Genomic DNA, 56,014 nt, shown 5'->3' with positions numbered 1-56,014 from the left:
ATCGCGCGGCCGGACTCGCGCACGACCAGGACATTGTCGTGCACCATCGCCCCTTCCGAGGCCGCGATCTGGATTTCGGCGCCCCAGTACCAGGGCGCGCCTTCCTGATTGTTCTGCACGAGCACGTTGTTGCGGATCACTGCCTTCGAGGAGAGCTCGAAGAAGATCCCGGCCGAGCTGTTGTATGAGACGCGGTTGCCCTCGAAGGTGGTGTTCTCGCAGCTTTCGTCGCACCACAGGCCGGGCCCGTCATTATGGTGCACGTCGTTGTTCCGGAAGACGACGTTCTGGCTGACGGTGACCTTGATGCCGCCGGCATCCCAGCTCGGATCGAAACCGGAGCGGTTGTTGCCGAAGATCTCGTTGCCTTCGAACAGGATGTCGGCGCCGTCCGCGGTCGCGCCGATCTGGCCGTTGTCGTGGATCCTGCTGCGCAGGACCTGTCCGTTCGGCCCGACCGAGACACCAGCGCCGCTGTTGAGCCTGAAATCGCAATCCTCGATCCGCCAGTTCGGACCGTCGCCCCGGACCGCGCCTTCCTGGGGCGGGTTGGCGTATTTCTCGAAGGTCAGCCCCTGCACGGTGACATCGGCAGCGGCGCCGAACAGGGCGTAGCGGGCGCGCGCGACCTCGACCAGCCGCCCCTCCGGCGCCTCAGCAAGTAGGAATTCGTTGCGCAGGCGGTCATGGAAGAAGCGGCCGGGCCGCAGCTGCGCGCGGTCGACGACCGCTTGCAGCGGCTTGCCGTCGAGGAAGACCGCTTCCGGCCACTGGCATGCTTCGTATCCGGCCTTGCAGACACCGCGCGCCGGCGCGGGCGTCGCGATCCCGGCGGCGACCCAGACGCCGTCGACGGCGCGAAAGCCCCCGAGGATTGCAGCACCGCTGAGAATGGCTCCCGGCTCGCCGAAGAAGCGCTGGCCGCGCTTCGGCTGCGCCGATTGCAGCCGGTGCAGGCCGGCCTCGATGCAGAAGGCGGTGCCGTTCGGCGCCGTCGCGACGGCCTGGGAGAGGGAGTGCTCGGTCGTGATGCGAAGCGCCTCGGCCGGGCAAACGGAGGCGGGCTTCGGTTCGAGGGCTGCCGGAACCGTCGCGGGGGCCGGTGCGGCGGCGAGCAGCAATGTGCCCGCAGCCGCCGCCCTCAGGAGATCGGGGGCCATGCCTGCCTCCGCCGGTGGGCGAAATCCTGCAGCATCGAGCTGCCGATGCCGAGGCCGATGAGCGACCAGAACCAGATGCCCAGCATCGGCCCTTCCAGCGCGACATCGAAGGAGGCGTTGATCAGCATCGACAGGCCATAGCAGCCGATCCAGATGAACAGTTTGGCCGCTCGCTCGTCGCCATGGCGCAGCGCGACGACGTAGCTGCGCGCGAGCATGCCGAACCAGCACAGCAGCAAGCCGATCCAGAGGGCGAGGCCAGGCACCCCGGCCCGCGCCAGGATGCCGAGATGGACATTGTGTGGTGCCCGGACCGGCGCGCCGCCGCCCTCCGCCCCGACGACATAGCCGTCATCCTCGGCGAGGTTCACGCCGAAGCCCTTGCCTGTCCAGAAATAGGGACCGCGGAGCGTGTAATCCTGGATCGCCTGCCACCAGCGCAGGCGCCAGGTCTTGGTGCCGTCGAGATTCGACGCCTCGCTGCGCCCGACAATGCTCTCGACATTGTTGATCAGTTGGGCCGGCCCGATCACGCGCCCGCCCTCGATCTCGACCTGGATGTCGAACATCAGCACGACCGCCAGCACGGCTGCGCCTCCGGCTGCGATCGGCATGAGCCGCCGCACCTGCCCGCCGACGACGGCGGCGAGCAGTACCGGGAGCAGGAACGCCAGCATCGCGCCGCGGCTGACCGCGATCATCAGGAAGCCGACGAGGACCGCGACGAGCCAGGGCCAGGGCACGCGGCGCAGCCCGAGCAGCACGAAGACGGTCGCGCCGCACAGATGCACCGCCGCCTCGCCCATGCGGACATAGACCACGGGCACGCCGGAGAACGGCCAGGCCAGCAGATGGGAGAGCGAACTGGTTGTATAGGCAAGGACGGCGCCGGAAAGCCCGTACAGCAGGGCGAACCGGCTATAGGTGCCGAGCAGCCGGCCAAGTCGCGCCGGCTTCTGCAGCAAGAGCGCGACGATGATGAAGGCGAAGGCGCCGTAGAGCGCGATGACGCTGTCGCGCAGCGCATCGAAGCCATGGACCGGAATCCCTGGTACGGTCCGCACGGCGACCCAGCCCATGAAGGCAAGGAGTGCAAGGCTCGGCACCGTCATCAGCATGGCGATCCAGCTGCGCGATGCCATCAAGGCGAGTATCCCGAGCACCAGCGTGATCTCGCCGATGAACAGCGGGGGCACGCCGACATAGGCGAAGCCTTTGCCGAATATGGCATAGCCCGCCAGCACGAAGCATAGCAGCCCGAGATAGCGGTCGCCCCAGTCCGCCCGCGCCCGCGGCGCAGCGGCGAAGCTCGCCGGCGTCTCGACCGAGAGGTGTAGCGGCATTCTCGGCGCCTCTCATCTGCTCATCGCAAGCTCATAGAAGACGCCTCTCCGGCCGTCGTCGAGCGGGCGAGGGGGGTACCCCGCCTGGCTTGGTCCAGGCGATCGGCCTAGGCCTCAGTTCAACCTGCGCAGCAGGCCGTTGGCATGTTGGCGCAGTCCCGAGGGAAGGCGGCGGTAGCATTCGCGCAGCATCGGCCTGATCCGCGCCAGATAGGAGGTGGCCAAGTAGCCGCGAGTCGAGACCGGCACGAGGTAGTCGGCGATCGGAACCTCGGTGTTCGACCATTCCAGCTTGTGCCGCGTGGCCGGAGCAAGGAAGTCGAAGATGTCGATCGACAATTCCGGACAGCGCTCCAGCAGGTGCCAGAACAGCAGCCGGCCGGGTGCATGTTTCGAGAAGCGCAGATCGTAGCTCTGGACCAGTGACCAGTAGCGCCCCTGGTCCAGGGCGCCGATCTCGACGGCGGCGATCTCGTCGCCAGTGCGCAGATAGGCAGCCAGCAGGTTGCCTTCGCGCGCAAGGTGCTGGAGGCAGCCGAGGCTCGCGCCGTGGGCGTAGCCGGCGCTGACCGCCGCTTTTTCCTGTTGCCAGGCTCGCTTCAGCGCGAAGGCGTGCTCGAGCAGCAGGCACTGCTCCTCCGGCCGCCGCACCAGCTCGAAGGTCACCGGCCCGTGCTCGCCGAGCTGGCGCTGGTGCCGTCGCAGGGCCTGGCGCGTCCGGCTCGTGCGCTGGCCGTCGGCGCTGGCGGCATCGAGCCTGCGAAAGTCGAGCATCGGCGCGCTCGCCTCCGAGCCTTCCACCCTGTGCCGGGCAAGCAGACTGGCGAGAACGGTACCGTCGCGGACGCGGCGAAGCTCGATCGCATCGATATCGTGCCAGGAGCGGATCATCTCCCAGGCCATGCCGAGCAGGGCGCGGCGGTCTTCACGCTTGTCGATCAGGACGTCGCCGTATTGCGTCGCGGGTTCGCCAAGATGGTGCAGGATCTTGAAGACCGAAAGCCGCCGGACGGTGAGCGGCCAGACCAGCACCAGTTTCCCGCCTCGCCAGATGGTCGCAATCCGCGGCGCCTCCGGCATTCCGCAGGCGCTCGAAGCTTCGATCCAGGCTTCGCACCAGGCAGCACTCTGAAAGAAGCTGGCGTTGGCGCTGCGCTTTTCGAGATCGCGCCAGGGGCCGAGCAACTCCTGGTCCCAGCCGGCTTCTTCGCAGCGAAGCGTGGTGTCCGGCCAGTCGGCCGCTGACAGGAAGTGAATTGAAGGCGCGGTCTCGTTCATATTGTTGGCTCCCCCGAGCAGAAACGCCTTCATCGCTCAGCCCGTGCCGGTCTGCGCCGCCAGGAAAGGCGGCTTGCCTGCTGCGACAGCGCAGCCAGGCGCCTGAGCCAGCGGCGCGCCGTGCCCTTGGCGAGGCGGCCGAGATAGCGCGAATAGCCGCCCGCATAGCCAAGCGGCCCGTCGGCGAGGGAGCGCGCCTTCAGAGCGAAGGCAGCTCGGCTCGAATACAGGTCGGTGGCACGCTTCTCCGGGTCGGCGTAGAAGGAAGCGAGCTTGCCCGCGCTCATGCCGGGCGTCTCCATCCAGCGCGGCACATGCACCGCACAAAGCCGCTCGACATCGCTCAGCACCTTGTTTGTGCCGGTGCCGGCGGCCGGGCAGGAGGTTGCGAAGGCGTCGCCGACGAGCACCAGGCCGGGCTGCTCGAAATTGGCCGCGACATAGAGATCGGCGGGCCGTACGCGCACCGGGCCCTGGATCGCGTAGGGGCCGATCAGCCTGCCCAGCCGCGGCATGAGGCTCGCGAGCGCGGCTTCCGGCTCCTCGCGGATCGCCTTCAGCCAGGGATCGTCCATATCGCGATAGGTCATCAGGTTGGCACGCATCACCGTGCCGAGCCTGAACAGGGTGAGATAGGCGGTGCGGTCCTGCGGACGCTCGCCATAATAGGTCAGGGAATCGAAGGGGAAGCGCGCGCTGGAGCGCGGTACGACGTCGAAGCCGATGGTGATCGAATGGTTCGCGCTGATCGTCCGGCACTCGATTCCGAGCGAGCTTCGCAAGGCACGGTTCAGCCCGTTGGCGAGTACGACCAGACGGGCGGTGACGACCTCGCCGTCGACGAGTGAAACCGTCTGTTCGTCCTCGCTCAGCGCGATCGCGGCCACTGTGCCGCGCAGGCAGCGCACGCGCGGCGGGATGCCCTGCCGGACGGCGCGGACGAGGGGCTGGTAGAGAATGCCGTACTGGTCGATGGCCATCTTGTCGGCCAGCCGTCCGAGGCGCGCGACCCAGAGCTCTCGGTTATGCGTCGCGGCCGGCAGGACCAACCCGGCGAGCCCCATGCGGCGCAGCAGGCGCACCTGCGACGGGTCGAGTTTCTCGCACCGGAAATCAGGACGGGGCGGATCGTAGGGATCGATCAGCATGACGTCGAGATCGGCCCGCCCGAGCATTACCGCGGCGCTGGCGCCGGCAAGCCCGCCCCCGACGATGACGATGTCCGCCGATTGTGCCATCGCCTGTCACCCTTGTGCTTGGGGGGGCCGTGCGCCGCGCAGACGTTCCCGGATGCGCTCGATCTCCGGGCGCAGGCGGTGATAGAGCTGCCGCGCAGCTTCCCTGGCGCTTCGGAATGCCTTCTCGCGAGCTGAGAGCAGCAGCAGGCGCAAGCGGCGCTCGGGGCCGGCATCGATCAGCAGGTCGCCCACTTCATGCCGCTCCGGCCAGCGCTCTGCCTGATGTCCGACGTCGCGGTGGTTGCAGGAATCCGTGAAGGCTACGGCGGGGTCGGCGAGCAATCGCGTCGTGGTGTGTTCGAGAAGGAGAGCGCCGGGCGAGAAGCGGCTATAGGCTTCGTCATAGGCGGTCCGCCAAGTGTAGGCGGCATCGCCCGAGAACAAGATCACCCACATCGCGACCGGAACACCGTTCAGTCGCAGCGCCTCGATCGACACCAGCCGGCGCTCGGCGAGCGCCGCGATCATCTCGCGCGTGAACCGTTCCGTCGCCGGGGCAGAGGCGAGCGCGCTGTGCCGCGCCGCCTTCCAGCCTGAGGCCTCGAGCCGGAGAAACTCGTCCAGCGCCGCGGCGACGGCCCCCGGCTCGTCGACGACCGTCATCGCCAGCTCGCCTTCCTTGCCGAGCTGGCGCCGCTTGCGGGCAAAGCCCTGCAGTCGCTTCGCCGACATCGAACTCGCCCAAAAGGCTTTCGGGTCGTCGCAGGATGTCAGCTTCGCGCGCTTGCGCGTTTCGAGCAGCTGCCAGTGTCCGGCGCCGCGAGCCTGTATCGCCTCGAGTGCCGCCATCACCGCCGAGCCGCCCGACATGTCGCCGGCCTGGATGAGCTTGGGCAGTTCCGGTGTCTTGCGAACCGCTTCCAGCATCGCCGCCAGCACCGCGGAAACATGGGCGCGGTCGATCACCGGCGTGCCGAGATAGGCGACCGGACCCGGTGGGCTGACCAGCGCCTTCCAGGGCCAGCTGAGCCGGGTTCTGCGCTCGACAAGAAGCCAGACGCCGACGAGACGGGATTGCGTATCGACCTCGGGCTCGTCGGCCCAGGCCAGCAGGACCCGGACCTTGTCCGGCCAGGCGGCAGCGAAAGCTTGCGCGACGGCGGGGTCCATGAAGACATTCGGAACCGCCGCACGGCTGCTGAGGTCGCTCCATTCAGCGCCCAAGGCTGCGAAGTCGCGAGCGCTCGCCAGCTGGATCCGCGGGGAGCCGGCCAGTCGCGGCGCGTTCGCGGCGTGATTGTCCAGAAGACTGCGTTTCGATCCGGGAGGCGCGGGCATGCGGCTGAATCGCGGCAGGGCTGCACTGTCGCTCACGGCTGTCCTCCGCCGGCCTTGCCGGTCTCCGGCACCGAATGGGCGCCATGGTGCCGCAAGGCCAGCAGCATGCTCCGGCCGCGACGCGCCGCCTCGCGCAGCCGCCGGTGCCCGAGCTCTAGCGTGCTGACCAGTCCGAACAGTGCCGTCCGACGCTGCCGGGCATCGACGATCAGGTCCGAAACCTCGCGCCGGCCGGCCCAGAACTCCGCCATATGGCCGGTGTCGTGATGATTGCAGGAATCGACCGCTCGCAGGGCAGGGTCGGCGAGAAAGCGACCGGTCACTTCCTGATGCAGCAGCAGCCCGGGTGCACAGGCGCGATGGGCCTCGTCATAGGCTGATTTCCAGGTGAAGGCGGTCTCGCCGGATTGGACGGTGACCTGCATGGCGATTGCCCGGCCGTCCAGACGCAGGGCGATGATCTGGGCCTGGTGGCGGTTCGCCAGCGCTGCGATCGCTCGTCTGAAGAAGCTCGTCAGCACCGGCGTGCGCAGGATCGCCTGCCCGCGGCTGCTCCGCCGTCCCTTCCAGCCCGAAGCCTCGAGCGTGAGGAACTCTTCGATCGCCGGACCGACCTCGCTGCCGCCGGCATGCCGCGTGCAGCTGACGACGCCTTGCCGCGAGAGCCGTTGCTGCTTCTTTCGCAGCGCCTTGGCGCGGCTGGGCGAGACGGGACTGGTCCCGCCGCCCGAGGCCGATTTCAGCAGCGAGGGACGCAGCCGGGTTTCCAGCCGGGTGCAGGGTGAGCCGCGCCGCGCCAGAACCTCCGCGAAGACCGCGGCGACGGGCCCGCTCGCATCGAGGCTTCCAATGCTCAGAAGGTCTGGCAGGGAACGCTCGGCAGCGATCGCGTCCAGCATGCCCGAAAGGGCCTGCGCAGCATCGTCACGGTCGAGCACGGGCGTGCCGAGAAAAGCATGGTCGATCACCGGCGTCTTGAGCATCGGCACCGGCAGCAAGGGAAAGGCAGGCCGACGTGCCAGCGCCCAGAGGCCGATGAGTCGGCTGGGCGTATCGGGTTGGGGCGCGCTCCAGGCGAGCAGGACCGCGATCTCGGCCGCTCCGACCTCGGCTGCCGCTGCGATCAGCGACGGCTCCAGGAAGGCGTTGTCTGCCAGGGCCCGGCCGCAGAGGTCGCGCCATTCCCGCTCGATCGTGGCGAGCCGCTGTGGCGTCGTGATCTCGACGCCGATGGTCGCCGCGGCGGCGCCTTCCGCCGCAAGGCGGCCGGAACGGTGACGCGGTTCATCCAAAAGCTCGACCGGATCGTGTTGCACCAGCTCTCTCCGAAGCTTGGGGCCATTATACGGTTCCGCCTTCGGAGGGCGCTTCTGGCAAACGGATTAACCCCATATTGACGCGGTACTCCCACCGGCAGGGTTTGTCCGCTTGAGCAGCGCTGCTGCTCGTCAGTCCTAAATAAAGCCGGCTAACTACATTGTTCTGAAATGGAACAGGGGTCGCGACGGGAGTGGTTCGATCAAGACTGGATCGGCGCCGAGGCATTCGACGACCGCGACTGCCGTGGCAAGTAGGTCGGAGATGAACAGCGCGCTGCCGTCGCCTTGCGGCTTGCGCGCGCTATCACGGCTGGCGGCGAAGGCGTGGTAGCGCCGGCGCGTTGCCGCGGACGGCCCAGCTCACGATCGTCGCGATCTCTCAGAGGCTGCGCAGGCCGAGAGCCGTGCTGGCCTCTTCGGCCATCCAGCCGAGTCGCTCATAGTCGCCGCGCCAGTACAGGAGCGCGGCGTCATCGCCGCCGAGCCTGATCTCGCGGACGCGGCCGATGACGATGGCGTGCGAATGGCGCTCGATCAACTCCTCGACCTCGCAGTCGAGCGCCGCGAGCGCGCCATCGAGCAGCGGTGCGCCGCTCGGCCCGGTCGACCAGCTGGCGCCGGCATAGCGCGCCGCGCCCTTCTCGCCTCCGCGACCGGCGAAGCGGTCGGCGATCTGCTTCTGCGCCGCATTGAGGAAGTTGACTGCGAAGCTGCGATGGCGGGTCAGAACCGGAAAGCTCGACGAGGCCAGGTTCAGGCCGAACATCAGCGTCGGCGGCTCCGCGGAGAGCGAGGCCACCGAGGTCGCGGTGAGGCCGGTCCGGTCCTCGCCGCGGCCGGTGGTGATGACGCTGACTCCGCCCGCGAGATGGCGCAGGGCGGCCCGAAACGCCGCGACATCCTCGCGGGCCGGGACCGGCCCGGAGGCGAGCCGGGCAATGCGGGGGCCGCCTCGGCTGCGCAGCGCTGGCTCGGTCGGGTACGCCTTGGTGACAAGCGGAACGATCGTCATCGGCAACCTCACAGGATCAGGCCGGAAGGCGGGCGGCGGGGCGACGACGCGTCGCGCGCTCCCCGATGGCGGCGCGGTAGGCGTCGGCAATCGAGCCGAAATGCCGGCCGTCGAGGGCGTCGAAGGCCGGCCGGGACGAGAAGAAGCGGAAATCGGTGCCGGAGCCGACGACGAGGCCGGCAGCGACACCGCGAACCTCGATCAGGATGGTCTGGGACATGGTGCCTCCTTCGCCGGAGAGCCGGCGTTGCAGCGTTCTTGAAATTCGCGTGAAGTATCCGATGATTCAGTTGCGCGAGGCGGTGCTCAGCGGCATCGGGTTGTGCCGATTGGCGGCGCTTCAAGAAGAATAAGAGCTCGTATCATAAACGTGACTCCGTCATTCGGAGCCCACGATTCTCTCGTGGTGCTTTTAGCGTTGATGACGCGGTGCAAGCTGCTCCAGCAAATCCCGCGATCCAGCGAAACGATGATTATCGCTCGATACTGTCATTCTTTCCGGCCGATGCCGTCCGGTCAATGAAAGGGGATTTCAAAGATCTGGCGCTCAGGAGGCGGAAGCGCCTCCCGAGCGCCGTGCCGGTGGCAGAATTCCGTTGCGCCCTTGCGGCGCCGGTCCGCACGGGGCGAAAGGCTCTGGCGAGCGAGCGGGATGGATTGTCGCCCGCGATGCCATGCCGGCCGGGCGAGGGGGCTTTTAAGCAGAATGCGGCAAACGAGCCCTTTTTTCTCGCTTCCTTGGGGCGGGCGAAAACGTTTTTCGGCCTCGTTGTGTTAATTAAAAAGAACATTCGTTTGACTTGAAGAACGTTCCTTTCCCAGAATTTAGCGAGATCGGCGGTTTGTCCCGGCCGATATCCAGAATTCGTGAAAGGCGCGAGCGATGACCCATACGAACGAGCTTTCAAATTGCTTCAGGCCTGGCCGGCGTGCGTCGTTGAAGGCTTTGCTTGTTCTGCCGCTGCTCGTTTCTTCTTTCGGTTTCGTCCGCGCTCAGGGCGCTCTGCCGACGCAGGTTCCGGGGGGTACGAAGCTCGTCGTCGCCGACCAGAACGAGGCGCTGCAGACGCTGATGCAGGCATCCGGCGCCCAGGCGAAACTGTCGAGCGCGGTCAGCTATGCCAACTTCCTCGGCGGGCCCGCCATTCTGGAAGCCTTCCGGGCCGGAGCGCTTGATCTCGCCACGGTCGGCAACACGCCGCCGATCCAGGCGCATGCCGCCGGCGAGCAGATCCCGATCGTCGCCGCACGCGTCTCCTCCGAGACCGATTACTTCCTCGCCTTGCGCCCGGGGCTCAAGCTGAGCAGCCTCGAGGAGCTGAAGGGCCGCAGCATCGCCTATGGCGAGGGCACCGGGCGCCAGCCCTTCGTGCTGAATGCGCTGAAACTCGCCGGGCTGACCCGCAAGGACGTCAAGCTCGTACCGCTCCGCGCCGCAGACTTTCCGGACGCGGTACGGACCGGCCAGGTCGACGTCGCAGCGCTGAACGAGCCGCATTTCTCCCGTTACCTCGCCGACTTCGCCGACCGCGGCGCGAGCGCGCTCCCGAAGGAGCAGAACGACAGGTTGCCGAAGAGCCTGACCTATCTCTACGCCAGCAAGAGGGCCCTAGACGACCCCGCGAAGGCGGCGGCGATCCGCGAGTTCGTCGCGGCCTGGATCGATGCCAACCGCTGGTCGCATCGCAATGTCGATGCCTGGGTCGATGCCTATTACGTCAAGCGCCAGAACCTGAAGCATGCCGATGGCCGCAAGATCGTCGAGTCCGAAGGCGCCTTCGAGTTTCCTCTCCTCGCCAGCCTGATCGGCAAGCAGCAGTCGCTGATCGACGTGATCCACGAGGCCGGCGACCTGCCGAAGCGCCTCGATGCCCCCCAGGAATTCGATCTGCGCTTCGACGACGTCATCGCCGGCAAGACCAACTGAATGCGCTCGGGAGATTTCGCATGACGCTCTTCGATCACGCGCTCGATGCGCAGGCCCTGATCGGCAGCCCGGCAAGGGAAGCCCCTGCCAGGGCTGCCGTGAGGCCCCCGCGCCTTGCTCCCGGAAAACTGCCGCCGGGTGCCATCCTCTTCGGCCCGTTCGCGCTGGTCGCGATATGGGAGCTGGCGTCAGCTACAGGCTGGCTCTCTCCGAGATTTCTCGCGGCTCCTTCGACCGCCATCGTCACCGGCTACGACCTGCTGGTGGGCGGCACGCTCGCCGATCACTTCCTCGCTTCGGCGTTCCGCGCCTATCTCGGGCTCGGCATCGGCGTCGCGCTGGGGCTGGCACTGGCGCTCGCCGCCGGGCTCTCCCGCATCGGGGAGGCCTCGATCGACGGCCTCGTGCAGATCAAGCGCGCCATCCCGACGCTGGCGCTGATCCCGCTCGCCATTCTCTGGCTCGGCATCGGCGAGGCCATGAAGATCGCGCTGATCGCGACCAGCGTGCTGGTGCCGGTCTACATCAACACCCATGCCGCGCTGCGCGGCATCGACATCAGGCATGTCGAGCTCGCCCGCAGCGTCGGCCTGAGCCGCGCCGACTTCCTGCGCGAGGTGGCGTTGCCCGGCGCGCTGCCGGGCTTCTTCACCGGCTTGCGCCTCGCCGTGACGACCTGCTGGACCGCGCTCGTCGTGCTCGAGCAGATCAACACCAGCGAGGGCATCGGCTATCTGATGAACCGCGCCCGCGACTATGGCCAGACCGACATTATCGTCGTCGGACTGGCGATCTACGCGATCCTCGGCCTTGCCTCCGACTTCGCGGTCAGGTCCTGGGAGCGGCGCGCCCTGTCCTATCGCCGGGCGCTGGCGTTATGAACGCCGCGATCCACCCCTTCCGGCAAAGCACGGGTGCGGATGCAGCGGTCAGGCTGCGCAGCGTCTCCCGGCGCTTCTCCGGCCGCACCGTGCTGGGCGAGGTCTCGCTCGATTTTGCGCCCGGCGAGTTCGTCGCGCTGATCGGCAAGAGCGGTTCGGGAAAGAGCACGCTGCTGCGGGCGCTCGCCGGCCTCGACGACGGCGTCGAAGGCGAGGGCACGATCGAGGTGCCGGCCGATCGCTCGGTGCTCTTCCAGGACTCCCGCCTGCTGCCCTGGAAGACCGTGCTGCAGAATGCCGTCTTCGGCCTGCGGCTGCCGGACGCGGATCGGCGCGGACGTGCCGCGCTCGCCGATGTCGGTCTGTCGGGGCGCGAGGATGCCTGGCCGAACGCGCTGTCCGGCGGCGAGCAGCAGCGCGTCGCCCTGGCGCGCTCGCTGGTCAGGCAACCCCGGCTCCTGCTCGCCGACGAACCCTTCGGCGCGCTCGATGCCCTGACCCGCATCCGCATGCACGAGCTGGTCTTTCGCCTGATCGGCCAGCACGGACCCACGGTCCTGCTCGTCACCCATGACGTCGACGAGGCGATCAAGCTGGCCGACCGGGTGCTCGTCATGGAGGACGGCCGCATCGTCCTCGACCGGCAGGTCGGGCTGCCGCATCCGCGCCCCAGGGACGGCCGCGTCGATGCGCTGCGTGCCGATCTTCTCGCTGCGCTCGGCGTCGTCGACGCCGTCTGATCCTCATCTCAGGAGACTTTGCCCATGACGCGCGAACTGCATCTGAACCTCTTCATCAATGGCCGTGGCCATCACGAAGCCGCCTGGCGGCACGATGCCTCGGCATACCGGGCGCTGACGGATGTCAGCTATTACCGCGACCTTGCGCTCGCGGCCGAAGCGGCCAAGCTCGACTCGATCTTCTTCGCCGATCATGTGACCCTCGGCGAGGACATCGAGCATGCGACGCGCGGCGAGCTCGAGCCGCTGACGCTGCTCGGCTCGCTCGCGGCGCTGACCGAGCGCATCGGCCTGATCGCCACCGCATCGACGACCTATAGCGAGCCCTACAATCTCGCCCGGCAATTCGCTTCGCTCGACCATCTCAGCGGTGGGCGGATCGGCTGGAACATCGTGACCTCCTGGGCGCCATCCGCCGCCGCCAATTTCGGCCTGGAGCAGCAGGCCGGCATCGACCAGCGCTATGCCCGCGCCAACGAGTTCGTCGAGGTCGTCTCCAAGCTCTGGGACAGCTGGGCCCGCGACGCGATCCTCGACGATCGGGCGAGCGGCTCCTATGCGCGCTCACAGGGCATCCGGCCGGCGGCGCATAACGGCGCCTTCTTCAAGGTGGCCGGTGCGCTCAACATTCCGCGCTCGCCGCAAGGCAGGCCGGTCTTCGTCCAGGCCGGTTCCTCCACCGATGGGCGTGCCTTCGCTGCCCGCTATGCCGAGGCGATCTTCACCGCCCATCTCAACAAGGGAAGCGCGATCGCCTTCTACAACGACATCAAGACGCAAGGACGGGCGCTCGGGCGCAGCCCTGACCAGATCGTCATCCTGCCCGGCATCAGTGCCGCGATCGGCTCGACCGAGGCCGAGGCGAAGCGCGTCTGGGCCGAGCTGAACGAGCTCTCGCATCCCAGCGTCGGGCTGGCGCGCCTGTCCAACCGCTTCGGCGGGTACGACTTCTCGCATCTGAAGCTCGATCAGGTGCTTTCGGTCGAGGATTTCCCGGACCCGGCCCTTGTCCAGGCCTCGCGCAGCCGGGCCCAGTCGATCACCGCCCTCGTCGCCCGCGAGCGGCCGACCCTGCGTGGCCTGCTGCACAGCCTCGCCGGCGCACGTGGCCACTTCACCGCGACCGGAACGCCCGAGCAGATCGCCGACATCATCGCCGACTGGTTCACCTCGGGCGCGTCCGACGGCTTCAACGTGATGCCGCCGATCCTGCCGCAGCAGTTCGAGATCTTCGCCGGCGAGGTCGTGCCCTTGCTGCGCAAGCGCGGGCTGTTCCGCAGCGAGTATCGCGACGGCACCTTGCGCGACCGTCTCGGTCTCGACCCGGTACCCAGCCAGTACGATCCGGCCGAGCCGGTTCGGCGCTCGGCCTAGAGCTGGCTCCGGCAATGCGCCCGGCTCATGCAGCCGGGCCTCAAGCTGCAGTCCCGTTTCCTGATCGAGCTGCTAGTCTGGGGTTCGAGAACGGTCGAAATCCCGGAGGATACGCATGCTGGAGAAGAAGCAGTTCTACATCGACGGCGCCTGGGTGGCGCCTTCGGCGCAGCGAGAGCTGGAGGTCGTCGACCCCTCGACCGGCCAGGCCTATGCGGCGATCTCGATCGGTGACGCGAGCGATGCCGACCGGGCGGTCGCGGCCGCCAAGCGCGCCTTCGAGAGCTGGTCGCGGACCGAGCCGTCCGAGCGCCTGAAGCTGGTCGAGCGCCTGCTCGAGATCTACAAGCGCCGCGCGCCGGAGATGGCGCAGACGATCAGCCAGGAGATGGGCGCGCCGATCGACATGGCGCTCGCGAGCCAGGTCGGCGCCGGCGCCTATCACATCACCAATTTCATCAATGCCTTCAAGGATTTCCAGTTTCTGCGCCCGCTCGGCCCGCACGCCCCCAATGACCGTATCCAGATGGATGCGATCGGCGTTGTCGGCCTGATCACGCCCTGGAATTGGCCGATGAACCAGGTCACGCTCAAGGTGGTTCCGGCCCTGCTCGCCGGCTGCACCATGGTCCTCAAGCCGTCCGAGATCGCGCCGCTCTCCTCGATGCTGTTCGCCGAGTATGTCGACGAGGCAGGCTTCCCGAAGGGCGTGTTCAACCTGGTCAATGGCGACGGCGCCGGCGTTGGCACGCATCTGTCGTCGCATCCGGACATCGAGATGATCAGCTTCACCGGCTCGACCCGGGCCGGTGTCGCAATCTCGAAGGTCGCGGCCGAAAGCCTCAAGCGCGTCGTGCTCGAGCTCGGCGGCAAGGGCGCCAACATCGTCTTCGCCGATGCCGAGCCGGGCACGGTGAAGCGCGGCGTGCTGCACTGCTTCAACAACACCGGGCAGAGCTGCAACGCCCCGACCCGCATGCTGGTCGAGCGCTCGATCTACGACCGTGCCGTCGAGGAGGCCAAGACGGTCGCCGAGCAGGTCGTGGTCGACACCGCGCACAAGCCCGGCAAGCATATCGGCCCGCTGGCCTCGGAAGCGCAGTTCCGCAAGGTCCAGGACCTGATCCAGAAGGGCATCGACGAGGGCGCGCGGCTGGTCACCGGCGGCGTCGGACGGCCCAACGGGCAGAACCAGGGCTATTTCGTTCGTCCGACCGTGTTCGCCGACGTCAACAACCAGATGACCATCGCGCGCGAAGAGATCTTCGGCCCCGTGCTGTCGATCATCCCCTTCGACAGCGAGGAGCAGGCGATCGCGATCGCGAACGACACGCCCTACGGCCTGACGAACTATGTCCAGTCGGCCGATGGCGAGAAGCGCAACCGCGTCGCCTCGCGCCTGAAGTCCGGCATGGTCGAGATGAACGGCAATTCGCGCGGGCCGGGCGCGCCCTTCGGCGGGGTCAAGGCCTCCGGCCGCGCCCGCGAGGGCGGCGTCTGGGGCATCGAGGAGTTCCTCGAGCCCAAGGCGATCTCCGGCTGGGCGCCGCAGGGCTAGAACGTCCATTGGCCAAATGGCATCCCCCGTCATGCGGGGGATGCCTGCAAAAATTGGCTGCCGGCCTCGCTCCAAGCGCGGCCATGACAGGCGGTCGTGAGTTGCGCAAAGTTCGGCGGCATTAGAGCGCGCCGCTGGTGGCAGGTCGCCGCGACCTCCGTCCCGCTTCAAGAGACGAAGCATGTCGTTGCACGAAGGCAACAGGCGCGGCTGAATCTCCGTGCGACGAGAGCTGCTTCATCAAGCGGCCGCAATTCGGCGGTCAGTCTCGCAATCGATCAAGCAGTTTGAAGGTTAGATCCCTGCCGCGGGGATAGTAATCGGATTTCTGGCCCGCCGTGCGGGATTTGCTTTCACCATATGCTGCTTTCCCGTCTGCGGGAGGTAGAATCTGTCAAGAATTCCGGTACTGAATTGTTTCGCTATCTAACTTATGTTCGCAATGCGGTTGCCGGTCTTCTGATTGCGATCGCCTCTTCGGCGCAAGCGACGCCATCCCTCCTCGTCGATACCGGCAGTCTGCAGGTCCTTCGGTCGAAGGATGCCGGACGTGCCTGGTATCCGGCCTCAACCACCAAGCTGATGACGGCCTTCGTCACCTTCGAGCAATTGCGCACCGGGCGCATTGCGCTCGGTCAGGACGTTGTCTTCTCACGAAAGGCTCTCGCCCGGGAGTCCGTGCAGTCGGGGCTGGTGCCCGGCAGCGTGATGTCGCTCGAGGATGCGCTTTACGCGATGCTGGCAGTGTCGGCGAACGAGGCGGCCGCCGCGATCGCGGAGACGGTTGCCGGCAACGAAACCGACTTTGTCGCCCTGATGAACGATGCCGCCCGGCGCCTGGGCATGACCGGCACGCACTTCGTCAATCCGGACGGTCTTTTCGACCGAGGGCAGGTCACCACCGCCAGAGACCTGGCCCTGCTCGGGGTCGCCATAGACCGGAACTTCCGGGAGTACTTGCGTTTCTTCGATCGCTCCGAAGTCAGCATCGATGGGCGTGTCCTGAAATCGAGCGACGAGGTCATCAGACGTTTTTCCGGTGCGATCGGGCTGAAGACCGGATTCGTCTGCGCATCCGGGCGAAATCTCGTCTCCCTTGCCGTCCGCGGCGAAAGGCGCCTGGTTGCGGTCGTGCTGGGCGCGACGACCGAGAAGGAGCGCAGCGAGCGCATCGCCCAGCTCTTGCAGTCCGGATTTGATAGATCGGATGGTGGCAGTCGGCCGGCGCTGCTCGCTTTGCAGAATCAGAAGGCCTCCAAGCCTGAAGATTTGCGCACCAGGCTCTGCGGCCCGCAGGCGACGGCATACGAGCGGCGGCAAAGAAAGCTCTATCCGATGGGGCATGCCGGGCACCCAAGCTTCCTGGGCGCGCCGGCTGCTCCCAGGACTTGGAAAATCCGCACGCGGAGCTCGTACGTGGCGGCCTCCCCATCATCTCCCACGCCGGCGCCACGTCCACACGCGCTCCGGCAGCACTGAAAGCAGGCCGGCTGGAGGGCTTGGATCGCGCCCTGGTCGGGGGCGCCTCATCGCAGCCGTGGGCGAGCGAACTGAGGAACGGAATGACGGAGCGGAGGCGGGGAATGCAGGTCCGCGCTCCAAGTCCGGAGCACGGCTGCGCGACCGACATCCGATGGGGCCGCGAGCGAAGCGAACCAGCTTGAGATAAAAGGAATGGCGGACAGGGCGGGATTCGAACCCGCGATACGGTTTCCCGTATACACACTTTCCAGGCGTGCGCCTTCAACCACTCGGCCACCTGTCCGGCGCGCTGCTTATGACCTCCGGGCCAGCTTCTTTCAAGTGCCGAAGCCGACGATTATGCAGGTTGCGGCAAATTCTCGTTTATCGTTGCAATGGCGGAGGCGCGGGCGCACATCGGAAAGGCCTGCAGGCCTCTGTCGGGGCGAGGGCATGGAGGGACCGTAAACCGGTCCGCGCCGCGGCCCGGGCGGAATTGGGGGATGGTTTGCGCTTTCTGATCAGGATTCTCGGCTATCTTCTGGTCGCGGGCGGCTTCGTCGTCCTTCTGACCGACGGTGCGCGCTCGATCGCCAACTCCGCGCTGCGCTTCACCCCTCTTGGCGAGACCCTGCTTGCCGTGTTCGGTGACCGTTTCCGACAGCTCCAGCCGGCCGTCGAGCGCAATCTGCATCCCTTGCTCTGGGACCCCGTCCTGCTCCATCTCATGCTGCTGCCGACCGCGCTCGCCGGCCTGCTGCTCGGCTTCCTCTTGCTATGGCTCGGTGCCGAGCCGAAGCCCCTGATCGGCATCGTCACACGGCGGTGAGGCGCCGAGGCGAATCTCCGCTGCGTCGGCTAGCGTCTGCCGCGGCCATGCCCACCTGAATCCGAAGGGGCGCCAGGCAAGCGGTTCACCAGAGACGGTGCCGCATTTTAGACACAATCTTGCGTGGACAAGCCTGCAAACGCACGGGCCTTGCCCGTCCGCCCCTTGATCCCGCTCGCAAAGCTTCCGACACTCTCCGGCTTCAACCGGAGGTTTTCCATGAATTCGAAGCTCAAGAAGCGCCTTGGCGGGTTCGGCCTTGGTCTCGGCGTTCTCGCGCTGGCGGGTGTTGCGCTTGCCCAGGCTCCCGCCTTCTTCCGCATCGGCACGGGCGGCACCGCCGGCACCTATTATCCGATCGGCGGCCTGATCGCGAACGCCATCTCGGCGCCGCCGCAGCTGGTCTCGACCGCGGTCGCGAGCAATGGCTCCGTCGCCAATGTCAACGCGATCGTCGGTGGTGCGGCCGAATCCGGCTTCGTCCAGGCTGACGTGGCCTATTGGGCCTTTTCCGGCACCGGCGTCTACGAGGGCAAGCCGAAGGTCGCCGAGCTGCGCTCCATCGCCAATCTCTACCCTGAGAGCGTCCACCTCGTCGTCCGCAAGGCCTCGAACGTGAAGAGCGTGGCCGATCTCAAGGGCAAGAAGGTTTCGCTCGACGAGCCGGGTTCCGGCACGTTGCTCAACGCCAAGGCGATCCTCGCCGCCTTCGGCGTCACCGAGAAGGACATCACAGCCGAGTATCTCAAGCCCAACCAGGCGGCCGAGAAGATGAAGGACGGCTCGGTCGATGCCTTCTTCTTCACCGGCGGCTATCCGGCCGCGGCGATCTCGGAGCTGGCCTCGACCGGCTCGGGCATCGACATCCTGCCGATCACCGGCGCTCCGGCCGAGAAGCTCGCCAAGGAATCGCCCTTCTTCGCCGCCGACGAGATCCCGGCCGGCACCTACAAGGATGTCGGCGCGGTCAAGACGGTCGCGGTCGGCGCCCATTGGGTGACCTCCTCGAAGGTCTCGGCTGACACGGTCTATGCCGCGACCAAGGGGCTGTGGAGCGACAAGGCCCGCGCCGCGCTCGATTCCGGCCACGCCAAGGGCAAGGCCATCCAGAAGGCGACCGCGCTGTCCGGCCTGCAGGGCGTGCCGCTGCATCCCGGCGCCGAGAAGTTCTACAAGGAAGCCGGCCTGCTGAAGTGACGCCCTAGCGTCGTGCTCGGGTCGGTCCCGAGCATCCCTGCGTGAGATTCTCGGGACGGCGCCGTGCGCCGCCCGAGAATGACAGCTTCGACCGCGTCTGACGCCGCGATCCGACGAAAGCCCGACATGACCAACCAGCCCTCCGCCGCCGAACTCGCCAAGCTCGAGGAAGAACTCGATCCCGAGATGCAGTTCCGCAAGGTGCCGCAGGCCACGGCGCTGCTGATCGGCGCCCTGCTGCTCGCGCTCTCGGCCTTCCATTACTACACCGCCGGCTTCGGGCTGCTGCGCGAGACGACGCATCGCGGCATCCATCTCGCCTTCGTGCTGGGGCTGATCTTCCTCGTCTTTTCCGGCCGCAAGAGCGACGCCGGAACCGTCTATGCCTCGACTGCGTTCCGCCCCGGCGGCGTGCCGCTCCATGACTGGGTCTTCGCCGTCGCGGTCGCGGTCTCCAGCCTCTACGTGCCCTATATCTTCGAGGACCTGGTCTTCCGCGTCGGCAATCCCTCGACGCTCGACGTGATCATGGGCTCGATCACCATCGTCCTGATGATCGAGGCGACGCGCCGCGCCATCGGCTGGGGCCTGCCGCTGATCGCGCTCTTCGCCATGGTCTATGCGATCTTCGGCCCCTGGTTCCCCGGCATTTTCCTGCATCCGGGCGCGACCTGGTCGGTGCTGGTCAACCATCTCTACCTGACCAGCCAGGGCGTCTACGGCGTCGCGCTCGGCGTGGTCGCGACCTATGTCTTCCATTTCGTCCTGTTCGGCGTGCTCGCCACGCGCATCGGCCTCGGCCGGCTCTTCCTCGGGGTCGCCGCCGCGGTCGCCGGGCGCTTTGCCGGCGGGCCGGCCAAGGTCTCGATCTTCGGCTCGGCCCTGTTCGGCATGATCTCGGGCTCGTCCGTCGCCAACACCGTCACCGTCGGCTCGCTCACCATCCCGATGATGATCCGGCTCGGCTATCAGCGCCATTTCGCGGCGGCGGTCGAGTCGACCGCTGCGACCGGCGGCCAGATCACGCCGCCGATCATGGGCGCGGCCGCCTTCCTGATGGTCGAGTTCCTCAACCTGCCTTACGCGACCATCGTCATTGCCGCGATCATCCCCGCCTTCATGCACTTCTTCGGCGTGCTGATGCAGGTGCATTTCGAGGCCAAGCGCAACGGCATGCGCGGCATGACCGACGCCGAGGCGCCGCAACTGCGCGAGGTCTTCGCGCGCGACTGGCCGACGATCGCGCCGCTCTTCGGCCTGATCGTCGTACTCTTCACCGGCTACACACCCTATCTCGCCGCCTTCTGGGGCATTACCGGCTGCATGCTGGTCGGCCTCGCGCATTACCGGGCGGCCTCGGCCCTCGTCTTCGCTCTGGCGATCGGCCTTGCCGCCCCGACAGAGCTCCTGCGCGTGCCCGGCGTCAATGCCGTGCTGGTCCTGGCCGCCTTCGCGGTCATGGCCCATGGCGCCCTTCTGCGCTGGGACGAGGGCCGCAAGCGCGTCAACGATCTCGTCGACGCCTTCATCCTCGGCGCGAAATACGCCATCGGCGTCGGCGCCGCGGCAGCGACGGTCGGCATCATCGTCGGCGTGGTCACGCTCACCGGCGTCGGCTTCAAGATCTCCTGGATCGTCACCTCGCTCGCCGATCAATGGGCCAATGCCGTGCTCGGCTTCGTGCCGTTCCTGCCCTTCGATCTCAAGAGCGCGACGCTGTTCTTCACCCTCGTCCTGACCGGCATCGTCTGCATCCTGCTCGGCTGCGGCGTGCCGACCACGGCGAACTACATCATCATGGTGACAGTGGCGGCGCCGGCGCTCGGCATGCTCGGCGTCAACCCGCTCGTCGCGCATTTCTTCGTGTTCTATTACGGGGTGCTCGCCGATGTGACGCCGCCAGTCGCGATCGCCGCCTATGCCGGGGCGAGCATGGCTGGGGCCGACCCGTTCAAGACCGGCAACACCGCCTTCCGGCTGGCGCTCGGCAAGGTGCTGGTGCCGTTCGTCTTCGTCTTCTCGCCCTCGATGCTGATCATGGCGCCGGGCTTCACCTGGACCGAGCTGATCGGCTCGACCGCCTCCTGCCTCGCCAGCATCACCTTCCTGTCGGCGGCCTTCGCCGGCTGGTTCCTGGCACCGCTGGCGATGTGGGAGCGCTTCGTGATTGCACTTGCCGCCTTGCCTATGATCCTGGCGACGCCGTTCAGCGTCGCGGCCGGGCTGGTAATCGCCGCGCCGGTGCTTGCAAGGCAGGTGCTGGCGCGGCGCGCAGCCGTTGCGCCAGCATAGTTCCCGATATGTTCTTGCAACCATAGCGCGCTTTCGCTAACGTCACGCCGCGGCAACGGAGCAATGCGGGCGGGGTGGCGCTGGGATGGTGACGCGGGTCGCAACGGTGGCGTTCGAGGGCATCGAGGCGCGCGCCGTCGACGTCCAGGTCCAGGTCACGCCCGGCGGCGTCGCGTTCATCCTCGTCGGCCTGCCCGACAAGGCGGTGGGCGAGAGCAAGGAGCGCGTTCGCGCCGCCCTGATCGCCTCGGGGCTGGCGCTGCCGGCCAAGCGGATCACCGTCAACCTCGCCCCGGCCGACCTTCCAAAGGAGGGCAGTCATTACGACCTGCCGATCGCGCTCGGCGTGATGGCCGCGATCGGCGCGATCCCGGCCGATGCACTCGCCGGTTACACGGTGCTCGGCGAGCTCGCACTCGACGGTTCGATCAGCCCGGTCGCCGGCGTGTTGCCGGCCGCAATCGCCGCCCATGCCCGCGGCCAGGGTCTGATCTGTCCGGCAGCCTCGGGCCCGGAAGCCGCCTGGGCGGCGCAGGATCTCGACATCCTCGCGCCCCGCTCGCTGATCCAGCTCGCCAATCACTTCAAGGGCACGCAGGTGATGGCGCGGCCGCAGCCTTCGGTCGCGCGCCAGGCCGGCGCGCTGCCCGATCTAGCCGACATCAAGGGCCAGGAGAGCGCCAAGCGTGTGCTCGAGATCGCCGCCGCCGGTGGCCACAACCTCCTGATGAACGGGCCGCCCGGCGCCGGGAAGTCGATGCTGGCGAGCCGGCTGCCTTCGATCCTGCCACCGCTCGCCCCGCGCGAACTGCTCGAGCTCTCGATGGTGCTCTCCATCGCCGGCCATCTCGCCGACGGGGCCTTGACCGACCGGCGGCCGTTCCGGGCACCGCATCATTCGGCATCAATGGCCGCGCTGGTCGGCGGCGGCATCAAGGCGACGCCGGGCGAGGTCTCGCTCGCCCATCATGGCGTGCTCTTCCTCGACGAGTTGCCGGAGTTCCAGCCGCAGGCGCTCGACGCGCTGCGCCAGCCCATGGAGACCGGCGAGGTCTTGATCTCGCGCGCCAACCACCGTGCCGTCTATCCGGCGCGGTTCCAATTGGTCGCGGCGATGAACCCCTGCCGCTGTGGCAAGGCGACCGAGCCCGGCTTCGCCTGCCGCCGCCAGCCCAATGAGCGCTGCATGGCCCAGTACCAGGCCGGCATCTCCGGCCCGATGCTCGACCGCATCGACATCACCATCGACGTGCCGGCCGTGACTGCCTCCGATCTGATCCTGCCTGCCGCGGCCGAAGGCTCGGCCGAGGTCGCGGTGCGGGTGGCGCAGGCCCGGGCACGTCAAGTCGCGCGCTTCGAACGGCTCGGGCTCGAAGGTGTAACCAGTAATGCCGGCTGCCCATCCTCGGCGCTCGACGAGGTCGCGCGGCCCGACGCCGCCGGGCTCGCCCTGCTGCGCAGCGCCGCCGAGGCGATGCGGCTGACGGCGCGCGGCTACCACCGCGTGCTCAAGGTCGCCCGCACGCTCGCGGATCTCGACGGCGAGGAAAAGGTCGGGCGCATCCATCTTGCCGAGGCGCTGTCCTATCGCTCGCGGATCGATCAGGCGGCGCAGGCGGCCTGATCGCCGTTCCATGCCAAAAGGTTAACGAAATCGTTCGAACCCGCCGCAATCCGGGGCTTTGGCGCGAACCTTTCTTCAACATGGCCCTGCTATATCGGCGTCCATGGAGTCCTGGCCTGCCTTGCCTGTCGTCGTCGCAGTCGCAACCTCGCTGCTCGCCGTGCTCAGCGGCGTCGCGGCTCTCTGGCTGCTGCGCGAGCGGGGACGCGTCGTGCGCCAGGCCGCGGCGATCGCCGGCGATGTCGAGCGCCTGAACGACCGGCTCTGGGAACTGGCCGATAGCGAGGAGCGCTATCGCAGCCTGATCGAGGCGCAGGGCGATCTGATCGTCCGGCGCAGCGAAGGCCGGATCGTCTATGCCAATGCCGCCTATGCGGCGCTGCTCGGCCTCGACGAGAGTGCGGCCATCGGCAGCTTGCATCGGCCACAGGTCCGCATCACCCGGCCGGCCCAGGCCTTGGCGGACGGTGTCCGCATCTTCGACGAGTGCATCGAAACCGAGGCTGGCGAACGCTGGATCTCCTGGGTCGAGACCGTCGTTCCGGTCGCGGCGGGGCAGGCCGTGCTGCAGCGCGTCGGTCGCGACATCAGCGCCCGCATCGCCGGCGAGCGCGCGCTTGAGGAGGCGCGCAGCCGGGCGGAGGAGGCGAGTGCCGCCAAGTCACGCTTCCTCGCTACGGTCAGCCACGAATTCCGAACCCCGCTCAACGGCATTCTCGGCATGGCCGACCTGCTCGGCGACACCAGGCTCGAGCCGGAGCAGGCGACCTATGTCCGGGCGCTGCGCACTTCGGGCGAGGCGCTGCTCGGCCTGGTCGACGGTATTCTCGACTTCGCCAAGGTCGAGGCCGGAAAGCTCGAACTGGCGGACGATCCTTTCGATCTTGCTCTGCTGATCGAGGACGTGACCGAACTGATGGCGCCGCGCGCCCAGGCCAAGGGCATCGAGGTCTCGGCCCTGCTCGCCGCCGACCTGCCGCAGTTCATCCGCGGCGACGCCGAGCGCCTGCGCCAGATCCTGCTCAATCTCGTCGGCAATGCCGTGAAGTTCACCGAACGCGGCGGAGTCGGCATCCGGGCGGAGCGCAATGGCGAGGCGATCCTCGTCGCGGTCGCCGATACCGGCCCCGGCATTCCCGCCGAGCGTCTCGAGAGCATTTTCGAGGAATTTGAACAGGTCGAATCCGCGGGCGTGCCGACGACGGGCGGGACAGGGCTCGGGCTCGCCATTGCGCGCCGGCTGGCAGCGGCGATGGGCGGCACGATTCAGGTTGAAAGCACGTTGGGGCAGGGCGCGACCTTCAGGCTGAGCCTGCCGCTTCGTGCGGTTGCAGGGGCAGCCCCTGCAGCCGAAGGGCCGGACTGGCGCGGCAAGCGTCTGCTGGTCGCCTCCGGAGCCCCCTTCAGCGCCGGCCATCTCGCCGAGCTGGCCCGGCGTCACGGCGCCACCGTCATCCTCGCTGCCGATCGGCAGGCCGCGCTCGCCCGACTGAAAGAGGACGCCGCGCTGACGGCGGTACTGGTCGACCGGGCATTGCCCGGCGGCGATGTCGAGGTACTGGCCGAGGTGGCAAGGCAAGCAGGCGTCGCCGAGATCGTCATCATGCTGTCGCCGGCCGAGCGCCGCGGCTACGGCTCGCCCTTCACGGCAGGGTTCACCGGCTTCCTGGTCAAGCCGGTCCGTGCCCGCTCGCTGCAGGAGCGCCTCGGGGCGACACGGCGCCCGCCGGAGACCGCGGCCACGGCCAACCGTGTGGCGACGCCGGAGGTCGCAAACGGGCTACAGGTGCTGGTTGCCGAGGACAATGAGATCAACGCGCTGCTGGTGACGCGGACGCTGGAGCATTTCGGCTGCGTGCCGACCTGGGCGCGTGATGGTAGTGAGGCGATTCGCCTGGCCGAGGCAGCCCTTGCCGGGCAGCGGCCGGCCTTCGATCTCGCCTTGCTCGACATCCGGATGCCGGTCCTCGACGGCATCGCCGTGGCCCGTCGCATCCGCGCGGCGGAACGTGCGCGGGGGGCTGCCCGCCTGCCGATCCTGGCGGTGACCGCGAATACCTCCGACGAGGATCGGCGCGCGGCACTCGCGGGCGGCATGGATGATTGTCTGGCTAAGCCGCTTTCGCGCGACGCTCTGCGCGCCTGGGTGGAAAAGCTTGCCGGGGCCGCAAAGACGTCCGCGCGTTCCGCCTGAGGCCATCGACCGCGCCGGGCGATGTCGCAAAGGGGGTCGCCATCGCGTTGCCGATCGGCTATCTCTTGGTCATATCTCTGTCGTAGTTCTGTCGCGATCCCGTTAGACGTTCGGCGCAGTGGTGTCATGCGCCTAGCCGAGGCCTCACAGGGATAAGACCGCAAATGGCGTTCGACGTTCTCCTAGGTCTCCGCCAGCCGGCAAAGCAGAAGCCGGGAGCCTTGCCGCAGCGTGGCAGATTCTCGCCTTTCGGGCTGATGGCAGGTGCCAGGCAGCGCAGTGTCTTTTCCTATCCAGGCCCCGATGCGCTGTCGGGGACTCTCGGCCGTTCGGGCTCGCTTGAGGTCCGTCTGGCGCGCGGCCCGCGCGAGATCTGGCGGGCGCAGCGCCTGCGCTACCGCGTCTTCTACCAGGAGATGTCGGCGAAGCCCGATGTCGTCTCGCGCATGTTCCGGCGCGATGCCGACCGGTTCGATGCCTCCTGCGACCATCTCTTGGTCATAGATCACGCCGCGCGGGGCCGCTTCGGCGGCATAAAGCCCAAGGTCGTCGGCACCTACCGGTTGATGCGCGAGCAGGCGGCCTGGCGGCTCGGCGGCTTCTACAGCCAGTCGGAATTCGACATCGAGCCGATGATCGCGCGCCATCCCGAGTTGCGCTTCCTCGAGCTCGGCCGTTCCTGCGTGCTCAAGCCCTACCGCACCAAGAAGACGGTGGAGTTGCTCTGGCACGGCATCTGGGCCTATGTCCGCCACCATCGCATCGACGCCATGTTCGGCTGCGCCAGCTTTGACGGCGTCGACCCCGATACGCTGGCGCTGCCGCTCTCCTTCCTGCACCATCACGCCACCGCTCAGGGCGAATGGCGCGTCGTCGCCAAGCCGGAGCGTTATGTGGCGATGGACCGCCTGCCTGCCGGCATGGTCGACGCCAAGGCTGCGCTGAAGAGCCTGCCGCCGCTGGTGAAGGGCTATCTGCGCCTCGGCGCCCGCTTCGGCGCCGGCGCCGTGATCGACCGCCAGTTCGGCACGACCGACGTGCTGGTGATCGTGCCGGTTGCCTCGATCGACCAGCGCTATCTCGATTATCTCGACGGCGAGGCCGGGCGCTACGCCGCCTGAGGCGATTCTATTCACCGTTCGCCGCGAGGTCGCGCAGCGCCTGGCGGTACTCCGGATAACGGAAGCTGTAGCCGAGTTCGCGTTTCACCAGCGCGTTCGAGACCCGCTTGTTCTCGCCATAGAAGCTTGCCGCCATTGGCGAGAGCTTGGCCGGATCGAAGGGCGTTTCCGGCGGTGGCGCCAGCCCGGCGAGTTCGGCAGCGAAGCTGATCACGTCCTGCGGCGGCGCCGGCTCGTCGTCGGTGACGTTGTAGATCGCGCCGGGCTGCGGCTTGCCGAGCGAGGCCAGCAGCACCCCGGCGATGTCGTCGACATGGATGCGGTTGAAGACCTGGCCGGGCTTGATCAGCCGGTTTGCGGTGCCGGCGCGCAATTTGGTGATGGCGTTGCGGCTCGGCCCATAGATGCCGGAGAGCCGGAAGATCTGCACCGGCTTGCCGCTGCGCTCGCCCAGAGAGAGCCAATCGCGCTCGATGTCGAGGCGCTGGCGCGAGCGCCGGCTGGTCGGCCGCGCTTCGGCAGTCTCGTCGATCCAGGCGCCACCATGGTCGCCATAGACGCCGATCGTCGAGAGATAGCCGATCCAGCGCAGATTGGGGGCCGCCGCGAGCCTGTCGGCCAACGTCCGCAGTACGGGGTCGCCCTCCTCGTCGGGCTGGACCGAGACGAGCACGGCATCGGCTTCCGCGAGCGCGGCGGCCAGCGGCGAGGACACCGCGAAGCCACCGAAGACGAGCGTGCGCAGGCCGTCGCGGCTGAGGCTCGCTGCCTTCTCGGCCGACCGCACCGTGCCGGTGACCTCCCAGCCTTGCGCCAGCGCGGCGCGCGCGAAGAAGCCGGCGGAATAGCCGAGGCCGAGGATGACGAGCTTCATGCAGGTTCCAGCTTTCTGAGATCGGGACTTGCCCATTCGGCCCGGACATCGGCATCGGGCTCGCAGGCGAGCCTGCCCGGCGCGAGTGCCGCTGCCCGCTCCGGGGCGAGGCGCAGCAGCGCCCAGGCCGCCATCGCCCGCACCAGCGGCGAGGGGTCGTCGATGAGCGCCTCGGCGCTCGCCGCCAGCGCCGGCTCGCCGCTGTTGCCGATCGCGATCAGCACGTTGCGGATGAAGCGGTCGCGGCCGGTCCGCTTCACCGGCGTGCCGGCAAAGCGCTTCCGGAAGGTGGCATCGTCCAGCATGGCGAGTTCGGCGAGCGGCAGAGCGTCGAGCTCATCCCTGAGCGCGAGGCGGGTTTCCTGTGCCGCCTGAGCGAACTTGTTCCATGGGCAGACTGCGAGGCAATCGTCGCAGCCGAAGATGCGGTTGCCGATGCCTTCGCGGAATTCGGTCGCGATATGCCCCTGATGCTCGATCGTCAGATAGGCGATGCAACGCCGCGCATCGAGCTGGTAGGGGGCGGGGAAGGCCGCGGTCGGGCAGATGTCGAGGCAGCGTGTGCAGGAGCCACAATGGTCGCGCTCGGGCGCGTCGGGCGGCAGTTCGGCGGTGGTGTAGATCGCTCCCAGGAAGAGCCAGGAGCCGTGTGTGCGCGAGACCAGCACGGTGTGTTTGCCCTGCCAGCCGAGCCCCGCGGCTTCCGCCAGCGGCTTCTCCATCACCGGCGCGGTGTCGACGAAGACCTTGACGTCGACCTCGCCGCGCGCCGCGAGCACGCCGGCAACGCTCTTCAGCTTGCCCTTGATGACGTCGTGATAGTCGCGCCGACGGGCATAGAGCGAGATCGCGCCGCGGTCGCGCTGTCCCAGCACTGCGAGCGGATCGCCTTCACCGGCATAGCTCATGCCGAGCATCACGACGGAGCGGGCCTCGGGCCAGAGCACGCCCGGCGCGGCCCGCTCGGCGGTGCGTTCGGTCATCCAGGCCATGTCGCCATGGTTGCCGGCGTCGAGCCAGCCGGCGAGGCGCGCCGGCGCCTGCGGGATCGAATCGACGGAGGCGACGCGCACCGCCGAAAAGCCCTCGCTTTCCGCCCGGGCCAGCACGATGGCCTTGAGCTTCTCGCCGCTCAGAAGTCCAGGTCGTCGTAATGGGCTGCCGGCGCCATGCCCGGAATCCGGTCGCTGAGCAGCGGCCGGAAGCTCGGTCTGGACTTGATCATGGCGTACCATGCGCGGGCGGCCTCATCCTCTTCCCAGGGCACGTCGCCGAGATAGTCGACGCAGGAGAGATGCGCCGCGGCGGCGAGATCGGCATAGCTCAGAACCGAGCCTGCGAGCCAGTTCCGCTTTGCCGTCAGCCAGGCGATATAGCGCAGATGATAGCGGACATTTCCGCGGGCGGCACGGATCGCGCTCATTTCCGGCGGGCCGCCGCCCTCGTCGCGGCTCATGAAGCGCTTCATCACCTTCTCCAGCACGAGCGGAGCGGTGATTTCCTCGTTGAACTTGATGTTGAACCAGTCGAGCAGCCGGCGCACCTCGATGCGCTCGCCGGGTCCCTCCGGCAGCAGGCGGCGCTCGCCGAGGGCTAGTCCGCGCGTTTCGTCGAGATATTCGGCGATCGGCCCGGCACCGGGGATGACGAGCCCGCTATCCTCGCGCAGTACCGGCGTCGTGCCGGCCGGATTGAGCTCGAGGAACTCGCGACGGCGCTCCCATATCCGCTCCTCGACCATTGCGGCATCAAGGCCGAACTCGCCCAGCACCAGCCGGACGAAGCGCGAATGGGGACAGAGCGGATAATGATGAAGCGTGGCCATCGGTTGCTTGAAACGGAGAATTGGGCTGGAAATGCGACCTGAAGCGCGGTCGCGGGCCTTGCGGAGGCAAAATCCGTATAGGCTCGGCTGCGGTGGCTAACAACCCGGCTATCGGCTATGCGGCGGAATCGGCGCTTTTCCTTCGCCAATTGGTAACCAATTCGCAAAGAGCCTGCGCCATAGCTTTAACGCCCGCGGCGCCGCATGGTTGCGCCGCGCCTGCCGGCTGAGAAGGACCTTCCGATGAGTGACCTGTTGGTGGCCGCCATCCTCGGCGTCGTCGAGGGGCTGACCGAATTTCTGCCGGTCTCCTCGACCGGGCACCTGCTCCTGCTCGGCCATTTCCTCGGCTTCGAATCCAAGGGCAAATCCTTCGAGATCCTGGTCCAGCTCGGCGCGATCCTGGCGATCCTCTTGGTCTATTTCCGCCGCCTGCTCGACATCGCCCTGCGCCTGCGCACCGACCCGGCGGCGCGCCGCTTCGTGCTCGGCGTGCTCGTCGCGTTCCTGCCGGCGGCGGTGATCGGCGCGCTCGCCCATGGCTTCATCAAGGGCGTGCTGTTCAACCCCTTCCTGGTCTGCACCACCTTGATCGCCGGCGGGCTGGTCCTGCTCGTCGTCGACGAGCTGGAGCTCGAGGTGAAGCATCATGACGCCACCGCCTTCCCGCTGGCGATGTATTTCAAGATCGGCCTGATCCAGTGCCTCGCCATGATCCCGGGCGTCTCGCGCTCGGGCTCGACCATTGTCGGGGCGATGCTGCTCGGGGCGGACAAGCGCGCCGCGGCGGAATTCTCCTTCTTCCTGGCCATGCCGACCATGGCCGGCGCCTTCACCTACGATCTGATGAAGAACTACAAGGAGCTCACCGCCAGCGACACGCTGCTGATCGGCATCGGCTTCGTCACTGCCTTCATCTCGGCGCTGATCGTTGTCCGCTCCTTCCTCGATTTCGTCTCGAAGCGCGGCTTCACGCCCTTCGCCTGGTGGCGGATCGTCGTCGGCTCGGCCGGGCTCGCCGGGCTCTGGGTCTTCGGCTGAGGCAGGTCACGCTGGGGCCGGCACGGGGCCGCGCCAGGTCCCGAGCAGCATTTCCAGGAAACGCTCGGCCGCCGGTGCCAGCCTGACGCCGCGCCGCCTGACCACACCGATTGTGCGCGAGATCTCGGGATCGCGGATCGCCCGCGTCGCGATGGTCGGGTGATCCTGGCCGGGTGTCGCCAGCCGCGGCAGCACCGAGATGCCGAGCCCGGCCTCGACCAGGCCAAGCGAGGTCGAGAGGTGCGTGACCTCGAACGACCAGTCGAGCCTGACCCCGACCTTCACCAGGGCTGAATCCAGGATGGCGCGATTGCCGCTCGCCCGGCTGACCGTGACCAGCGGATGGCCCTCGAGATCGGCCCAGGCCAGCGCAGGCCGGTCGGCGAGTGCATGGTCGCGTCGGCAGGCCAGCACGAACGGGTCCTCCAGCAACGGCTCGAAGGTGAGTTCGGCATCGGAGCCGCCGAGCAGATTGATACCGAATTCGACCTCGCCGCGCGCCACCGCCTCGAGCCCGTCATTCGCCGAGAGATCGAGGATCCGGAAGCGGATGTTGGGGTATTGCTCGCTGAAGCGCGCGATCACCGAGGGCAGGAAGTAGAAGGCCGCGGTGGGGATGCAGGCCAGCGCGATCTGCCCGGCGCGTCGGCTGCCGAGATCGCGCATCGCGAAGATCGAGCTGTCGAATTCGTCGAGCATGCGACGGACCAGCGGCAGCATCTCGCGCCCCACCATGGTCAGCGCCACGCGTCGCGTCGTCCGCTCGAGCAGGGCGGCGCCGACCGCCGCTTCGAGCCGCTGGATCCGCCGGCTCAGCGCCGGTTGCGACATGTTCAGGGCTTCGGCCGCCCGGTGGAAGCCGCCGAGCTCGACCACGGCGACGAAGGCGCGCAGGTCCAGTGCTTCGAAATTGATGCTCATAACGTATCAATAGCGCCGATCTCTGCATTTCACAGCGGTTATCGGATTTGGGATGACAGAGGCATCGCAATTGCCGGGGCTCGCCCTTGTCCGCTCCCTTCCAGCTTCAGCACGCCAAGCCCCTGCGCATCCCCTGCGTGCTGATGCGCGGCGGCACCTCGCGCGGCCCGTTCTTCCTCGCAGCGGATCTGCCGGCGGAGCCGGCGGCTCGCGCTGGCGTCCTGCTCGCGGTGATGGGCTCGCCGCATATGCTGCAGCTCGACGGGCTCGGCGGCGGCAATTCGCTGACCAGCAAGGTTGCGATCGTCAGTCGCTCGGCCCGGGCCGATGCCGATGTCGATTATCTCTTCGCTCAGGTCGCGGTCGACCGCGCACTGGTGGATCTCGGTCCGAACTGCGGCAACATGCTGGCCGCCGTCGGCCCCTTCGCGATCGAGGCCGGGCTCGTCCCTGCCCGGGAAGGCGAGACGCCGGTACGCGTCTACAACAGCAATACCGGAGCGCTGGTCGAGGCTCTGGTCAGCACCCCCGGTGGCATCGTCGAATATGACGGTACGACCGCCATCGACGGCGTCGCCGGCACGGCGGCCGCGGTGAAGCTCAACTTCCTGCGCGCCGTCGGTTCCAAGACCGGCGCGCTCCTGCCGAGCGGCAAGGTCCGTGAGACCATCGACGGCGTCCCGGTCACCCTGGTCGACTACGCTACGCCGATGCTGTTGCTGCGGGCCATCGACTTCGGTCTTGCGGGCGACGAGACGCCGGCCGAACTCGATGCCGATGACTATCTGCTGGCGCGTCTCGAAACGATCCGCCGCGAGGCCGGCCGGCGCATGGGCCTCGGCGATGTCGCCGGCCATGTCCTGCCCAAGATCGGGCTGCTTTCGCCCGCCCGCGACAGCGGCAGCCTGACATCGCGCTATTTCACGCCGGACCGCTGCCATCGCAGCCACGCTGTGACCGGAGCGCTCTGCATCGCCGCGGCGAGCAGGCTCGCCGGCAGCGTCGCCCAGGAGGTGCTTTCGCCGCATCCGGGTTCGCTCGTCACGATCGAGCATCCGAGCGGCACCATCCAGGTCGATCTCGCGCTGGACGAAGCCGGCGAGATCGTGCGTGCGAGCCTCATTCGGACCGCGCGCCGCATCTTCGAAGGAAACGTAATCGTCCCCGCCAACGCGATGTTCGCGCTTGCAGAGAGGGCGGAAACGGGAGGAAATCGCAGCCATGACCACGACGCGCCGTCAATTCTGTACCTTAATGGCGAGCCTCGCGGCCGGCACCTGCCTGTCTGAGGCCGCGGCCGCGCAGGCGGTCTTCCCCGAGCGGCCGATGCGGCTGCTCGTGCCCTATGCCGCCGGCGGAGGCACCGATGCGATCGCGCGGCTCGTCGCCCAGGGCGTCGGCGAGCGGCTCGGCCAGTCGCTGGTCGTCGAGAACAACGGCTCGGCGGGCGGCAATCTCGCGACGGCGCAGGCGGCCTCGTCCCCGGCCGATGGCTACACGGTGCTGATGGCCAATCAGGGGCCGATGGTGGTCAACCCGCATCTGTTCAAGAACGTCCGGGTCGATCCCTTGTCCGCCTTCGACCCGCTGACCCTGATCTCGGCCGCGCCGCTGGTGGTCGTGGTCGCGGCTGGCTCGCCGCACAAGTCGCTGGCCGAGCTCGTCGGCCAGGCGCAGAAGAACCCGGGCAAGCTGACCTATGGCTCTGCCGGCAACGGCTCGGCCAGTCATCTTGCCACCGTGCTCTTGGCCCAGACGGCGCAGTTCAACGCGGTGCATGTGCCTTATCGCGGCGCAGGTCCTGCCTTGACCGATCTGCTCGCCGGCAATTCCGATTTCATGGTCACCACCGTCCCTTCGGTGCTCGGCCTGATCGAGGGCGGCAAGGTCAGGGCGCTGGCGGTGACCGGCAGGGCCCGGGCCAAGCTCTTCCCCGAAGTGCCTTCGGTGGCCGAGAGCGGGTGGCCGAACTACGAGGCGACCGCCTGGTATGGCTTCGTCGTGCCGAAGGGGACGCCGAAGGAGGTCGCTGCCAGGCTGCGGAACGCGACCGTCGAGACGATCAACAGCGCGCTGATCCGCGAGCGCCTGCAGAACGAAGGCGCCGAGCCGATCGGCAATGCGCCCGAGGAGTTCGCGACGATGATGGAGGCGGAATCGCGTCGCTGGGCCGGGATCATCCGCGAGGCCCGTCTCGCGATCAATTGAGGCTTCAGGCGATCCGCTTGTCCGCGGAGTCGCAGAGATCGGAGACGATGCAGCTTTCGCAGGCCGGGCGCAGGGCCTTGCAGGTATAGCGCCCGTGCAGGATCAGCCAGTGATGGGCATGCCGGCCAAACTCGGGCGGAATCGCCTTCTCCAGGCCGAGCTCGACCTGCAGCACGTTCTTGCCCGGCGCGATGCGCAGGCGGTTGGCGACGCGGAAGACATGGGTGTCGACCGCGTGGGTGATCTCGCCGAAGGCGATGTTGAGCACGACGTTGGCGGTCTTGCGGCCGACGCCCGGCAGGCTCTCCAGCGCCTCGCGCGTGGTCGGCACGGCGCTGCCGAATTCGGCGATCAGCTTCTCGCAGAGCGCGATGACGTTCTTCGCCTTGGTGCGGTAGAGCCCGATCGTCTTGACCAGCTCGCGCACCTGGTCCTCGCCGAGCGCCAGCATTTTCTCGGGCGTGTCCGCGAGTTCGAACAGCCGCTTCGTCGCCTTGTTGACCCCGGCATCGGTCGCCTGCGCCGAGAGCAGGACCGCGACCAGCAACGTGAAGGCGTTGACATAATCGAGCTCGCCTTTCGGCTCCGGCCTTGCCGTGCGGAAGCGCGTGAAGATCTCGCGGATTTCGGCGGCGCTGCGGGGCTTCGGATTCGTGATCCGCTTGCGCGCCGGCGTGCGCTGCTGGCCCCTGTTCGCTTCGCTCATGGCGGCGTTATAATCGCAGGATGAGCTTGAGCAAGCCCGATCCCGAGAGCGCGGCTGCGGCCTTCGGCGCCGTGGCGGAGCGGCCTGTCTTCGACGCGACGATCACGCCGCATCGCTCGCTCGGCCAAAGCGGGTTCCGGCTCGTGATGACCCTGGTCTGCCTGACCAGCATCGTCGCGTCGGTGCCTTTCGTCCTGCTGGGCGCCTGGCCCGTCGCCGGCTTCTTCGGCCTCGATATCCTGGCACTGTTCATCGCCTTCAAGGTCAATTTCAACACCGCGCGCGCCTTCGAGCGCATCGTGGTGACGCCCCTCGAAATCGTGCTGCGCCAGGTCTCCCATCGCGGCAAGGAAGCAGTCTGGCGCTCCAATCCGGCCTGGACGAAGCTGGAGCGCGAACATGACGAGGATTACGGGCTGATGCGCCTGGCGCTCGTCTCGCGCGGCCGCAAGGTTGCGCTCGCCGCGGCCCTGTCGCCGCAGGAGCGCGAAGGCTTCGCTTCGGCACTCTCGGCCGCCCTGACGAAAGCCCGGCGCGGGCCCGATTACGAACCCGTCTGACGCGCATGGCGGCGACGATCATCCCGTTGATCGCGCTCGGGGTGATCGTCTTCGTGCTGGTGGCAGCCATTCGCGCCAATCGTGGTCCCCGCGGAAAGCTGCCGCCGCAGGACGGCGGGGAGGCCTCGCGCCGTGCCTATGCGCTCAAATTGCGCGATCGGCTCGATCATTCCCTGTTCGGGCCGGTGCTGGCCGGGGAGGTCTGGGACAGGGTGATGCAGCACCCGGTCGAACGCGGCCTGATCCATGAGTTCCATCGCGATTTCTGCGGCCATGGCCTGATTCGAACGCAGGCCGGGATCAAGCTTTGCGATATCCTCGACGGTCATCATGCCGGAAATGCGATCGCCGAGTGGACCGCTAAGGAGGATTTCGCCGCCTTCTTCGCCGAGCAGTCGGATTATAGCTGCAGCGGCTGGGACGAGACCTCGCCGGTTTTCGCCACCAATGACGAATGGCAGCGCAACAACCAGCGCCTGACCCGCGAGAAGCTGCGGCGTTTCGTTTCTGGCCCGATCCTCGCCTGAGGCGTCAGCGCCGCTGCGCCAGCCAGACCGTATGGCCGCCGCAGGCCGCATCCTCGACGACATGGTCGACGACGGCAAAGCCGTTCTCGTCGAGCAGGCGCCGGTATTCCTCCGGGGCGAGGCTGGCATGGTAGAGCGGCTCGCCCTCGAAAGTACCAACCGCCTCGCCATGGCCGGGCCCGCTGGTGAAGAGCAGGGCGGCGCCCTCGGCCGCATGCTCACGGAAGCGCGGGAACATCAGGCGCTGGTCGGCCTGGCGAAGATGGAAGAAGCTGTCCCAGGCGATCAGCCCGTCGAAGCGCCTGCCGAGCGCGAGACTGCGCATGTCGGCGACCTGCCAGGAGTGCTGCGGAAAGCGTTCGCGACAGAGCCCGATCAGCGGTTCGGAGGAATCGACGCCGGTCACCGCGCAGCCGCGCTCGATAAGGTGCCGCGCAATCGGCTCGCCCATGCCGCAGCCGATGTCGAGAACGGAAGGCGCCGCCGGCAGCAGCGACAGGAAACGGTCGAGCCAGCGTGCCTCCATCAGCTTGCGGCCGCGCTGCCGGTCATAGGCGGTGGCATGACGCTGATAGAGCGCGATGATGGCGTCGGCGGAATCGGTCATCCCTGGAATTCTAAGCGCGCCGCGCAGAGAAGACGAGCTTGTCAGCTTTCGGGTGGGAGACGCATGCTGACAGGACTAGCTTCGCGACCATGAGATCAGATCGCGAGGACAGAACGATGAACGCTCACCCCGGCTTCCGAACTGCGATGAAACCGATCAACCTTTCCAATGCCGTGCTCGCCCGCGCAGCCGAGGCGATCCCCTCGGAGGCTGATTTCCCGGCGGCCGCGCCCGGCTCCGACTACGACACGGTGCGCCGCATCCTCGCCTACATCACCAACAACTGGCGTCAGCAGCCGACGATCGAGGCGATCGCGGAAGCCGCCGGCGCGACCCCGACCGACGTCCATCACCTGTTCCGGCGCTGGTGCGGGCTGACGCCGAAGGCTTTCCTGCAGGCGATCACGCTCGACAACGCCAAGGGGCTGCTGGCCTCCTCCGCCAGCATCCTCGACACCAGCTACGAGGTCGGCCTCTCCGGCCCCGGCCGGCTGCACGACCTCTTCGTCAGTCATGAGGCGATGTCGCCGGGCGAATGGAAGACCGGCGGCGAGGGGCTTCGGCTCTCCTACGGCTTCCATGCCTCGCCCTTCGGCGAGGCGCTGATCGTGGTCACCGAGCGCGGCCTTGCCGGGCTTGGCTGGGTCTCGAACGGCCAGGATGGCGGCAAGGTCGTGGGCGGCCGGGCCGAGGCGCTGGCCGACATGATGCGGCGCTGGCCGCATGCCGATTACCGCTTCGATCCGCAGGCGACCAAGCCCTATGCCGGGCGCATCTTCGAGCCGGAGCGCTGGTCGCCGCAGACGCCGCTGCGCGTCGTCCTGATCGGCACCGACTTCGAGGTCCGTGTCTGGGAGACGCTGCTGAAGATCCCGGTCGGCTGCGCCACCACCTATGGCGATGTCGCAGGCCATATCGGCAAGCCCTCGGCGGCCCGAGCCGTCGGTGCAGCGGTCGGCAAGAACCCGATCTCCTTCGTCGTGCCCTGCCATCGCGTGATCGGCAAGTCCGGCGCACTTACCGGCTACCATTGGGGGCTGACGCGCAAGCGCGCCATCCTCGGCTGGGAAGCGGGGCAGCTCTCGGGCGGCCAAGCCGCCTGAGGGCGGAGGCGCTACTGCGAGACCGGGGCGGGCGGCGTGGCGGCCGGTGCGCGCCTCGCCGTCGCCGGGCGAGCAGGCTTGGCCGCTTCCGGCTTGGGCTCGGGCAGGCCGAGCCGCGCGCGGATCGAGGCGGCGCGCGCCTCGGTGATGCGGGCGCCACAGAAGCTGTGGCTGCCCTCGCTCTGGAAGTCGCGGCAGATCTGGGCGCGCTCGGAGGAGAAGGCGGCCTGCTCGCGGGCGATGCTGCGCTGCTCCGGCAGTTCGGCTTTGGCCGACAGCGCCCTGTAGCCTTCGCGCACGGCGTTCTCGGCCTTGCCGCGCTCGGCCTCGATCTCCTTGGCCCGCGCCACGAGCGTGCGCGCATCGGGACCCCAGACGCCGCGCGGGTCGATCCGGCACTGAGCCGCCTCGATCACGCAGGGCTCGGCCGGCTCGACCACGAGGAAGCCGCCTTCCAGCACATCGAACACGATCGGGCAGGCCGAGGCCTCGAGCTTGTAGCGCGGCAGGCCGGCGGGCTTGCCGAGCGACGTCAGCGGCACCGGGGTCTCGCCGAAGGAGATGGCGCAGGGCTCGACCAGGTTCTGGGCCTGGAAGCCTTCCGCACGCAGTTTCAGCCCGAAGCCGGTCGCGGTCTTCTCCAGCGTCGCCTCGCCGGCACCGCCATTGCGCCGCACCGTCTTGCCGAGCAGCGAATCCTCGCCGGGAATCCTGATCGCCGGCATGGTGCGCGGCCGGGGGGCTGAAGGAGCGGCCGAGGCCGGCGCCGATTGTTGCGTGCCGGGCGCATTGAAGGGTTGCGCGCCGGGCAGTTGCAGCGGCTGCGCCATTGCCGTGCAGCCGAGCCAGGCCAGCGCGGCGCCGGTGGCGACGAGGCGGCTTGCAGCGGGGCGGCAGGTCGGCGTCACGGCTGTTCCTTCTCCGGCGAAAGGTGGTCTTTCTGCATGGAATGGTGAGGCTCTGCGCGCAAGGGCGCGGGAGCAACACCATGCGTTAATCATGCGGAGCCCCGAATACTGTGCGGGCTACGCTGGGACTTGCTTCTTAATCCGGCTTCGCGCCTTGCAAGGGGGGCGGCACCCTCCCTATATACGCCGCGAAGCGGTGGTTTTCGCCACTGCCGGAACCGGAATGCCATGGCTCCCAAGCTCTTGGCGGATTCCCGGTTCGCTTTGTTGAACCGGCGGACGGTGGCCGGGCCGGGGCATCAGCCCTCGGATCCGGAAACGCCTGCCAGACGTGGATATCCCGCATTCGTTCGCCGCAGAAGGTGGGGACGGGGCGGGACCATGGGCCGGAGGGCCGCGTCACGGCGCGGCGTTCCGGCGATCTGCTAAATCGAAAGGGATCCCTTCCATGGGTAAAGTTATCGGTATCGACCTCGGCACGACCAATTCCTGCGTTGCAGTGATGGAAGGCTCGACGCCCAAGGTCATCGAGAATTCGGAGGGCGCGCGCACCACGCCTTCCATCGTCGCCATCACGGATGACGGCGAGCGTCTTGTCGGCCAGCCGGCCAAGCGCCAGGCCGTCACCAATCCGGAGCGCACCTTCTTCGCCATCAAGCGCCTGATCGGGCGCACCTTCGACGATCCGATGACCAAGAAGGACATCGATCTCGTCCCCTACAAGATCAAGAAGGCCCCCTCGGGCGACGCCTGGGTCGAGGCTGACGGCAAGGACTACTCGCCCTCGCAGATCTCCGCCTTCACGCTGACGAAGATGAAGGAGACCGCGGAGGCCTATCTCGGCCAGCCGGTCACGCAGGCGGTCATCACCGTTCCCGCCTACTTCAACGACGCCCAGCGTCAGGCCACCAAGGATGCCGGCCGCATCGCCGGCCTCGAGGTGCTGCGCATCATCAACGAGCCGACCGCGGCCGCGCTCGCCTACGGCCTCGACAAGAAGTCCTCGGGCACCATCGCGGTCTATGACCTCGGCGGCGGCACCTTCGACGTCTCGATCCTCGAGATCGGCGACGGCGTCTTCGAGGTGAAGTCGACCAATGGCGACACCTTCCTCGGCGGCGAGGACTTCGACATGCGCCTGGTCGAGTACCTGGCGGACGAGTTCAAGCGCGAGCAGGGCATCGACCTGAAGAAGGACAAGCTCGCCCTGCAGCGCCTGAAGGAGGCTGCGGAGAAGGCCAAGATCGAGCTCTCGACCACGGCCCAGACCGAGATCAACCTGCCCTACATCACGGCCGATGCCTCGGGTCCGAAGCACCTCGCCATCAAGCTCTCGCGCGCCAAGTTCGAGAGCCTGGTCGACGATCTCGTGCAGCGCACCATCGAGCCCTGCCGCAAGGCCCTCAAGGATGCCGGCCTCACCGCCGGTGACATCGACGAGGTCGTCCTGGTCGGCGGCATGACCCGCATGCCGAAGGTCCAGGAAGTCGTGAAGCAGTTCTTCGGCAAGGAGCCCCACAAGGGCGTCAACCCGGACGAGGTCGTCGCCATCGGCGCCGCGGTCCAGGCCGGCGTGCTGCAGGGCGACGTCAAGGACGTGCTGCTGCTCGACGTGACCCCGCTTTCGCTCGGCATCGAGACGCTGGGCGGCGTGTTCACGCGCCTGATTGACCGCAACACCACGATCCCGACCAAGAAGAGCCAGGTCTTCTCCACTGCCGAGGACAATCAGCAGGCGGTGACGATCCGGGTCTTCCAGGGCGAGCGCGAAATGGCGGCCGACAACAAGATGCTCGGCCAGTTCGACCTGATGGGCATTCCGCCGTCCCCGCGCGGCATGCCGCAGATCGAGGTGACCTTCGACATCGACGCCAACGGCATCGTCTCGGTCACCGCCAAGGACAAGGCGACAAGCAAGGAGCAGCAGATCCGCATCCAGGCTTCCGGCGGTCTGTCCGAGGCCGAGATCCAGAAGATGGTGAAGGATGCCGAGTCCAACGCCGCCGAGGACAAGAAGCGCCGCGAGCTGGTTGAGGCCAAGAACCAGGCCGAGAGCCTCGTGCACTCGACCGAGAAGTCGCTGAAGGATTATGGCGACAAGGTTTCGGCGGCCGACAAGACCGCGATCGAGACCGCGCTCGACGCGCTGAAGACGGCGCTGGCCGGTGAGGACGCCGAGGCGATCGCCTCGCGCACCACCGACCTGATGCAGGCTTCGATGAAGCTTGGCGAGGCGATGTACGCCGCCAGCCAGGCCGAGGCCGGTGCCGCCGAAGGCGCTGCCGACGACGCCGACGCCAAGAAGGACGACGTCATCGACGCCGACTTCAAGGACGTCAGCGACGACAAGGGCGACAAGAAGAAGAGCGCCTGAGCGCGTTCGCCATCCTGAGGAATGTGATGGCCGGGCTTGACCCGGCCATTGCATTCGCGGAATGGCCCCTGAAGGAAAAGCTCGCCCTCCTGTGCGGTGACGCGCAGGAGGGCGAAAGGGCGGCTGTTTGATGTCCAAGCGCGACTATTACGAAATTCTCGGCGTGCAGAAGACCGCGAGCGATGCGGAGCTGAAAAGCGCCTTTCGCAAGCTCGCCATGCAGTGCCACCCCGACCGGCACCCCGGCGACAAGGCGGCTGAGACCAAGTTCAAGGAATTGAACGAGGCCTATCAGGTTCTTTCCGACGGGCAGAAGCGCGGCGCCTATGACCGCTATGGCCATCAGGCCTTCGAGCAGGGCGGCGGTGGCGGCCCGGCCGACATGTCCGATTTCATGTCGGACATCTTCGAATCCTTCTTCGGCGAAGGGCGCGGCCGCGGCGGCCCGCGCGGCGCCAACGCCCGCGAACGCGGCGCCGACCTACGCTACAATCTCGAGATCGGCCTTGAAGAGGCCTATGCCGGCAAGAACGCGACCATTCGCGTGCCGACTTCCGTGGTCTGCGAGGTCTGCTCCGGTACCGGCGCCAAGACCGGCTCGAAGTCGCGGCAATGCCCGACCTGCGGTGGTCATGGCCGGGTCCGCGCCAATCAGGGCTTCTTCTCGGTCGAACGCACCTGCCCGACCTGCGGCGGTCGCGGCGAGGTCATCGACGATCCCTGCAATGGCTGCCATGGCTCCGGCCGTGTCACCCGCGAGCGCACGCTTTCGGTCAACATCCCGGCCGGTGTCGAGGACGGCACGCGCATCCGCCTCGCCGGCGAAGGGGAGGCCGGCCTGCGCGGCGGTCCTGCGGGCGACCTCTACATCTTCCTCTCGATCAAGCCGCACGCGATCTTCCAGCGCGACGGCGCCGATCTGTTCTGCCGCGTGCCGATCGGCCTGACCTCGGCGGCGCTTGGCGGCGAGATCGAGGTGCCGACGCTGAACGGCGAGAAAGCCAGGGTAAAGATTCCCGAGGGAACGCAGACCGGCAAACAGTTCCGCCTGAAGGGCAAGGGCATGAGCGTGCTGCGCTCGCGTGATTCCGGCGACCTCTACATCCAGGTCCTGGTCGAGACGCCGCAGAAGCTCACCGCCCGCCAGCGCGAGCTTCTGCTCGAATTCGAGCGCGAGAGCTCCGGCGCGACCCATCCGGAAAGCGCCGGCTTCTTCGGCCGGGTCAAGGACTTCCTCGGCGGGCTCGGCGGCGCCGCCTGATCTCCGGAGAATTTGGTTCCGGAACGGAAAAGGGCGGGCCACCTTTCGGTGCCCGCCCTGTCGATCGGGACCGGACCTACGGTCAGGCCTTGTCGATCACTTTCTTGACCGCATCCTTGGCCTTGCCGACGGCCTGCTGGGCTTCGCCCTTGCGCTCCTGCGCAATGCCTTCGGCCTGCAGCCCGGGCTTGTTCAGCGCCTTGCCGGCGGCCTGCTTGACGTTGCCGGCGGCCTCGTTGGCCATGCCCTTGATCTTGTCGGCGGTGCTGCCCATGGGTCGTTTCCTCACTTGAACACGTGCCGCCGCAGCGGCGATGCCCAATGAACGGCCGGACGCGAGGAAGGTTCCCGGGACGCAACGACGCTTGCGCGCGCCGATGCGTCGGTTAAGAACCGGCGATCGCCCTCAGCGCTTCCGCCGTCGCCTGATCCGCCGGGAAGAAGGTCTCCAGCGCCAGTTCCGACAAGGTGACGTCGACCGGCGTGCCGAACACGGTCGTCGCCGAGATTAGCGACAGGACGCTGTCGCCGAAGCGCATCTGCAGCGGCACGACCACCGGCGGCTCGTTCTCCTCGCTGGCCTTCCCCCTGCGCGCGGGTGCTTCCGGCGTCGGATAGCTCAGCAGTTCCGTCAGCAGTTCGGCGAGTGTCGGGTCGGCCGTAGCGCGGATCTGCTGGCGCAGCCGGGCGATCAAATGGCCGCGCCATTCGGCGAAGTTGACGATCGCCGGTGCGAGGCCGCCGGGATGCAGGCTGAGCCTGAGCACATTGACCGGCGGCCGTAGCAACTCCGCTTCGATCACGCCTGCGAGCAGCGGCGCCACGGCGGCATTGGCGGCGAGCAGCGTCCAGTGCCGGTCGACCGCCAGCGCCGGATAGGGCTCGTGCCCCTTCAGCAGGAGATCGATCGCGCTGCGGGCCGCCTGCAGGCTGGGATCTTCGAGCGAGCGTTCGAGATAGACCGGCGCATAGCCGGCGGCGAGCAGGAGGGCATTGCGCTCGCGCAGGGGCACGCCGAGATTCTCGGCGAGATGCAGGACCATGTCCCGGCTCGGCGCCGAGCGGCCGCTTTCGATGAAGCTGAGATGCTTCTGGGAGATCTCGGCCTCGAGGGCGAGATCGAGCTGGCTGAGCCGGCGAAGCTGACGCCAGTCGCGGATGAGATGCCCGACCGTGGGCTGCTGGTGCTTGTTCATGTGAGGCAAGCTAGCGCCGGCCGGGCCGGCTTCCAATTACCTCCGGCTTAATCGACCGCCGCCCGGCTCGTCGGCAGCATGGCCTCCATCAGCAACGGCCCCGTTCGATACGGGCCCCAAAACCGGAGAACAGCCATGGCCTTCATCCAGCCCTCCAGCTTCCTGCGCAACGTCCTTGCCCTCGATGCCGCCGCCTGTGCCGCCACCGGCCTGCTGCTCAGCTTCGGTGCCGGAGCGCTTGCCGGCCTGCTCGGCTTCCCGGCTGAGTTCCTGCGTGGCGCCGGCCTCGTACTGCTGCCCTGCGCCGCGGCGCTCGCCTTCCTCGCCAGCCGGGTGCGCCTGCCGCGCCTTGCCGTCTACGCAGTGATCGGCATCAACATCCTCTGGGTCGCCGACAGTATCCTCATCCTGGTCGCGGGCTGGTTCCAGCCGACGGCGCTCGGTATCGCGTTCGTCCTGGCTCAGGCAGCGGTCGTCGCCGTCGTCACGGAGCTCGAGGTGATCGGGCTGAAGAAGTCGCTGGCCGAAGAGGTCCAGCCCGGTGCCGCCCGGCTCTGATGCCTGTGCTGCAGGGGCCCCGCCGTCGGCTTGACGCCGCGGCGGGGCGCCGTCGTTTCCGCTGTCACGAAACTGTCGTCTGCGCTGACTAGCCGGAAGGTCCGTTGCCTTTCCAGCCTTCGCGGAACAGGATCCGTGCCTTCCTCCGGCGAGACCCAGTTCTTCGCCTTCGGCAAGCTCGGAAAGTAGGCCTGCAAGACAGGGCCGGCGGGCTCCATCTCCAGCTGCACCAAGCGGCCTCGTCATCCCGGCGCTACGCGGGTTCGCTGCGGCGGGAATGACGGCTCGCCTTGCTGGAAGGAGCATCAGCCGACAGGCATCTTGCTGTCGCGACCGGCGCATGCGCTACTCCCACAAAAGCGGGAGAGTGGCGCATGACCCAAGGGGTTCTGTCACAGAGCAGCTCGCCGTCTCATGGTGAGCAGCATGGCTCCGTCCCTGCCCTGACGCTCGGCGCCCTCGGCGTCGTCTACGGCGATATCGGCACCAGCCCGCTCTATGCGCTCAAGGAGGCCGCCCGTGCCGCGAGCGCCGGCGGGACCTTGCAGCCGGCCGCGGTCGTAGGTTGCGTCTCGATGATCCTGTGGGCGTTGATCCTCGTCATCTCGCTCAAATATTCGCTGCTGATCATGCGCGCCGACAATCGCGGCGAAGGCGGCATCATGGCGATGCTGGCCCTGCTCAAGGCACGCCACGCCAAGCCGGGCTCGGCACGGGCCTATGTGCTGGTGGTGGGTCTCGTCGGCGCCGCGCTGCTCTATGGCGACGGCGCCATCACGCCGGCGATTTCCGTGCTGAGCGCGATCGAAGGCCTCAAGGTCGATGCACCGTTCCTGGCGCCGGCCATCGTTCCGCTGACCGCGATGATCCTGATCGGCGTCTTCCTCGTGCAGAGCAAGGGCACCGGCTTCATCGGCAAGCTGTTCGGGCCGATCATGCTGCTCTGGTTCATCGCTCTCGCGCTGCTTGGCATCCGGGGCATCCTGATGGCGCCGGACATCCTGGCTGCGATCAACCCGTTCAACGCGCTCTACTTCATCACCCACACCGCCCCGATCATCGGCTTCGCCGTGCTGGGCGCCACCTTCCTGGCCGTGACCGGCGGCGAGGCGATGTATGCGGATATGGGCCATTTCGGCCCGATGCCGATCCGCATCGCCTGGTTTGTCGTCGTGCTACCGGCGCTGATGCTCAATTATTTCGGTCAGGGCGGCCTGCTGCTGAGCCATCCCGAGGCGATCGCCAACCCGTTCTATCAGCTCGCCCCGGACTGGGCGCACTATCCCATGGTGTTCTTCGCGACGGCGGCCGCCGTCATCGCCTCGCAAGCGGTGATCACCGGCGCCTTCTCGCTGACCCGGCAGGCCGTGCAGCTCGGCCTCTTCCCCGCCATCCACATCCAGCATACGGCGGATGACCAGAAGGGGCAGATCTACATCCCGATCGTCAACTGGATGATCTGCCTGGCGACCCTCACCTCGGTCTTCATGTTTCGCTCCTCCGACGCGCTGGCCGGCGCCTATGGCATCGCCGTCTCGCTGCTGATGGCCATCACCACTGGGCTGGCGGCGCTGATCGCGCTGAAATGGGGCTACAACCCGATCCTCGTCGTGGCGGTCAACGGCTTCTTCCTGCTGATCGACCTCGCCTTCTTCTCGGCGAACCTGCCGAAACTGCACGAGGGCGGCTGGTACCCGCTGCTGTTGGCCCTGGTGCTGACGATGATCATGCTGACCTGGCGGCGTGGCCTCGCTTTGGTGGAGGCGGCGCGCGCGCGCCAGCGCGAGCCGGAGAAGGGGTTCCTGGACATGCTGGCGACGAATCCGCCGCTGCGACTGCCGGGGACGGCCGCCTTCCTGGCCTCGGCCGCGCGTGGGCTGCCGATCTCGTTGACGCATTTCGTCCGCCACAACCACGCTTTGCACGAACGCATTCTGCTGGTGACCGGCAAGCTCGAGGAGATTCCGCGCGTCTCCGATGAGAACCGGATCGAGCTGGTCGAGCTCGCGCCCAGCGTCACGCGCGTGATCATCCATTTCGGCTTCATGGAGACGCCACGCATCCCGGACGGTTTGCGCTGCGGCGTCGAGCGCGGCCTGCTGCCTGGCGTCGATCTCGCTGGGATGTCGTATTATATCGGCCGCGAGACGGTCATTCCGCGCGAGGAGATCGCGGGCATGGCGATGTGGCGCGAGGCGCTCTTCGCCTTCATGCAGCGCAACGCCGAGCGTTCCGCCGCGCATTTCCATATTCCGGCCAAGCAGGTCGTCGAGGTCGGGGTCGAGATCGAGATCTGATCGCCCTGCCGCGGCCTCTCCGGCCATAAAAGCGCCGGTCATCCCGGGCGACCGAAGGGAGACCCGGGATGACCAGCGTTTTTTAGTTGGGTGATATCAGAGGCCGAGCTTCTTCTTGCGCTGGCCGAGCGTGCGCAGGCGCAGCGCATTGAGCTTGATGAAGCCCGCGGCGTCGCGGTGGTCGTAGGCGACGGCGCCTTCCTCGAAGGTGACGAGGTCCTGGTCGTAGAGCGAATACGGGCTCGAACGGCCGATGACGTGGACCCCCCCCTTGTAGAGCTTCAGGCGCACCTGGCCGGTGACGAACTCCTGGCTCTTGTCGATCAGCACCTGCAGCATCTCGCGCTCCGGCGAGAACCAGAAGCCGTTATAGATCAGCTCGGCATATTGCGGCATGAGCTGGTCCTTGAGATGGGCGGCGCCGCGGTCGAGCGTGATCGACTCGATGGCGCGGTGCGCCGAGAGCAGGATCGTGCCGCCGGGCGTCTCGTACATGCCGCGGCTCTTCATGCCGACGAAGCGGTTCTCGACCAGATCGAGCCGGCCGATGCCGTTGTCGCGGCCGAGCTCGTTGAGCTTGGCCAGCAGCGTCGCCGGCGAGAGCTTCTGGCCGTCGATCGCGACCGCATCGCCCTGCTCGAAGTCGATGGTGATCACGGTTGGCTTGTCCGGCGCGTCCTCCGGCGAGATCGTGCGCGAGTAGACATAGTCCGGCACTTCGACGGCCGGATCCTCCAGCACCTTACCCTCGGAGGAGGCGTGCAGCAGGTTGGCATCGACCGAGAACGGCGCCTCGCCGCGCTTGTCCTTGGCGATCGGGATCTGGTGCTGCTCGGCGAAGGCGATCAGCTGCTCGCGCGAGCGCAGGTCCCATTCGCGCCAGGGCGCGATCACATGCACGTCGGGCTTCAGCGCATAGGCGGTCAGCTCGAAACGGACCTGGTCGTTGCCCTTGCCGGTGGCGCCGTGCGAGACGGCGTCGGCGCCGACCTTTTCGGCGATCTCGATCAGCTTCTTGCCGATCAGCGGCCGCGCGATCGAGGTTCCCAGCAGATAGACGCCCTCATAGGCGGCATTGGCGCGGAACATCGGGAAGACGTAGTCGCGCACGAATTCCTCGCGCAGGTCCTCGATGAAGATGTTCTCGGGCTTGATGCCGAGCAGCAGCGCCTTGTCGCGCGCCGGGCCGAGCTCTTCGCCCTGGCCGAGATCGGCGGTGAAGGTGACGACCTCGCAGTTGTAGGTGGTCTGCAGCCATTTCAGGATGATCGAGGTGTCGAGGCCCCCGGAATAGGCGAGCACGACCTTGTTCACGCGCTTGTCGGCCATAGGCTGATCTTCCTGCTGCGGCTGCATGAGCCCCGCTCATGCCTGAGAGACGGATGCGGTTCTGACGGCCGCATTTCGGACGTAAGGGCGCACTATCGCAGGGCTAAGGGCGACGCAATCGGAACCTTCTGATCGATGCGGCGTCTTCCGGTGATGGATCGTCGCAAGGGCGCCTGAACCGGGCAGCGTACAGCCGGCCTGGGGGCCAGGCCGGCGGATCATGTTATGGATGTGGCGGGACCCGACTTCGTTCCGCCGGGGGGGCTGATGACGAAACGTCCTGTTCTGGATTTCTGGTATGAGTTCGCCTCGACCTATTCCTGCCTGACTGCCCTGCGAATCGAGGCTGCCGCCGAGGCGGCGGGGGTCGATCTGCGCTGGCGCCCCTTTCTTCTCGCTCCGATCTTCGCCGCGCAGGGCTGGACCAGCTCGCCCTTCAATCTCTACCCCAACAAGGGACGCTATATGTGGCGCGACGTGGCGCGCCGCGCCGGCCGCTCCGGGCTGGCCATCGTACGTCCCGAAATCTTCCCGCAGAACTCGCTGATCGCCGCGCGCCTCGCGCTCGCCGGCCGCGAGGCCGGCTGGATGCCTGGCTTCACCAAGGCACTGTTCCGGGCCCAGTTTTGCGAAGGCCGCAACATTGCGGAGGAGGCGGTGTTGACCACGGCCCTGCGCGAGGCCGGCGCCGATGCCTCGGCCGCTTTCCCGCTTTCGCGCAGCGAGGAGGTCAAGGGCCGGCTCAAGGCCGAGACCGAGCTCGCAAAATCGCTCGGCATCTTCGGCGCGCCGACCTTCGTCACCGGCGATGGCGAATTGTTCTGGGGCGACGACCGGCTCGAGGAAGCGCTCGACTGGGCCCGCGACGGGCGCTGAGCGCGCCCGTGCGCTATCCTTCGCTCAGGGATAGGTCTGCCAGGGCAACTGGAAATGCGGCCCGTCCTTGAAGCTGCGCCAATCGCCGCCCCATTCCAGCGGAACGCCGACGGCTTGAGCCGCCATCTTCATCGCCACGGCGAGGCGCTCGTATAGCGGCCAGTCCCATCGCACCTGTCCGCCGACGACAGCGGCAAGATCCACCGCGCAGCTCATTCGAGATTGATTATTCTCAGGTATGTGGCGGGATCTCAGGGTCTGGGCCGCGCCCTTGGCGACGAGCTGCCGCTGCCGTTCCAGGGTGCGTACGCCTTCGGTGACGATGAAGGAGACGGCGGTCAGCTCCGCCGCTTTCCGAACCACCTTCTCCAGGTCGGGATGAACGCCGACCAGATTTTTCTCGGACCTCTCATTGAGTTTCATGGGCGCCTCGTGGGTTAGCGAGCGCCCTTATCAATGCGTGTAATTTTTACTGTACGCAACTTAAGATTGTATAAAGCAATCCGAGCTACCCGCGGTCGAAGCTGCGCCGTCAGAGCGGGGTGGCGACTTGAGGATTGCAGTGTCAGCCCGGGGGCTTGCGGCCCCACGGCCCATGCGAGGCCGAGGTCTCGGCGATCTCGGGCAGAGGCTGGCGCTCGGCGACCTTGGGCGGGCCGAGCGGCGCTTCGAGCGGCATCCGCCCGCCGGCCGTCTGCACCAGCGCCTGCACCCGCTTGGTCACCGAGGGATGGGTCGAGAACAGATCGGCGAAATCGTCCGGGTCGTTCTCGAAGCACATGTCCATCACGCCCGAGGGCACGCCCTCGATATCGGCGCGGCCGGAGATCTTGAGCAGGGCCGAGATCATCGCGTCGGGGTTCTTGGTGAGCTCGACCGCGCCGGCATCGGCGAGATATTCGCGCGCCCGCGACAGCGACAGCCGGACCACGATGGCCAGGAACCAGGAGATCGCGATCACGGCGATGCCGATCAGGATCGCGATGCCGTTGCCCTTCTTGTCGTCTGAGGACGAGGAATAGCGGATGCTGCGCCGTGTGAGGCCACGGAACATCACCTCGCCGACGAAGGAGATCACGCCGGCGATGACGATCGCGATCACCATCAGCCGGACGTCGCCATTGCGGATATGGGTGAGCTCATGCGCGATCACCGCTTCGAGCTCGGCGTCGTTGAGCTGCTCGATCAGCCCGGTGGTCAGCGTCACCGTGAACTGCTTGTCGTTGACGCCGCTGGCGAAGGCGTTGAGGGCGTCGCTCTGGATGATCGCGAGCTTCGGCGTCACCATGCCGCGCGAGATGCAGAGATTCTCCAGCATCCGGTAGAGCTTGGGGTTCTCCTCGCGGCTGATCCCCTTGGCGCCGGAGACTGCGCCGATGAGCGCGACATTGATCCTGAAGCCGATGAAGATCCAGGCGACCGTGGCGAGCGTGATCACCGGCAGCCAGGACAGGAAGGTTCGTCCGGCCTCGCTGAAGGCGCTGCGGCCACGGGGCACGCCGCCATAGCCGTAGGCGACCAGCAACAGGCCCCAGACGGTCAGGTAGACCAGCAGGAACAGCCCGACGAGCAGGAAATTCGACCTGATCCGGTTGTTGCGCTGGTGGGTATAGAGCCCGAAAGCTTCCCCCGGCATCGCAGCGGCTCCGCGCTCGCGCGGCGTGTCAGAACTTTACGGTTGGCGCGACTTCGATCTGCGCCCGCGTCTCTTCGCCGACATCGAAGAACTCGCGCGGGGTGAAGCCCATCTGCGGCGCGAAGAACACCGCCGGGAAGGCCTGGATCGCGGCATTGAACTCGCCGACCGCATTGTTGAAGAAGCGCCGCGCCGCCGCCAGCTTGTCCTCGACATTGCCGAGGTCCTGCTGGAGCTGCTGGAAATTGGCGCTCGCCTTGAGGTCGGGATAGGCCTCGCCGAGCGCGAGCAGCCGGCCGACGGCGCCGGTCAGCTGCTGTTCGGCGACGGCCTGATCGTGCGGGCCGGTCGCGGCCTGGGCCTGGTTGCGCGCCTTGATCACCGCGTCGAAGGTTTCCTTCTCGTGGCTGGCATAGCCCTTCACCGTCTCGACCAGATTGGGGATCAGGTCGTGCCGCTGCTTCAGCTGCACGTCGATGTCGGCGAAGGCCTGGTTGACGCGCTGCCGCATCGCCACGAGGCCGTTATAGGTCATGATCAGATAGACCACGACGACGACGATCAGTCCCAGGACGGCCCAACCCATGGCGTTCTCCTCTGGCGCAGGCACAGTTGCCGCAACCTCGCATGAAGGCCGACGCAGGGGAAGCTGTCGCCCGGCTCTGCGGGCGACCTATTGATCGTATCTGAGGCCAATTCGCCGTGCCGGCGCCGTGTCCCGGCCTGCTAGGCCGGGACAGCCGCCAGCCCGAGCTGCGGCTGGATTTCGGCGAGCATCTCGTAGGAGCGCTTGCGGGCGGCATGGTCGAAGATCGCCGAGGCGACGATCAATTCGTCCGCCTTGGTCTTCTCGATGAAGGCCTGCAATTGCGACCGCACGCTGTCGCGCGAGCCGACGAAGGAGCAGGCCAGCATGCGCTGCGCCTGCGCCTTCTCCGGGCCTGACCAGTAGGTCTCGATGTCGTCGATCGGCCGCGGCAGCAGGCCGCGCCGGTTGCGCAGCATGTCGGTGAAGCGCTGCTGCACCGAGGTGAACAGGCGCTGCGCCTCGGCCTCGGTTTCGGCGACGACGACGTTGCAGCCGACCATGGCATGGGGCTTGTCGAGCTGGGCCGAGGGCTGGAAGCGTTCGCGATAGACGGCGAGCGCATCCATCAGCGCGTCCGGCGAGAAATGCGAGGCGAAGGCATAAGGCAGACCGAGTACCGCCGCGAGCTGCGAGCCGAACAGGCTGGAGCCCAGGATCCAGAGCGGGACGTTGCTGTTGGTGCCGGGTACCGCCTGGATCACCTGGTCCGGCTGGAGCGGGCCGAGCAGGGCCTGGAGTTCGAGCACATCCTGCGGGAAGCGCTCCGCCGAGTCGGCCTCGCGCCGCAGCGCCCGCCAGGTGCGCTGGTCGGTGCCGGGTGCGCGTCCGAGGCCAAGATCGATGCGGCCGGGATAGAGCGCCTCGAGCGTGCCGAACTGTTCGGCGATCACCAGCGGCGAGTGGTTCGGCAGCATGATGCCGCCGGCGCCGACGCGGATCGTCGAAGTGCCTTCGGCGACATAGCCGATCGCGACCGAGGTCGCGGCGCTGGCGATGCCGGTCATGTTGTGGTGCTCGGCCAGCCAGAACCGGGTGTAGCCGAGCCTTTCGGCGTGGCGCGCGAGATCGCGGCTATTGTGCAGCGCGTCGGCCGCCGTCGCGCCCTCGGTGATGAAGGCAAGATCGAGAATGGAGAGGGGAAGCATGCGGCTGATCCCTTGGAAAGGCGCCGGCGCAGCCGGCATTCGCCCTCCAGATTGGCCCCATGGCGGCGCGGTACAAGTCCGGCGCGGCGCATGCTCGCCCGGCGCCCCGCGAGGGGCTCGCGCTCAGGTCGGTGTTCCGTTCAGGGCGCCACGACCGTCAAAAAGGGGCCTTTCGGCGTTTCGGTCGGACCCGAGAGCACGGGCGGGGCATGGCGGACCGGTGGCAGGCTCTTGAAGTAGCTCGCCAGCGCCAGGGCGTCGGCATCGTTCAGCTTGCCATAGCTGCCATAGGGCATGGCCGGGGCCAGCATGCGCCCATCGGGCCTGACGCCCGTGCGTACCGCCTTGATGATGTCCTGCTCGCTCCAGGCGCCGAGCCCGGTCTCGCGATCGGGCGTCAGGTTCGGCGGAAAGAAGGTTCCGAGCCCGGGGATCTTGAAGCCGACCTCAGATCCCGCGAATTTGCGCGCCATGTCGGGCTTGCCAAGGAAGACGCCCGGCGTGTGGCAGCCTCCGCAATCCATGATCGCGGCGAGATATTCGCCGCGCTTGACGCGTTCGCGCGGCGCGGTCGTCTGGGCCTCGGCGAGCGAAGTCGAAAGCAGGGCGGCGCCGGCCAGGGCCAGGAGGGGCAGCGGGCTTTGCATCGCGGATGGTTCCTTTCCGGCATCGGACAGGTGCAGCCGATCTCGAAGCGCGACTGTCCCTGGACGGGCTACGCGGCAGCGGGAGGCAGGGCAGGGGCGCGGGGGCGGCTCGGCGCGGCCACGGCGTCGCGGCTTTTCTGGCACGGTGGTGACGTTGCGGCAATCTGGCCGGCCGGTCCGGAAGAGGTACCCCTTCTGCGGTAAGGCGGCTCCGGCGGCCGGATTCCAGCCATCCGGCGGGTAGAGCTGCCCTTTTGCCCTTGTCGCAGGGGCGGGGATCGATTACATCCGCCTCGTCCGAAGGGCCGTGATCGATCACAGCCGGGGGCGGCCACCGGCCGGCTCCCGTTTTGTGTTTGGCGCGCGTCTCTCGGATGCGGATCGGCCCCTGTGGCCTGGCGCCGCCGTCCTGCGGGACGGCAAGCTCCGGCAACGGAGCGCCATTTGGCCCGATCCGGCGTGCAGCACCAACCCAAACGGCGCCCAGCCGGACATCCGCGGGATACGCGGCCGGCGTTCAGGAGCATACATGTCAGCTGTCGAAAGCTATCACGCGGGCCGCGAGGATTTCGCCGCTCTGCTCGAGGAATCGTTCACCCGGAACGAGGCCCTCGAAGGTACCGTCATCAAGGGCAAGGTCGTTGCCATTGAGAAGGACATGGCGATCATCGACGTCGGTCTGAAGACCGAAGGTCGCGTCGCCCTGAAGGAATTCACCGGCCCTGGTCGCGACCAGGAGCTGAAGGTCGGCGACGAGGTCGAGGTCTATCTCGATCGGATCGAGAACGCGCTCGGCGAAGCCGTCATCTCGCGCGACAAGGCCCGCCGTGAAGAGAGCTGGGTCAAGCTCGAGAAGGCGTTCGAGGCCCGTGAGAAGGTCATGGGCAACATCTTCAACACGGTCAAGGGTGGCTACACCGTCGATCTCGACGGCGCCGTCGCCTTCCTGCCGCGTTCGCAGGTCGACATCCGCCCGATCCGCGACGTCGGCCCGCTGATGGGCCAGCCGCAGCCCTTCGAGATCCTCAAGATGGATCGTCGCCGCGGCAACATTGTCGTCTCGCGCCGCACCGTTCTCGAAGAGACCCGCGCCGAGGCTCGCTCCGAGCTCGTCGCCTCGCTCGAAGAAGGCCAGGTCATCGACGGCGTCGTCAAGAACATCACCGAATACGGTGCGTTCGTCGATCTCGGCGGCATTGACGGCCTGCTCCATGTCACCGACATGGCCTGGCGTCGCGTCAACCATCCGTCCGAGGTCGTGACCATCGGCCAGTCGGTCAAGGTCAAGATCATCAAGATCAACCAGGAGACGCACCGCATCTCGCTCGGCATCAAGCAGCTGCTTGCCGATCCGTGGGATGGCATCGCGGCGCGCTACCCGGTCGGTGCGCGCCTCAAGGGCCGCGTCACCAACATCACGGACTACGGCGCGTTCGTCGAAGTGGAGCCGGGCATCGAAGGCCTCATCCACGTCTCCGAGATGTCCTGGACCAAGAAGAACGTCCACCCCGGCAAGATCGTCTCGACCTCCCAGGAAGTCGACGTCGCGATCCTCGAGGTCGACCAGGTCAAGCGCCGCATTTCGCTCGGCCTCAAGCAGACCCTCCGCAATCCGTGGGAGGTCTTCGCCGAGCAGCATCCGTCCGGTTCGGTGGTCGAGGGCGAGGTCAAGAACAAGACCGAGTTCGGCCTGTTCCTGGGCCTGGAAGGCGACATCGACGGCATGATCCATCTGTCGGACCTGGACTGGAACCGTCCGGGCGAGCAGGTGATCGAGGAGTACAAGAAGGGCGACATGCTCCAGGCTGTCGTTCTCGATGTCGACGTCGAGAAGGAGCGCATCTCGCTCGGCCTGAAGCAGCTTGGCGGCGATCCCTTCGTGGATGCCGGCGAGTTCAAGAAGGGCCAGGTCGTGACCTGCGAGATCATCGACGTCAAGGAAGGCGGTCTCGACGTCAAGATCGCCGGCACGGACATGACCACCTTCATCAAGCGCGCCGAAATCGCGCGTGATCGTGCCGAGCAGCGCCCCGAGCGCTTCGCGGCCGGCGAGAAGGTCGACGCCCGCGTCATCCTCTTCGACAAGAAGGCCCGCAAGATCCAGGTCTCGATCAAGGCGCTGGAAATGGCCGAGGAGAAGGAGGCGATGGCCCAGTACGGCTCCGCCGATTCCGGCGCCTCGCTCGGCGACATCCTCGGCGCGGCCCTCAAGAAGGCCAGCACCGACAAGAAGTGATCTTCAGGCCGCGTCTCGCGGCCTGACCAGACCACCGGCCCGCGCGGAGAAATCCGCGCGGGCTTTTGTTTCGGCCGCGCTCGTCATTCTCGGGCGAAGCGTCGATCCGAGAATCTCGGGACCAGAGAACACAGGTTTCCGAGACGGCCGGGGCAAGCCCGACCATGACGAGATGAGCAGGAGACGGGCATGGACCACGCGGCGATCGGCATCGATTTCGGCACCACCAACAGCGTGGTCGCGCTCGCGCGCGCCGATGGCAGCGTCTCGACCCGCAGCTTCGCGACGAAGCAGGGCGCGGTCGATGCCTATCGCTCGGCCCTGATGTTCTGGCGGGAGGGTCGGCCGCCCAAGACCCATGTCGCCCATGTCAGCGGCCCGGACGCCCTCGACATGGCGCTCGGCATGACCACCGAGCATCGCTTCCTGCAGTCGCTGAAGACCCATCTCTCCAGCCGCGCCTTCCAGGAGACCAGGCTCTTCGGCAAGCTCTTCAAGCTCGAGGACCTGATCGCGGTCTTTCTGTCCGACCTCTCGGCCGGGCTCGACGGGCTCGCCGAACGCCCGCTGATCTCCGGCCGCCCGGTCGTCTTCGCCGGCGAGCGCCCGGACGAGGAGCTGGCGCTCGGCCGCCTCTCGGCCGCCTATGCCAAGGCCGGCATGCCGCGCGTCGACTTCGCCTACGAGCCGCTCGGCGCCGCCTACTGGTATGCCCGCGAGCTGAAGCAGGCGCAGACCATGCTGGTCGCCGATTTCGGCGGCGGCACCAGCGACTTCTCGGTGATGCGCTTCGAGCCGGGCGGAACCGGGCGCCTCGAGGCGATCCCGCTCTCCCATTCCGGCGTCGGCGTCGCCGGAGACACTTTCGACTACCGCATCATCGAGCACGCCGTCTCGCCGCGGCTCGGCAAGGGCACGGACTACCTGTCCTTCGGCAAGCGCCTGCCGATCCCCGCGCACTACCACGCCGCCTTCGCGCAATGGCACCGGCTCTCGCTGATGAAGAGCCGCGAGACCATGGCCGAGCTCAAGGCGCTGATCCGCGACGCGGTCGAGCCGGGCCGGCTCGAGGACCTGATGACCGTGATCGAATACGATCTCGGCTACGAGCTCTATCGCGCCGTCTCCGCCACCAAGATCGCTCTGTCGAGCCAGGACGAGACGAGGCTGAGCTTCAGCCAGATGGGCGTCGAGATCGATCGCACCGTCACCCGCGCCGCCTTCGAGGGCTGGATCGCCGACGATGTCGCGGCCATCGAACAGGCGCTCGACGAGGCCCTCGCCAAGGCGGGGATCGAGGCCGGCAGCATCGAGGCCGTATTCATGACCGGCGGCACCTCGCACGTGCCGGCGGTGAGGGCTCTGTTCGACCGTCGCTTCGGGGCGCAGCGCATCCATATCGGCGATGCCTTCCGTTCGGTCGCGAGCGGGCTCGCCCTTCTGGCGCTCGACCGAGAGCGTGCCGAGATCGCCGCCTGAACCGATCCCCGGCGGCTTGTGCGGCATTTGCTGCCTTGCCCGCTTGCCATGGCGCGGCTACACCACTGGCCTTGCCTACCGGAGCCGCCGACATGTCGACTGATGCCGATCTGCTCGCCGACCGCCGCAGCCTGAGGCGCAAGCTTTCGCTCTGGCGCCTGCTGGCGCTGGCGGGTGTCGTCGTCATGCTCGTCGGCGCCGCGCTCGCCTGGAGCGGACGCCTGCCCGGCAGCACTGCCCAGGCTCATATCGCCCGCGTCACCATTTCCGGCTTCATCTCCGGCGACAGGCGCACCCTCGACCTGATCAAGTCGCTCGAGGACAGCCGCGCCAGCGCGGTGATGCTCAGGATCGACAGCCCCGGCGGTACCACCACCGGCTCGGAAGCCGTGCATGAGGCGGTGCGCAAGCTCGCCGCCAAGAAGCCGGTTGTCGCCGTGGTCGATGGGCTCGCCGCCTCGGGCGGCTACATCGTCGCGCTCGGCAGCGACCGCATCGTCGCCCGCCAGACTTCGCTCGTCGGCTCGATCGGCGTGCTCTTCCAGTTTCCCAACCTCTCCAAGCTGATGGATACGATCGGCGTCAAGGTCGAGGAGGTGAAGTCGAGCCCGCTCAAGGCGGCGCCCAACGCTTTCGAGCCGGCTTCGCCGGAGGCGATCGCCGCGCTCCGCCGCGTGGTCGAAGACAATTACGACTGGTTCAAGCGGCTGGTGCGCGACCGCCGCCACCTGAACGATCCCGAGCTCGCCGCGGTCTCCGATGGCCGCGTCCATTCCGGCCGCCAGGCAGTCGGTCTGAAGCTGGTCGACGAGATCGGCGGTGAAAGCGAGGCCATTGCCTGGCTCGAGCGCGAGAAGGGCGTCGGCAAGTCCCTGCCGGTGCGCGACTGGCGCCGCCGCAGCGAAAGTTCCTCCTTCGGAATCTGGAGTGCGGGCGAAGCGCTGGCGCGCGCGGCGGGGCTGGAAAGCCTGGCCGTGCTGATCGCCCGCGCCGCCGAGCAACCTGTCGGCCTGCGGCTTGACGCGCCTTTGGCGCTCTGGCAGCCTGCCGGCGAAAAGTGACGATCTTACAAGCGGTTATATTGGCGCCATGATAAAATCTGAACTCGTCCAGCGCATTGCCGAGCGCAACACCCATTTGTATCAGCGCGACATCGAGAATATCGTCGGCTCGATCCTCGACGAGATCGTCAAGGCACTGGCACGCGGCGACCGGGTCGAGCTGCGCGGCTTCGGCGCCTTCTCGACCAAGCAGCGCGAGGCCAGGGTCGGCCGCAACCCGCGCA

At 67.4% G+C, this 56,014-nt stretch carries 50 protein-coding genes and 1 tRNA gene (2 of these 51 running past the window's edge); 27 read left to right on the top strand and 24 right to left on the bottom strand.

What is annotated here, in order from left to right; all coding sequences use genetic code 11:
• From AC1REK_RS24135 to AC1REK_RS24100, 8 genes are all read right to left on the bottom strand, one after another.
• On the bottom strand, positions 1 to 1,160 hold the 5' portion of the coding sequence (locus AC1REK_RS24135; protein WP_492269653.1) for a right-handed parallel beta-helix repeat-containing protein. 319 nt of this gene lie to the left of the window's left edge; the window shows 1,160 of its 1,479 coding nt (coding positions 1–1,160); it begins with the start codon at positions 1,158 to 1,160; its stop codon lies beyond the left edge, outside the window.
• On the bottom strand, positions 1,142 to 2,503 hold the full coding sequence (locus tag AC1REK_RS24130) for an O-antigen ligase family protein (RefSeq protein WP_492269654.1): 1,362 nt from the start codon (positions 2,501 to 2,503) through the stop codon (positions 1,142 to 1,144). Before AC1REK_RS24130 ends, AC1REK_RS24135 begins: the two co-directional genes overlap by 19 nt.
• Positions 2,504 to 2,617: 114 nt before the next feature.
• A complete protein-coding gene (locus tag AC1REK_RS24125) occupies positions 2,618 to 3,781 on the bottom strand; it encodes a GNAT family N-acetyltransferase (protein ID WP_327520457.1) in 1,164 nt (387 codons plus the stop codon).
• A gap of 29 nt (positions 3,782 to 3,810) precedes the next feature.
• Positions 3,811 to 5,019, bottom strand: coding sequence for an FAD-dependent oxidoreductase (locus tag AC1REK_RS24120; RefSeq protein WP_316016306.1), 1,209 nt, complete (start codon positions 5,017 to 5,019; stop codon positions 3,811 to 3,813).
• Positions 5,020 to 5,025: 6 nt separating this feature from the next.
• The gene (locus AC1REK_RS24115) at positions 5,026 to 6,129 is read right to left on the bottom strand and encodes a GNAT family N-acetyltransferase (protein ID WP_492269655.1); all 1,104 of its coding nucleotides are present in this window, start codon (positions 6,127 to 6,129) and stop codon (positions 5,026 to 5,028) included.
• A gap of 200 nt (positions 6,130 to 6,329) precedes the next feature.
• Positions 6,330 to 7,613: a GNAT family N-acetyltransferase gene (locus tag AC1REK_RS24110; RefSeq protein WP_492269656.1), complete on the bottom strand. Its 1,284-nt coding sequence runs from the start codon at positions 7,611 to 7,613 to the stop codon at positions 6,330 to 6,332.
• 382 nt (positions 7,614 to 7,995) lie between these two features.
• Positions 7,996 to 8,628, bottom strand: a complete 633-nt coding sequence (locus AC1REK_RS24105; protein ID WP_492269657.1) for a flavin reductase family protein — start codon at positions 8,626 to 8,628, stop codon at positions 7,996 to 7,998.
• A gap of 16 nt (positions 8,629 to 8,644) precedes the next feature.
• Positions 8,645 to 8,848 (bottom strand): hypothetical protein, encoded by a 204-nt coding sequence (locus tag AC1REK_RS24100; RefSeq protein WP_316016302.1) that lies wholly within the window; start codon positions 8,846 to 8,848, stop codon positions 8,645 to 8,647.
• Between the two features lie 717 nt (positions 8,849 to 9,565).
• Between AC1REK_RS24100 and AC1REK_RS24095 the strand changes: the two genes are divergently transcribed.
• The 6 genes from AC1REK_RS24095 (at position 9,566) to AC1REK_RS24070 (ending at position 16,587) form a co-directional block, all read left to right on the top strand.
• Positions 9,566 to 10,555, top strand: a complete 990-nt coding sequence (locus tag AC1REK_RS24095) for an ABC transporter substrate-binding protein (RefSeq protein ID WP_492269658.1) — start codon at positions 9,566 to 9,568, stop codon at positions 10,553 to 10,555.
• Positions 10,556 to 10,575: 20 nt separating this feature from the next.
• Positions 10,576 to 11,436, top strand: coding sequence for an ABC transporter permease (locus tag AC1REK_RS24090; RefSeq protein ID WP_492269659.1), 861 nt, complete (start codon positions 10,576 to 10,578; stop codon positions 11,434 to 11,436).
• Positions 11,433 to 12,176: an ABC transporter ATP-binding protein gene (locus tag AC1REK_RS24085; protein WP_492269660.1), complete on the top strand. Its 744-nt coding sequence runs from the start codon at positions 11,433 to 11,435 to the stop codon at positions 12,174 to 12,176. Before AC1REK_RS24090 ends, AC1REK_RS24085 begins: the two co-directional genes overlap by 4 nt.
• Positions 12,177 to 12,200: 24 nt before the next feature.
• Positions 12,201 to 13,550, top strand: coding sequence for an LLM class flavin-dependent oxidoreductase (locus tag AC1REK_RS24080; protein ID WP_492269661.1), 1,350 nt, complete (start codon positions 12,201 to 12,203; stop codon positions 13,548 to 13,550).
• A gap of 115 nt (positions 13,551 to 13,665) precedes the next feature.
• Positions 13,666 to 15,108, top strand: a complete 1,443-nt coding sequence (locus AC1REK_RS24075) for an aldehyde dehydrogenase family protein (RefSeq protein WP_492269662.1) — start codon at positions 13,666 to 13,668, stop codon at positions 15,106 to 15,108.
• A gap of 360 nt (positions 15,109 to 15,468) precedes the next feature.
• The gene (locus tag AC1REK_RS24070) at positions 15,469 to 16,587 is read left to right on the top strand and encodes a D-alanyl-D-alanine carboxypeptidase family protein (RefSeq protein WP_492269663.1); all 1,119 of its coding nucleotides are present in this window, start codon (positions 15,469 to 15,471) and stop codon (positions 16,585 to 16,587) included.
• A 196-nt stretch (positions 16,588 to 16,783) separates the two neighbouring features.
• On the opposite strand, the gene AC1REK_RS24065 is transcribed toward AC1REK_RS24070, so the two are convergent.
• Positions 16,784 to 16,873, bottom strand: a tRNA-Ser gene (locus AC1REK_RS24065).
• Positions 16,874 to 17,077: 204 nt separating this feature from the next.
• Here AC1REK_RS24065 and AC1REK_RS24060 point away from each other — a divergent pair.
• The 6 genes from AC1REK_RS24060 (at position 17,078) to olsB (ending at position 25,826) form a co-directional block, all read left to right on the top strand.
• Positions 17,078 to 17,398, top strand: a complete 321-nt coding sequence (locus tag AC1REK_RS24060; RefSeq protein ID WP_492269664.1) for a hypothetical protein — start codon at positions 17,078 to 17,080, stop codon at positions 17,396 to 17,398.
• Between the two features lie 219 nt (positions 17,399 to 17,617).
• The gene (locus AC1REK_RS24055; protein ID WP_492269665.1) at positions 17,618 to 18,595 is read left to right on the top strand and encodes a TAXI family TRAP transporter solute-binding subunit; all 978 of its coding nucleotides are present in this window, start codon (positions 17,618 to 17,620) and stop codon (positions 18,593 to 18,595) included.
• Between the two features lie 126 nt (positions 18,596 to 18,721).
• Positions 18,722 to 20,887 carry a TRAP transporter permease gene (locus tag AC1REK_RS24050; protein WP_492269666.1) on the top strand — a complete coding sequence of 722 codons (2,166 nt, stop codon included), beginning with the start codon at positions 18,722 to 18,724 and terminating at the stop codon, positions 20,885 to 20,887.
• An 85-nt stretch (positions 20,888 to 20,972) separates the two neighbouring features.
• Positions 20,973 to 22,511 (top strand): YifB family Mg chelatase-like AAA ATPase, encoded by a 1,539-nt coding sequence (locus AC1REK_RS24045; protein WP_492269667.1) that lies wholly within the window; start codon positions 20,973 to 20,975, stop codon positions 22,509 to 22,511.
• A 121-nt stretch (positions 22,512 to 22,632) separates the two neighbouring features.
• A complete protein-coding gene (locus AC1REK_RS24040; RefSeq protein WP_492269668.1) occupies positions 22,633 to 24,705 on the top strand; it encodes an ATP-binding protein in 2,073 nt (690 codons plus the stop codon).
• A 164-nt stretch (positions 24,706 to 24,869) separates the two neighbouring features.
• Positions 24,870 to 25,826, top strand: a complete 957-nt coding sequence (gene olsB, locus AC1REK_RS24035; protein ID WP_066467484.1) for a l-ornithine N(alpha)-acyltransferase — start codon at positions 24,870 to 24,872, stop codon at positions 25,824 to 25,826.
• A gap of 7 nt (positions 25,827 to 25,833) precedes the next feature.
• Here olsB and AC1REK_RS24030 read toward each other — a convergent pair whose 3' ends face one another.
• From AC1REK_RS24030 to AC1REK_RS24020, 3 genes are read right to left on the bottom strand one after another with little or no spacing between them, the layout of a single operon-like run.
• The gene (locus tag AC1REK_RS24030) at positions 25,834 to 26,700 is read right to left on the bottom strand and encodes an SDR family oxidoreductase (protein ID WP_492269669.1); all 867 of its coding nucleotides are present in this window, start codon (positions 26,698 to 26,700) and stop codon (positions 25,834 to 25,836) included.
• Entirely contained in the window at positions 26,697 to 27,935 is a 1,239-nt protein-coding gene (gene queG, locus AC1REK_RS24025; RefSeq protein ID WP_492269670.1) for a tRNA epoxyqueuosine(34) reductase QueG, read from the bottom strand. The genes AC1REK_RS24030 and queG overlap by 4 nt, the downstream gene beginning before the upstream one ends.
• Positions 27,833 to 28,525, bottom strand: a complete 693-nt coding sequence (locus AC1REK_RS24020) for a glutathione S-transferase family protein (RefSeq protein ID WP_316016288.1) — start codon at positions 28,523 to 28,525, stop codon at positions 27,833 to 27,835. Before AC1REK_RS24020 ends, queG begins: the two co-directional genes overlap by 103 nt.
• 243 nt (positions 28,526 to 28,768) lie before the next feature.
• On the opposite strand from AC1REK_RS24020, the gene AC1REK_RS24015 reads away from it, so the two are divergent.
• Positions 28,769 to 29,566 carry an undecaprenyl-diphosphate phosphatase gene (locus tag AC1REK_RS24015; protein ID WP_316016287.1) on the top strand — a complete coding sequence of 266 codons (798 nt, stop codon included), beginning with the start codon at positions 28,769 to 28,771 and terminating at the stop codon, positions 29,564 to 29,566.
• Between the two features lie 6 nt (positions 29,567 to 29,572).
• On the opposite strand, the gene AC1REK_RS24010 is transcribed toward AC1REK_RS24015, so the two are convergent.
• Entirely contained in the window at positions 29,573 to 30,487 is a 915-nt protein-coding gene (locus AC1REK_RS24010; protein ID WP_327520478.1) for a LysR family transcriptional regulator, read from the bottom strand.
• An 86-nt stretch (positions 30,488 to 30,573) separates the two neighbouring features.
• Here AC1REK_RS24010 and AC1REK_RS24005 point away from each other — a divergent pair, with 86 nt between their 5' ends.
• A complete protein-coding gene (locus AC1REK_RS24005) occupies positions 30,574 to 31,776 on the top strand; it encodes a 4-oxalomesaconate tautomerase (RefSeq protein WP_492269671.1) in 1,203 nt (400 codons plus the stop codon).
• On the top strand, positions 31,742 to 32,695 hold the full coding sequence (locus AC1REK_RS24000) for a Bug family tripartite tricarboxylate transporter substrate binding protein (protein ID WP_492269672.1): 954 nt from the start codon (positions 31,742 to 31,744) through the stop codon (positions 32,693 to 32,695). The genes AC1REK_RS24005 and AC1REK_RS24000 overlap by 35 nt, the downstream gene beginning before the upstream one ends.
• A gap of 4 nt (positions 32,696 to 32,699) precedes the next feature.
• Here AC1REK_RS24000 and nth read toward each other — a convergent pair whose 3' ends face one another.
• The gene (gene nth / locus AC1REK_RS23995) at positions 32,700 to 33,401 is read right to left on the bottom strand and encodes an endonuclease III (RefSeq protein ID WP_492269673.1); all 702 of its coding nucleotides are present in this window, start codon (positions 33,399 to 33,401) and stop codon (positions 32,700 to 32,702) included.
• A gap of 20 nt (positions 33,402 to 33,421) precedes the next feature.
• On the opposite strand from nth, the gene AC1REK_RS23990 reads away from it, so the two are divergent.
• Entirely contained in the window at positions 33,422 to 33,961 is a 540-nt protein-coding gene (locus tag AC1REK_RS23990; protein WP_492269674.1) for a DUF2244 domain-containing protein, read from the top strand.
• 5 nt (positions 33,962 to 33,966) lie between these two features.
• Positions 33,967 to 34,488, top strand: a complete 522-nt coding sequence (locus AC1REK_RS23985) for a hypothetical protein (RefSeq protein ID WP_492269675.1) — start codon at positions 33,967 to 33,969, stop codon at positions 34,486 to 34,488.
• 4 nt (positions 34,489 to 34,492) lie between these two features.
• Here AC1REK_RS23985 and AC1REK_RS23980 read toward each other — a convergent pair whose 3' ends face one another.
• Positions 34,493 to 35,095 carry a class I SAM-dependent DNA methyltransferase gene (locus tag AC1REK_RS23980; protein WP_492269676.1) on the bottom strand — a complete coding sequence of 201 codons (603 nt, stop codon included), beginning with the start codon at positions 35,093 to 35,095 and terminating at the stop codon, positions 34,493 to 34,495.
• Positions 35,096 to 35,211: 116 nt separating this feature from the next.
• On the opposite strand from AC1REK_RS23980, the gene AC1REK_RS23975 reads away from it, so the two are divergent.
• The gene (locus AC1REK_RS23975; protein ID WP_492269677.1) at positions 35,212 to 36,198 is read left to right on the top strand and encodes a methylated-DNA--[protein]-cysteine S-methyltransferase; all 987 of its coding nucleotides are present in this window, start codon (positions 35,212 to 35,214) and stop codon (positions 36,196 to 36,198) included.
• 11 nt (positions 36,199 to 36,209) lie between these two features.
• Here AC1REK_RS23975 and AC1REK_RS23970 read toward each other — a convergent pair whose 3' ends face one another.
• A complete protein-coding gene (locus tag AC1REK_RS23970) occupies positions 36,210 to 37,106 on the bottom strand; it encodes a hypothetical protein (RefSeq protein ID WP_327520486.1) in 897 nt (298 codons plus the stop codon).
• 448 nt (positions 37,107 to 37,554) lie between these two features.
• Here AC1REK_RS23970 and dnaK point away from each other — a divergent pair, with 448 nt between their 5' ends.
• Together dnaK and dnaJ are read left to right on the top strand one after the other, a co-directional pair.
• A complete protein-coding gene (dnaK, locus tag AC1REK_RS23965) occupies positions 37,555 to 39,480 on the top strand; it encodes a molecular chaperone DnaK (protein WP_327520487.1) in 1,926 nt (641 codons plus the stop codon).
• Positions 39,481 to 39,610: 130 nt separating this feature from the next.
• Positions 39,611 to 40,741, top strand: coding sequence for a molecular chaperone DnaJ (dnaJ, locus tag AC1REK_RS23960; protein WP_327520488.1), 1,131 nt, complete (start codon positions 39,611 to 39,613; stop codon positions 40,739 to 40,741).
• Between the two features lie 82 nt (positions 40,742 to 40,823).
• Here the strand turns inward: dnaJ and AC1REK_RS23955 are convergent, their stop codons facing one another.
• On the bottom strand, positions 40,824 to 41,015 hold the full coding sequence (locus AC1REK_RS23955; protein ID WP_038118553.1) for a CsbD family protein: 192 nt from the start codon (positions 41,013 to 41,015) through the stop codon (positions 40,824 to 40,826).
• 112 nt (positions 41,016 to 41,127) lie between these two features.
• Positions 41,128 to 41,937 (bottom strand): helix-turn-helix domain-containing protein, encoded by an 810-nt coding sequence (locus AC1REK_RS23950; RefSeq protein WP_492269678.1) that lies wholly within the window; start codon positions 41,935 to 41,937, stop codon positions 41,128 to 41,130.
• Between the two features lie 135 nt (positions 41,938 to 42,072).
• Here AC1REK_RS23950 and AC1REK_RS23945 point away from each other — a divergent pair, with 135 nt between their 5' ends.
• Positions 42,073 to 42,495, top strand: a complete 423-nt coding sequence (locus AC1REK_RS23945) for a hypothetical protein (protein WP_492269679.1) — start codon at positions 42,073 to 42,075, stop codon at positions 42,493 to 42,495.
• A gap of 443 nt (positions 42,496 to 42,938) precedes the next feature.
• The gene (locus AC1REK_RS23940) at positions 42,939 to 44,792 is read left to right on the top strand and encodes a potassium transporter Kup (protein ID WP_492269829.1); all 1,854 of its coding nucleotides are present in this window, start codon (positions 42,939 to 42,941) and stop codon (positions 44,790 to 44,792) included.
• 96 nt (positions 44,793 to 44,888) lie between these two features.
• On the opposite strand, the gene AC1REK_RS23935 is transcribed toward AC1REK_RS23940, so the two are convergent.
• A complete protein-coding gene (locus AC1REK_RS23935; RefSeq protein ID WP_492269680.1) occupies positions 44,889 to 46,121 on the bottom strand; it encodes an argininosuccinate synthase in 1,233 nt (410 codons plus the stop codon).
• Positions 46,122 to 46,388: 267 nt separating this feature from the next.
• On the opposite strand from AC1REK_RS23935, the gene AC1REK_RS23930 reads away from it, so the two are divergent.
• Positions 46,389 to 46,997, top strand: a complete 609-nt coding sequence (locus AC1REK_RS23930; protein ID WP_327520494.1) for a 2-hydroxychromene-2-carboxylate isomerase — start codon at positions 46,389 to 46,391, stop codon at positions 46,995 to 46,997.
• A 24-nt stretch (positions 46,998 to 47,021) separates the two neighbouring features.
• Here the strand turns inward: AC1REK_RS23930 and AC1REK_RS23925 are convergent, their stop codons facing one another.
• The 5 genes from AC1REK_RS23925 to AC1REK_RS23905 all read right to left on the bottom strand — a co-directional run bounded on the left by AC1REK_RS23925 (position 47,022) and on the right by AC1REK_RS23905 (position 51,014).
• Positions 47,022 to 47,420 (bottom strand): M15 family metallopeptidase, encoded by a 399-nt coding sequence (locus AC1REK_RS23925; RefSeq protein WP_492269681.1) that lies wholly within the window; start codon positions 47,418 to 47,420, stop codon positions 47,022 to 47,024.
• A gap of 142 nt (positions 47,421 to 47,562) precedes the next feature.
• Entirely contained in the window at positions 47,563 to 48,633 is a 1,071-nt protein-coding gene (locus AC1REK_RS23920; RefSeq protein ID WP_492269682.1) for a M48 family metallopeptidase, read from the bottom strand.
• 28 nt (positions 48,634 to 48,661) lie between these two features.
• Positions 48,662 to 49,219, bottom strand: coding sequence for a LemA family protein (locus AC1REK_RS23915; protein ID WP_316016269.1), 558 nt, complete (start codon positions 49,217 to 49,219; stop codon positions 48,662 to 48,664).
• 140 nt (positions 49,220 to 49,359) lie between these two features.
• Positions 49,360 to 50,367 (bottom strand): LLM class flavin-dependent oxidoreductase, encoded by a 1,008-nt coding sequence (locus AC1REK_RS23910; protein WP_492269683.1) that lies wholly within the window; start codon positions 50,365 to 50,367, stop codon positions 49,360 to 49,362.
• Between the two features lie 140 nt (positions 50,368 to 50,507).
• Entirely contained in the window at positions 50,508 to 51,014 is a 507-nt protein-coding gene (locus AC1REK_RS23905) for a c-type cytochrome (protein WP_492269684.1), read from the bottom strand.
• 529 nt (positions 51,015 to 51,543) lie between these two features.
• Between AC1REK_RS23905 and rpsA the strand changes: the two genes are divergently transcribed.
• From rpsA to ihfB, 4 genes are all read left to right on the top strand, one after another.
• The gene (rpsA, locus tag AC1REK_RS23900) at positions 51,544 to 53,250 is read left to right on the top strand and encodes a 30S ribosomal protein S1 (protein ID WP_066467438.1); all 1,707 of its coding nucleotides are present in this window, start codon (positions 51,544 to 51,546) and stop codon (positions 53,248 to 53,250) included.
• A gap of 189 nt (positions 53,251 to 53,439) precedes the next feature.
• Positions 53,440 to 54,729 carry an Hsp70 family protein gene (locus AC1REK_RS23895; RefSeq protein WP_492269685.1) on the top strand — a complete coding sequence of 430 codons (1,290 nt, stop codon included), beginning with the start codon at positions 53,440 to 53,442 and terminating at the stop codon, positions 54,727 to 54,729.
• A 92-nt stretch (positions 54,730 to 54,821) separates the two neighbouring features.
• Complete coding sequence (sppA, locus tag AC1REK_RS23890) at positions 54,822 to 55,790, top strand: signal peptide peptidase SppA (RefSeq protein ID WP_316016265.1); 969 nt, start codon at positions 54,822 to 54,824, stop codon at positions 55,788 to 55,790.
• 28 nt (positions 55,791 to 55,818) lie between these two features.
• Positions 55,819 to 56,014, top strand: partial view of an integration host factor subunit beta gene (gene ihfB / locus AC1REK_RS23885; RefSeq protein WP_066467435.1) — the 5' portion only. It continues 89 nt past the right edge of the window; 196 of the gene's 285 nt are visible here — the first part of the coding sequence; its start codon is at positions 55,819 to 55,821; its stop codon lies beyond the right edge, outside the window.

This window comes from Allobosea sp. GW823-FHT02B03 (assembly GCF_058797755.1).
The sequence above is the reverse complement of the archived record's forward strand: the minus strand, read 5'-3'. Positions and strand labels throughout refer to the sequence as shown.

What these genes read in the sequence shown, in the direction of transcription:
- AC1REK_RS24130 (WP_492269654.1), bottom strand. Translation starts at nt 2,503, where the DNA reads ATGCCGCTACACCTCTCGGTCGAGACGCCGGCGAGCTTCGCCGCTGCG.
- AC1REK_RS24125 (WP_327520457.1), bottom strand. Translation starts at nt 3,781, where the DNA reads ATGAACGAGACCGCGCCTTCAATTCACTTCCTGTCAGCGGCCGACTGG.
- AC1REK_RS24120 (WP_316016306.1), bottom strand. Translation starts at nt 5,019, where the DNA reads ATGGCACAATCGGCGGACATCGTCATCGTCGGGGGCGGGCTTGCCGGC.
- AC1REK_RS24115 (WP_492269655.1), bottom strand. Translation starts at nt 6,129, where the DNA reads ATGGACCCCGCCGTCGCGCAAGCTTTCGCTGCCGCCTGGCCGGACAAG.
- AC1REK_RS24105 (WP_492269657.1), bottom strand. Translation starts at nt 8,628, where the DNA reads ATGACGATCGTTCCGCTTGTCACCAAGGCGTACCCGACCGAGCCAGCG.
- AC1REK_RS24100 (WP_316016302.1), bottom strand. Translation starts at nt 8,848, where the DNA reads ATGTCCCAGACCATCCTGATCGAGGTTCGCGGTGTCGCTGCCGGCCTC.
- AC1REK_RS24090 (WP_492269659.1), top strand. Translation starts at nt 10,576, where the DNA reads ATGACGCTCTTCGATCACGCGCTCGATGCGCAGGCCCTGATCGGCAGC.
- AC1REK_RS24085 (WP_492269660.1), top strand. Translation starts at nt 11,433, where the DNA reads ATGAACGCCGCGATCCACCCCTTCCGGCAAAGCACGGGTGCGGATGCA.
- AC1REK_RS24080 (WP_492269661.1), top strand. Translation starts at nt 12,201, where the DNA reads ATGACGCGCGAACTGCATCTGAACCTCTTCATCAATGGCCGTGGCCAT.
- AC1REK_RS24075 (WP_492269662.1), top strand. Translation starts at nt 13,666, where the DNA reads ATGCTGGAGAAGAAGCAGTTCTACATCGACGGCGCCTGGGTGGCGCCT.
- AC1REK_RS24070 (WP_492269663.1), top strand. Translation starts at nt 15,469, where the DNA reads ATGCTGCTTTCCCGTCTGCGGGAGGTAGAATCTGTCAAGAATTCCGGT.
- AC1REK_RS24055 (WP_492269665.1), top strand. Translation starts at nt 17,618, where the DNA reads ATGAATTCGAAGCTCAAGAAGCGCCTTGGCGGGTTCGGCCTTGGTCTC.
- AC1REK_RS24050 (WP_492269666.1), top strand. Translation starts at nt 18,722, where the DNA reads ATGACCAACCAGCCCTCCGCCGCCGAACTCGCCAAGCTCGAGGAAGAA.
- AC1REK_RS24045 (WP_492269667.1), top strand. Translation starts at nt 20,973, where the DNA reads ATGGTGACGCGGGTCGCAACGGTGGCGTTCGAGGGCATCGAGGCGCGC.
- olsB (WP_066467484.1), top strand. Translation starts at nt 24,870, where the DNA reads ATGGCGTTCGACGTTCTCCTAGGTCTCCGCCAGCCGGCAAAGCAGAAG.
- AC1REK_RS24030 (WP_492269669.1), bottom strand. Translation starts at nt 26,700, where the DNA reads ATGAAGCTCGTCATCCTCGGCCTCGGCTATTCCGCCGGCTTCTTCGCG.
- queG (WP_492269670.1), bottom strand. Translation starts at nt 27,935, where the DNA reads ATGGTACGCCATGATCAAGTCCAGACCGAGCTTCCGGCCGCTGCTCAG.
- AC1REK_RS24020 (WP_316016288.1), bottom strand. Translation starts at nt 28,525, where the DNA reads ATGGCCACGCTTCATCATTATCCGCTCTGTCCCCATTCGCGCTTCGTC.
- AC1REK_RS24015 (WP_316016287.1), top strand. Translation starts at nt 28,769, where the DNA reads ATGAGTGACCTGTTGGTGGCCGCCATCCTCGGCGTCGTCGAGGGGCTG.
- AC1REK_RS24010 (WP_327520478.1), bottom strand. Translation starts at nt 30,487, where the DNA reads ATGAGCATCAATTTCGAAGCACTGGACCTGCGCGCCTTCGTCGCCGTG.
- AC1REK_RS24000 (WP_492269672.1), top strand. Translation starts at nt 31,742, where the DNA reads ATGGCGAGCCTCGCGGCCGGCACCTGCCTGTCTGAGGCCGCGGCCGCG.
- nth (WP_492269673.1), bottom strand. Translation starts at nt 33,401, where the DNA reads ATGAGCGAAGCGAACAGGGGCCAGCAGCGCACGCCGGCGCGCAAGCGG.
- AC1REK_RS23990 (WP_492269674.1), top strand. Translation starts at nt 33,422, where the DNA reads ATGAGCTTGAGCAAGCCCGATCCCGAGAGCGCGGCTGCGGCCTTCGGC.
- AC1REK_RS23985 (WP_492269675.1), top strand. Translation starts at nt 33,967, where the DNA reads ATGGCGGCGACGATCATCCCGTTGATCGCGCTCGGGGTGATCGTCTTC.
- AC1REK_RS23980 (WP_492269676.1), bottom strand. Translation starts at nt 35,095, where the DNA reads ATGACCGATTCCGCCGACGCCATCATCGCGCTCTATCAGCGTCATGCC.
- AC1REK_RS23975 (WP_492269677.1), top strand. Translation starts at nt 35,212, where the DNA reads ATGAACGCTCACCCCGGCTTCCGAACTGCGATGAAACCGATCAACCTT.
- dnaK (WP_327520487.1), top strand. Translation starts at nt 37,555, where the DNA reads ATGGGTAAAGTTATCGGTATCGACCTCGGCACGACCAATTCCTGCGTT.
- dnaJ (WP_327520488.1), top strand. Translation starts at nt 39,611, where the DNA reads ATGTCCAAGCGCGACTATTACGAAATTCTCGGCGTGCAGAAGACCGCG.
- AC1REK_RS23955 (WP_038118553.1), bottom strand. Translation starts at nt 41,015, where the DNA reads ATGGGCAGCACCGCCGACAAGATCAAGGGCATGGCCAACGAGGCCGCC.
- AC1REK_RS23950 (WP_492269678.1), bottom strand. Translation starts at nt 41,937, where the DNA reads ATGAACAAGCACCAGCAGCCCACGGTCGGGCATCTCATCCGCGACTGG.
- AC1REK_RS23945 (WP_492269679.1), top strand. Translation starts at nt 42,073, where the DNA reads ATGGCCTTCATCCAGCCCTCCAGCTTCCTGCGCAACGTCCTTGCCCTC.
- AC1REK_RS23935 (WP_492269680.1), bottom strand. Translation starts at nt 46,121, where the DNA reads ATGGCCGACAAGCGCGTGAACAAGGTCGTGCTCGCCTATTCCGGGGGC.
- AC1REK_RS23930 (WP_327520494.1), top strand. Translation starts at nt 46,389, where the DNA reads ATGACGAAACGTCCTGTTCTGGATTTCTGGTATGAGTTCGCCTCGACC.
- AC1REK_RS23925 (WP_492269681.1), bottom strand. Translation starts at nt 47,420, where the DNA reads ATGAAACTCAATGAGAGGTCCGAGAAAAATCTGGTCGGCGTTCATCCC.
- AC1REK_RS23920 (WP_492269682.1), bottom strand. Translation starts at nt 48,633, where the DNA reads ATGCCGGGGGAAGCTTTCGGGCTCTATACCCACCAGCGCAACAACCGG.
- AC1REK_RS23915 (WP_316016269.1), bottom strand. Translation starts at nt 49,219, where the DNA reads ATGGGTTGGGCCGTCCTGGGACTGATCGTCGTCGTCGTGGTCTATCTG.
- AC1REK_RS23910 (WP_492269683.1), bottom strand. Translation starts at nt 50,367, where the DNA reads ATGCTTCCCCTCTCCATTCTCGATCTTGCCTTCATCACCGAGGGCGCG.
- AC1REK_RS23905 (WP_492269684.1), bottom strand. Translation starts at nt 51,014, where the DNA reads ATGCAAAGCCCGCTGCCCCTCCTGGCCCTGGCCGGCGCCGCCCTGCTT.
- rpsA (WP_066467438.1), top strand. Translation starts at nt 51,544, where the DNA reads ATGTCAGCTGTCGAAAGCTATCACGCGGGCCGCGAGGATTTCGCCGCT.
- AC1REK_RS23895 (WP_492269685.1), top strand. Translation starts at nt 53,440, where the DNA reads ATGGACCACGCGGCGATCGGCATCGATTTCGGCACCACCAACAGCGTG.
- sppA (WP_316016265.1), top strand. Translation starts at nt 54,822, where the DNA reads ATGTCGACTGATGCCGATCTGCTCGCCGACCGCCGCAGCCTGAGGCGC.